This window comes from Agromyces sp. NPDC056389 (assembly GCF_042262385.1).
Classification (GTDB): domain Bacteria; phylum Actinomycetota; class Actinomycetes; order Actinomycetales; family Microbacteriaceae; genus Agromyces.
Window position 1 is genome coordinate 288794 of the sequence record NZ_JBHJPN010000003.1, and the last position, 56922, is coordinate 345715.

Annotated in this window: 54 protein-coding genes (2 of these 54 only partly in view); 35 read left to right on the top strand and 19 right to left on the bottom strand. The window is 68.8% G+C overall.

What is annotated here, in order from left to right:
• A protein-coding gene (locus tag ACFCVM_RS17410; RefSeq protein ID WP_375837989.1) for an alpha/beta fold hydrolase crosses the window boundary here: on the bottom strand, positions 1 to 774 show its 5' portion. The gene continues 27 nt to the left of window position 1, outside the view; the window shows 774 of its 801 coding nt (coding positions 1-774); the start codon lies at positions 772 to 774; its stop codon lies off the left edge, out of view.
• A gap of 213 nt (positions 775 to 987) precedes the next feature.
• On the opposite strand from ACFCVM_RS17410, the gene ACFCVM_RS17415 reads away from it, so the two are divergent.
• From ACFCVM_RS17415 to ACFCVM_RS17445, 7 genes are all read left to right on the top strand, one after another.
• A complete protein-coding gene (locus ACFCVM_RS17415; RefSeq protein ID WP_375837990.1) occupies positions 988 to 5418 on the top strand; it encodes an endo-alpha-N-acetylgalactosaminidase family protein in 4431 nt (1476 codons plus the stop codon).
• A gap of 468 nt (positions 5419 to 5886) precedes the next feature.
• Positions 5887 to 6120 (top strand): glutaredoxin-like protein NrdH, encoded by a 234-nt coding sequence (gene nrdH, locus ACFCVM_RS17420; RefSeq protein ID WP_056005481.1) that lies wholly within the window; start codon positions 5887 to 5889, stop codon positions 6118 to 6120.
• A gap of 60 nt (positions 6121 to 6180) precedes the next feature.
• A complete protein-coding gene (gene nrdI / locus ACFCVM_RS17425) occupies positions 6181 to 6597 on the top strand; it encodes a class Ib ribonucleoside-diphosphate reductase assembly flavoprotein NrdI (protein ID WP_375837991.1) in 417 nt (138 codons plus the stop codon).
• A 32-nt stretch (positions 6598 to 6629) separates the two neighbouring features.
• Complete coding sequence (gene nrdE, locus ACFCVM_RS17430) at positions 6630 to 8735, top strand: class 1b ribonucleoside-diphosphate reductase subunit alpha (RefSeq protein ID WP_179552163.1); 2106 nt, start codon at positions 6630 to 6632, stop codon at positions 8733 to 8735.
• A 58-nt stretch (positions 8736 to 8793) separates the two neighbouring features.
• The gene (gene nrdF / locus ACFCVM_RS17435; RefSeq protein WP_056005472.1) at positions 8794 to 9816 is read left to right on the top strand and encodes a class 1b ribonucleoside-diphosphate reductase subunit beta; all 1023 of its coding nucleotides are present in this window, start codon (positions 8794 to 8796) and stop codon (positions 9814 to 9816) included.
• 96 nt (positions 9817 to 9912) lie between these two features.
• Positions 9913 to 10608, top strand: a complete 696-nt coding sequence (locus tag ACFCVM_RS17440; protein WP_375837992.1) for a hypothetical protein — start codon at positions 9913 to 9915, stop codon at positions 10606 to 10608.
• Positions 10609 to 11112: 504 nt separating this feature from the next.
• Positions 11113 to 13548, top strand: a complete 2436-nt coding sequence (locus ACFCVM_RS17445) for a hypothetical protein (protein ID WP_375837993.1) — start codon at positions 11113 to 11115, stop codon at positions 13546 to 13548.
• A gap of 92 nt (positions 13549 to 13640) precedes the next feature.
• On the opposite strand, the gene ACFCVM_RS17450 is transcribed toward ACFCVM_RS17445, so the two are convergent.
• Complete coding sequence (locus ACFCVM_RS17450) at positions 13641 to 14048, bottom strand: VOC family protein (RefSeq protein ID WP_375837994.1); 408 nt, start codon at positions 14046 to 14048, stop codon at positions 13641 to 13643.
• 29 nt (positions 14049 to 14077) lie between these two features.
• Between ACFCVM_RS17450 and ACFCVM_RS17455 the strand changes: the two genes are divergently transcribed.
• From ACFCVM_RS17455 to ACFCVM_RS17470, 4 genes are read left to right on the top strand one after another with little or no spacing between them, the layout of a single operon-like run.
• On the top strand, positions 14078 to 14536 hold the full coding sequence (locus ACFCVM_RS17455) for a DNA alkylation repair protein (RefSeq protein ID WP_375837995.1): 459 nt from the start codon (positions 14078 to 14080) through the stop codon (positions 14534 to 14536).
• Between the two features lie 49 nt (positions 14537 to 14585).
• A complete protein-coding gene (locus tag ACFCVM_RS17460; protein ID WP_157008894.1) occupies positions 14586 to 14852 on the top strand; it encodes a hypothetical protein in 267 nt (88 codons plus the stop codon).
• Positions 14853 to 14862: 10 nt separating this feature from the next.
• Positions 14863 to 15606, top strand: coding sequence for a formylglycine-generating enzyme family protein (locus tag ACFCVM_RS17465; RefSeq protein WP_375837996.1), 744 nt, complete (start codon positions 14863 to 14865; stop codon positions 15604 to 15606).
• Entirely contained in the window at positions 15588 to 16211 is a 624-nt protein-coding gene (locus tag ACFCVM_RS17470; protein WP_375837997.1) for a hypothetical protein, read from the top strand. The genes ACFCVM_RS17465 and ACFCVM_RS17470 overlap by 19 nt, the downstream gene beginning before the upstream one ends.
• Before the next feature lie 33 nt (positions 16212 to 16244).
• On the opposite strand, the gene ACFCVM_RS17475 is transcribed toward ACFCVM_RS17470, so the two are convergent.
• Positions 16245 to 16475 (bottom strand): hypothetical protein, encoded by a 231-nt coding sequence (locus ACFCVM_RS17475; RefSeq protein WP_375837998.1) that lies wholly within the window; start codon positions 16473 to 16475, stop codon positions 16245 to 16247.
• Between the two features lie 121 nt (positions 16476 to 16596).
• Here ACFCVM_RS17475 and ACFCVM_RS17480 point away from each other — a divergent pair, with 121 nt between their 5' ends.
• Positions 16597 to 17379, top strand: a complete 783-nt coding sequence (locus ACFCVM_RS17480; RefSeq protein WP_375837999.1) for a tyrosine-protein phosphatase — start codon at positions 16597 to 16599, stop codon at positions 17377 to 17379.
• A gap of 8 nt (positions 17380 to 17387) precedes the next feature.
• Here ACFCVM_RS17480 and ACFCVM_RS17485 read toward each other — a convergent pair whose 3' ends face one another.
• The 5 genes from ACFCVM_RS17485 to ACFCVM_RS17505 all read right to left on the bottom strand — a co-directional run bounded on the left by ACFCVM_RS17485 (position 17388) and on the right by ACFCVM_RS17505 (position 20246).
• Entirely contained in the window at positions 17388 to 18113 is a 726-nt protein-coding gene (locus tag ACFCVM_RS17485; RefSeq protein WP_375838000.1) for a lysostaphin resistance A-like protein, read from the bottom strand.
• Positions 18114 to 18220: 107 nt separating this feature from the next.
• On the bottom strand, positions 18221 to 18898 hold the full coding sequence (locus ACFCVM_RS17490; protein WP_375838001.1) for an SRPBCC domain-containing protein: 678 nt from the start codon (positions 18896 to 18898) through the stop codon (positions 18221 to 18223).
• A gap of 17 nt (positions 18899 to 18915) precedes the next feature.
• The gene (locus ACFCVM_RS17495) at positions 18916 to 19323 is read right to left on the bottom strand and encodes an ArsR/SmtB family transcription factor (protein ID WP_375838002.1); all 408 of its coding nucleotides are present in this window, start codon (positions 19321 to 19323) and stop codon (positions 18916 to 18918) included.
• Between the two features lie 136 nt (positions 19324 to 19459).
• Positions 19460 to 19801: a RidA family protein gene (locus ACFCVM_RS17500; RefSeq protein ID WP_375838003.1), complete on the bottom strand. Its 342-nt coding sequence runs from the start codon at positions 19799 to 19801 to the stop codon at positions 19460 to 19462.
• A 58-nt stretch (positions 19802 to 19859) separates the two neighbouring features.
• On the bottom strand, positions 19860 to 20246 hold the full coding sequence (locus ACFCVM_RS17505; RefSeq protein WP_375838004.1) for a TIGR03618 family F420-dependent PPOX class oxidoreductase: 387 nt from the start codon (positions 20244 to 20246) through the stop codon (positions 19860 to 19862).
• 152 nt (positions 20247 to 20398) lie between these two features.
• Here ACFCVM_RS17505 and ACFCVM_RS17510 point away from each other — a divergent pair, with 152 nt between their 5' ends.
• Positions 20399 to 20851, top strand: a complete 453-nt coding sequence (locus tag ACFCVM_RS17510; protein WP_375838005.1) for a hypothetical protein — start codon at positions 20399 to 20401, stop codon at positions 20849 to 20851.
• Between the two features lie 180 nt (positions 20852 to 21031).
• Here ACFCVM_RS17510 and ACFCVM_RS17515 read toward each other — a convergent pair whose 3' ends face one another.
• On the bottom strand, positions 21032 to 22123 hold the full coding sequence (locus tag ACFCVM_RS17515; protein ID WP_375838006.1) for a hypothetical protein: 1092 nt from the start codon (positions 22121 to 22123) through the stop codon (positions 21032 to 21034).
• 370 nt (positions 22124 to 22493) lie between these two features.
• Between ACFCVM_RS17515 and ACFCVM_RS17520 the strand changes: the two genes are divergently transcribed.
• Positions 22494 to 23360 (top strand): GyrI-like domain-containing protein, encoded by an 867-nt coding sequence (locus ACFCVM_RS17520; protein ID WP_375838007.1) that lies wholly within the window; start codon positions 22494 to 22496, stop codon positions 23358 to 23360.
• A 19-nt stretch (positions 23361 to 23379) separates the two neighbouring features.
• Here ACFCVM_RS17520 and ACFCVM_RS17525 read toward each other — a convergent pair whose 3' ends face one another.
• Positions 23380 to 25149 (bottom strand): L-aspartate oxidase, encoded by a 1770-nt coding sequence (locus ACFCVM_RS17525; RefSeq protein ID WP_375838008.1) that lies wholly within the window; start codon positions 25147 to 25149, stop codon positions 23380 to 23382.
• A 117-nt stretch (positions 25150 to 25266) separates the two neighbouring features.
• Positions 25267 to 25695, bottom strand: coding sequence for a winged helix-turn-helix transcriptional regulator (locus ACFCVM_RS17530; RefSeq protein ID WP_375838009.1), 429 nt, complete (start codon positions 25693 to 25695; stop codon positions 25267 to 25269).
• 135 nt (positions 25696 to 25830) lie between these two features.
• Here ACFCVM_RS17530 and ACFCVM_RS17535 point away from each other — a divergent pair, with 135 nt between their 5' ends.
• The 9 genes from ACFCVM_RS17535 (at position 25831) to ACFCVM_RS17575 (ending at position 33428) form a co-directional block, all read left to right on the top strand.
• Entirely contained in the window at positions 25831 to 26781 is a 951-nt protein-coding gene (locus ACFCVM_RS17535) for a LysR family transcriptional regulator (RefSeq protein WP_375838010.1), read from the top strand.
• 98 nt (positions 26782 to 26879) lie between these two features.
• Positions 26880 to 27281, top strand: coding sequence for a hypothetical protein (locus tag ACFCVM_RS17540; protein WP_375838011.1), 402 nt, complete (start codon positions 26880 to 26882; stop codon positions 27279 to 27281).
• A gap of 106 nt (positions 27282 to 27387) precedes the next feature.
• Positions 27388 to 27645: a hypothetical protein gene (locus ACFCVM_RS17545; RefSeq protein ID WP_056657317.1), complete on the top strand. Its 258-nt coding sequence runs from the start codon at positions 27388 to 27390 to the stop codon at positions 27643 to 27645.
• Complete coding sequence (locus tag ACFCVM_RS17550; protein ID WP_375838012.1) at positions 27645 to 28880, top strand: cupin domain-containing protein; 1236 nt, start codon at positions 27645 to 27647, stop codon at positions 28878 to 28880. Before ACFCVM_RS17545 ends, ACFCVM_RS17550 begins: the two co-directional genes overlap by 1 nt.
• 62 nt (positions 28881 to 28942) lie before the next feature.
• Positions 28943 to 29785 carry a sucrase ferredoxin gene (locus tag ACFCVM_RS17555; RefSeq protein ID WP_375838013.1) on the top strand — a complete coding sequence of 281 codons (843 nt, stop codon included), beginning with the start codon at positions 28943 to 28945 and terminating at the stop codon, positions 29783 to 29785.
• A gap of 139 nt (positions 29786 to 29924) precedes the next feature.
• On the top strand, positions 29925 to 30560 hold the full coding sequence (locus ACFCVM_RS17560) for a hypothetical protein (protein WP_375838014.1): 636 nt from the start codon (positions 29925 to 29927) through the stop codon (positions 30558 to 30560).
• Positions 30557 to 31333 carry a PspA/IM30 family protein gene (locus tag ACFCVM_RS17565; protein ID WP_375838015.1) on the top strand — a complete coding sequence of 259 codons (777 nt, stop codon included), beginning with the start codon at positions 30557 to 30559 and terminating at the stop codon, positions 31331 to 31333. The genes ACFCVM_RS17560 and ACFCVM_RS17565 overlap by 4 nt, the downstream gene beginning before the upstream one ends.
• A 151-nt stretch (positions 31334 to 31484) precedes the next feature.
• Entirely contained in the window at positions 31485 to 32393 is a 909-nt protein-coding gene (locus ACFCVM_RS17570) for a lytic transglycosylase domain-containing protein (RefSeq protein ID WP_375838016.1), read from the top strand.
• A 42-nt stretch (positions 32394 to 32435) separates the two neighbouring features.
• Complete coding sequence (locus ACFCVM_RS17575; protein ID WP_375838018.1) at positions 32436 to 33428, top strand: methyltransferase family protein; 993 nt, start codon at positions 32436 to 32438, stop codon at positions 33426 to 33428.
• Positions 33429 to 33460: 32 nt separating this feature from the next.
• Here the strand turns inward: ACFCVM_RS17575 and ACFCVM_RS17580 are convergent, their stop codons facing one another.
• Positions 33461 to 35257 carry an acyl-CoA dehydrogenase gene (locus tag ACFCVM_RS17580; RefSeq protein ID WP_375838019.1) on the bottom strand — a complete coding sequence of 599 codons (1797 nt, stop codon included), beginning with the start codon at positions 35255 to 35257 and terminating at the stop codon, positions 33461 to 33463.
• Positions 35258 to 35421: 164 nt separating this feature from the next.
• On the opposite strand from ACFCVM_RS17580, the gene ACFCVM_RS17585 reads away from it, so the two are divergent.
• The 5 genes from ACFCVM_RS17585 to ACFCVM_RS17605 all read left to right on the top strand — a co-directional run bounded on the left by ACFCVM_RS17585 (position 35422) and on the right by ACFCVM_RS17605 (position 39997).
• A complete protein-coding gene (locus ACFCVM_RS17585; protein ID WP_375838020.1) occupies positions 35422 to 36198 on the top strand; it encodes an electron transfer flavoprotein subunit beta/FixA family protein in 777 nt (258 codons plus the stop codon).
• 9 nt (positions 36199 to 36207) lie between these two features.
• Complete coding sequence (locus ACFCVM_RS17590; protein ID WP_375838021.1) at positions 36208 to 37194, top strand: electron transfer flavoprotein subunit alpha/FixB family protein; 987 nt, start codon at positions 36208 to 36210, stop codon at positions 37192 to 37194.
• A gap of 75 nt (positions 37195 to 37269) precedes the next feature.
• Entirely contained in the window at positions 37270 to 38787 is a 1518-nt protein-coding gene (locus ACFCVM_RS17595) for a cytochrome b/b6 domain-containing protein (protein WP_375838022.1), read from the top strand.
• Between the two features lies 1 nt (position 38788).
• Positions 38789 to 39406, top strand: a complete 618-nt coding sequence (locus ACFCVM_RS17600) for a TetR/AcrR family transcriptional regulator (protein WP_375838023.1) — start codon at positions 38789 to 38791, stop codon at positions 39404 to 39406.
• A gap of 57 nt (positions 39407 to 39463) precedes the next feature.
• A complete protein-coding gene (locus tag ACFCVM_RS17605) occupies positions 39464 to 39997 on the top strand; it encodes a MarR family winged helix-turn-helix transcriptional regulator (RefSeq protein ID WP_375838024.1) in 534 nt (177 codons plus the stop codon).
• A 9-nt stretch (positions 39998 to 40006) separates the two neighbouring features.
• Here ACFCVM_RS17605 and ACFCVM_RS17610 read toward each other — a convergent pair whose 3' ends face one another.
• Positions 40007 to 41152, bottom strand: coding sequence for an acyl-CoA dehydrogenase family protein (locus ACFCVM_RS17610; RefSeq protein ID WP_375838025.1), 1146 nt, complete (start codon positions 41150 to 41152; stop codon positions 40007 to 40009).
• Positions 41153 to 41341: 189 nt separating this feature from the next.
• On the opposite strand from ACFCVM_RS17610, the gene ACFCVM_RS17615 reads away from it, so the two are divergent.
• The gene (locus tag ACFCVM_RS17615; RefSeq protein WP_375838026.1) at positions 41342 to 41845 is read left to right on the top strand and encodes a bifunctional nuclease family protein; all 504 of its coding nucleotides are present in this window, start codon (positions 41342 to 41344) and stop codon (positions 41843 to 41845) included.
• 2 nt (positions 41846 to 41847) lie between these two features.
• On the opposite strand, the gene ACFCVM_RS17620 is transcribed toward ACFCVM_RS17615, so the two are convergent.
• The 3 genes from ACFCVM_RS17620 to ACFCVM_RS17630 are packed head-to-tail and all read right to left on the bottom strand — an operon-like array spanning position 41848 to position 44364.
• A complete protein-coding gene (locus ACFCVM_RS17620; protein ID WP_375838027.1) occupies positions 41848 to 42510 on the bottom strand; it encodes a response regulator in 663 nt (220 codons plus the stop codon).
• Positions 42507 to 43652 carry a sensor histidine kinase gene (locus ACFCVM_RS17625; protein ID WP_375838028.1) on the bottom strand — a complete coding sequence of 382 codons (1146 nt, stop codon included), beginning with the start codon at positions 43650 to 43652 and terminating at the stop codon, positions 42507 to 42509. The genes ACFCVM_RS17620 and ACFCVM_RS17625 overlap by 4 nt, the downstream gene beginning before the upstream one ends.
• Positions 43653 to 43656: 4 nt before the next feature.
• Complete coding sequence (locus ACFCVM_RS17630; protein ID WP_375838029.1) at positions 43657 to 44364, bottom strand: DUF2306 domain-containing protein; 708 nt, start codon at positions 44362 to 44364, stop codon at positions 43657 to 43659.
• A 106-nt stretch (positions 44365 to 44470) separates the two neighbouring features.
• On the opposite strand from ACFCVM_RS17630, the gene ACFCVM_RS17635 reads away from it, so the two are divergent.
• The 4 genes from ACFCVM_RS17635 (at position 44471) to ACFCVM_RS17650 (ending at position 49576) form a co-directional block, all read left to right on the top strand.
• Entirely contained in the window at positions 44471 to 45292 is an 822-nt protein-coding gene (locus ACFCVM_RS17635) for an alpha/beta fold hydrolase (RefSeq protein ID WP_375838030.1), read from the top strand.
• 148 nt (positions 45293 to 45440) lie between these two features.
• Positions 45441 to 46817, top strand: coding sequence for an APC family permease (locus ACFCVM_RS17640; protein ID WP_375838031.1), 1377 nt, complete (start codon positions 45441 to 45443; stop codon positions 46815 to 46817).
• Positions 46814 to 48136 (top strand): amidohydrolase family protein, encoded by a 1323-nt coding sequence (locus ACFCVM_RS17645; protein WP_375838032.1) that lies wholly within the window; start codon positions 46814 to 46816, stop codon positions 48134 to 48136. The genes ACFCVM_RS17640 and ACFCVM_RS17645 overlap by 4 nt, the downstream gene beginning before the upstream one ends.
• Before the next feature lie 114 nt (positions 48137 to 48250).
• Positions 48251 to 49576 (top strand): helix-turn-helix domain-containing protein, encoded by a 1326-nt coding sequence (locus ACFCVM_RS17650; protein WP_375838033.1) that lies wholly within the window; start codon positions 48251 to 48253, stop codon positions 49574 to 49576.
• Positions 49577 to 49585: 9 nt separating this feature from the next.
• Here ACFCVM_RS17650 and ACFCVM_RS17655 read toward each other — a convergent pair whose 3' ends face one another.
• Entirely contained in the window at positions 49586 to 50266 is a 681-nt protein-coding gene (locus tag ACFCVM_RS17655; RefSeq protein ID WP_375838034.1) for a YdeI family protein, read from the bottom strand.
• Positions 50267 to 50352: 86 nt separating this feature from the next.
• On the opposite strand from ACFCVM_RS17655, the gene ACFCVM_RS17660 reads away from it, so the two are divergent.
• Positions 50353 to 51732: an FAD-binding oxidoreductase gene (locus ACFCVM_RS17660; protein ID WP_375838035.1), complete on the top strand. Its 1380-nt coding sequence runs from the start codon at positions 50353 to 50355 to the stop codon at positions 51730 to 51732.
• Between the two features lie 55 nt (positions 51733 to 51787).
• Positions 51788 to 53134 (top strand): class I SAM-dependent methyltransferase, encoded by a 1347-nt coding sequence (locus ACFCVM_RS17665; protein WP_375838036.1) that lies wholly within the window; start codon positions 51788 to 51790, stop codon positions 53132 to 53134.
• 4 nt (positions 53135 to 53138) lie between these two features.
• On the opposite strand, the gene ACFCVM_RS17670 is transcribed toward ACFCVM_RS17665, so the two are convergent.
• A complete protein-coding gene (locus ACFCVM_RS17670) occupies positions 53139 to 55001 on the bottom strand; it encodes a hypothetical protein (protein ID WP_375838037.1) in 1863 nt (620 codons plus the stop codon).
• A 1-nt stretch (position 55002) separates the two neighbouring features.
• On the bottom strand, positions 55003 to 56922 hold the 3' portion of the coding sequence (locus ACFCVM_RS17675) for an MMPL family transporter (protein WP_375838038.1). The gene runs 936 nt beyond the window's last position; only the last 1920 of its 2856 coding nucleotides appear in the window; its start codon lies beyond the right edge, outside the window; it ends in the stop codon at positions 55003 to 55005.

Sequence of the window (56922 nt, forward strand, 5' to 3'; positions counted from 1 at the left end):
CGCGAGCGCCATCGACTTCGGCTCCCACGCGTGGTCGGCGGCGGGCACGGTGCCGCGGACCGCGTGCGGCAGGCTCGCGACGAGCGAGTCGGCCGCGGGCCTCATGAGGTCGAGCGTCTGCTCGCCGACGAGCACGAGGGTCGGTTGCGTGATCCCCGCCCAGAGTGCCGGTCGTGCCGCGCTCTGGGTCCAGGCGAGCGCCTCGGCGTCGGGCTCGAGGCTCGGGCCCATCGCCGTCATGACCGGCCAGCCCGGGCCCGACTTCGCGCCCGCGAGCCACTCGGGCGGCATGTCCTTCATGAAGTACTCGATCGTCGCGTCGCCGTCGCCGGCCGCGATGCGCTCGCGCAGCCCGGCGAGGAATTCCGCGCCGTCGGTGCCGAGCTCGGCGCTCAGCGGCACCTCCCACAGCACGAGCTTCGAGACGGCGAGCCCGGATGCCGCGGCCGCAAGTGCGATCGCACCGCCCGAGGAGCTGCCGAAGAGGGCGACGGCATCGTCGGCGCCCTCGGTGGCGACGGCGATGAGCGCGCGGAGGTCGTCGAGCGTCTGCTCGAGCGTGATCGGCGCCTCGGCGGGGCTCTCGCCGCGCCCGCGCCGGTCGTAGTGGAAGACGGTGAACCCGTGGCGGGCCAGCTCCTTCGCCATCTCGACGCTCGCCGGGTCGAACGCGCGGAACTGCATGGCCCCGTCGATGAGGATCACGGGCGGCCCCGATCCCTGCCGGTCGTAGGCGATGCGCGTGCCGTCGGCTGAGGTCGCGAACTCGGTCATCGGGCGTCCCTTCATCGGGTGCGAAGATCTGGCTCGACGTCAGGCTACGCCGTCGCCCGCGCGGCGACAATGAGTGTTATCGATAAACAACGCGGTGGAGTTGATCGCGGTCGTGTGGCGACGCATTCGAGAAATAGCTTGCACCGATGCGTGAACTCCATCAAGATACCGATTGATACCGATAACAATTGTGATCGACGCTTGGAGCCAAGGATGCCTTCACCACGTTTCATCGACCGACTCGGCAGGATCGGCCTCGCGGGTGTGCTCGCGGCCGGCGCGCTGATCCCGATCACGGCGGCGTCGGCCTCGGCCGCCCCGCTCGGCGGCGCCGCCGACCGCGCGGCCGCCGCCACGGCAGGTGCCGCAGTGACCTCCGGCGACCTGCTGACGCTCACCTCGAAGCAGCTCGAGGTCGCCGTCTCGGCGGCGTTCCCGCAGGTGGTCGGCTACACCGACCGCGCGACGGATGCCTCGATCGCCGGCAACCCCGATGTGCTCACGAGCCTCATGGTCAACGGAGCGGCCGAGCCGGTCACCGTGACGTCGGAGCGCGCGGGCAAGCAGGCGGTCGACTACACGCTGACCCCGACGAACCTCGAGGGCGTCGTGATCGAGGCGCGCCTGAGCCTCAAGGGCAACGTCGTCACGTTCGCCGTGACCGGCATCACCGATCCGGGCGGGGTCGTGCGCTCGCTGCAGATCCCCGGCCAGAACCTCGTGACGGTGTCGTCGGCCGACCCCGGGGCATCCGTCGCCGCGGCGAACCTCTCGGTCAACCGCAACGTCTCGGGCGACACCTTCATCCCTGTGACCGCCGCGACGCCGCTCGACGCGAGCGCCAAGTCGTCGAACGCGATCATCGTGAACACCGGCGAGCTCGCCGCGGCGTTCGCGACGAACTCGCTGTACGACACCTCCTCGGGCGCGGGCAACAAGGACTCCGGCAACTTCTGGCGTCAGGCCGTGAGCGACGGCGCCGGCGGCGTCGAGGTGGGCGTCTCGAGCGGGCAGTGGCTCGTGCGGGCCGACCGCTCGACCACGGTCGAAGAGCTGCCCTGGGTGAAGGTCGCCATCGCGGCCGACGCCAACGGCGACGGCACGGTCGACTGGCAGGACGGCGCGATCGCGATGCGCGACATCCGCGTCGCCCCGTTCAAGGGCGACGAGACGCCCGACAACGTCGTGACGCACATCCCGTTCAACTTCGCATCGCAGGCGACGCACCCGTTCCTGCGCACCCTCGACGACGTGAAGCGCGTCTCGCTCGCCACCGACGGCCTCGGCCAGGTCGCGATGCTGAAGGGCTACACGAGCGAGGGCCACGACTCGGCGAACACCGACTACGGCGACAACTTCAACGAGCGCGCCGGCGGTCTCGACGACCTCAACACCCTGCTGAAGCGGGGCGAGAAGTGGAACGCCTCGTTCGGCGTGCACGTGAACGCGACCGAGATCTACCCCGAGGCGAAGTCGTTCAGCGACGCCCTCGCCGACGAGAACGCCAAGGGCTGGAACTGGCTCGACCAGTCCTATTACATGGACCAGCGCGAAGACGTCGTCTCGGGCACCCTCGACGAGCGCATCGGCGAACTCGCCGACGCGACCCACGACAACCTCGACTTCGTCTACGTCGACGTGTACTACCAGTTCGGCTGGCTCGCCCAGAAGATCCAGGACTCGCTCGTCGACCACGACTTCCGCGTCGGCTCCGAATGGGCCGACAAGCTCAGCGAGAACAACACGTGGTCGCACTGGGCGAACGACGAGAAGTACGGCGGCACCGACAACAAGGGCGTCAACTCCCAGATCCTGCGGTTCGTGAACAACTCGCAGGCCGACGTCTGGAACCCCGACCCGAAGCTCGGCGCCACGCACATCATCGAGTTCGAGGGCTGGACCGGGCAGAACGACTTCGACGGGTTCCTGCAGAACGTGTGGACCGCGAACCTGCCGGCGAAGTTCCTCCAGCACGAGGAGATCACCCGCTGGACGCCAGAGCAGATCGACCTCACCGGTGACGTGAGCGTCACCGGCGCCACCGCGGCCGAGCGCAACATCACCGTCGACGGCACGAGCGTGCTGCAGGGCGGCACCTACCTGCTGCCGTGGTCGTCGAAGGAGAGCGAGAAGCACGACAAGCTCTACCACTACAACCCCGCGGGCGGCACGACCACGTGGACCCTCACCGACGAGTTCGCGAAGAATCGCTCGCTGCAGCTGTTCAAGCTCACCGACACGGGACGCGAGAAGGTCGCGGATGTCGCCGTCGTCGACGGCACCGTCACGATCGAAGCGGATGCCGCGCAGGCCTACGTGCTGACGGGCGGCAGCAAGTCCACCGTCGCGAGCGAACTGCCGAAGAAGGCCGAGTTCGGCGACGGCACCGTCGTGGCCGACCCCGGGTTCAACGCCGGCACGCTCGACGCCTGGAACCCGACCGGTGGTGCGGCGCCGCTGCGCGACGAGCTCGGCCGACGCTTCGCGACCCTCGGCGCCGAGGCGTCCTCGATCAGCCAGAAGTTCGACAAGCTGCCCGCCGGCACCCACTCGGTGAGCGCATGGGTCGAGGTCGAGTCGGGTGCGACCCGCCCGACGACCCTCTCGGTCGACGTGCCGAAGGGCGACTCGCAGTCGGTCACGGTCGACTCCTCGGGGGCGACGAACTACGTGGCCGCCGACGACAAGAACGGCACGAACCTGCAGCGGCTGCGCGTGCTGATCGACGTGCCGAAGGGTGGGGCGAGGCCGACGCTGACGATCGCGGCCGAGGCCGGCGAGGCATCCGTCGTCATCGACGACGTGCGCGTCGTCGAGACGAGCCGCGCCGAACTCGGCGACGGCGTGGTCTACGCCGAGGACTTCGAAGACGTCGACTTCGGCTGGGGCCCGTTCATCAAGGGCGACGCCGGCGGACCGACCGACCCGCGCACGCACATCGCCGGCCGCAACGAGCCGTTCACGCAGAAGGGCTGGAACGACCGCCCCGTCGACATGGTGCTGAACGGCGACTGGTCGCTCATGGCGCATGAGGAGAACCGCGGCCCCGGCGGCGGCCCCGGCATGGTCTACCGCACCTCGGAGTACACGATCCCGTTCGAGCCCGGCCACAGCTACCGCGTCTCGTTCGACTACCAGAGCTCGAAGGCGGGGGAGTACGCCTGGGTCTCGGGCTACGACCGAGCGAGCGGGCCCGCGGTGACCGCGTCGACGACGTTCGGGGAGGCCACCGACACGACCCGGTTCAGCCAGACGGTCGACGCCGGGTTCTGCGGCGACACCTTCGTGGGCCTCTCGCGCATCGGCTCGGCCGACGGCGCCGAGCTGATGCTCGACGACCTGCTCGTCGAGGACCTCGGCGCATCGAGCGCCGTGCCCGCGTGCGCCCAGCTGACCGGCGAGCTCACGCCCGACGTGATCGAGCAGGGCACCGAGCAGGAGTTCGTGACGACGTTCACCTCCGATGAGGCGGTCGACATCGCCGACGTCGCGGTCACCCTCGACGTGCCGGAGGGCTGGACGGCCGAGGCGACGGATGCCGCAGCGGCCGCGACCCTCGCACCGGGCGCCTCGCTCACCACCCACTGGAACGTGGTCGCCCCGGCCAGCGCCGACGGCAGCTACACCTTCACGGCGAACGCCACCTACTCGACCACGGTCGAACCGGTCGGCGAGCGCAGCATCTCGGCGGAGACCGCCGTGCGCACGCTCCCCGGCCCGCCGCAGGCCGACGTGTTCGCGAGCGACCACCCCTGGGTGAGCGCGACGAACGGGTGGGGCCCGGTCGAGCGCGACCGTTCGAACGGCGAGCAGGGCGAGGGCGACGGCAAGCCGATCACGCTCGACGGCGTCGTCTACGAGAAGGGACTCGGCACGCACGCGCCGAGCAGCGTTCGCTACTACCTCGGCGGCTACTGCACCGCGTTCACGGCTCAGGTCGGCATCGACGACGCGCAGAAGACGCGCGGCTCGGTGCAGTTCAGCGTGGTCGCCGACGGCCGCACGGTCGTGACCACGCCCGTGCTCGGCGCCACCTCGGCGACCCTGCCGATCAACGCCGACGTCGCCGGGGCGCAATACGTCGACCTGATCGTCGGCACCACGCCCGACGGCAACGGCAACGACCACGCCGACTGGGCCGACGCGAAGTTCGACTGCTCCGACCAGGTGACCGAGCCCGGCGGCCCGACCGCACCGGTCGGCACGGTGTTCGTGAGCGACCTGCCCTTCGTCTCGTCGACGAACGGGTGGGGACCGGTCGAGCGCGACCTCTCCAACGGCGAGGATGCCGCAGGCGACGGGTTCCCGTTGAAGGTCGGCGGGGTCTCGTTCGCCAAGGGGCTCGGCACGCATGCCGACTCGAGCGTCACGGTGCTCGCCGGCGGCGTGTGCTCGGCCTTCACCGCGACCGTCGGCCTCGACGACTCGCACGACGCGAAGAAGAACGGCGACGTGGTCTTCATCGTGAAGGGCGACGGCGTCGAGCTCGCCCGCACGGGTGTCATCACCTGGGCGGACCCCGGCCAGGCGCTGAACGTCGACGTCACGGGCGTCGACCGGCTCGAACTCGTCGTCGATCGCAACGCCGACGACGCGGGCGACGACCACGCCGATTGGGGGAACGCGACGCTCGTCTGCGCGTGATCGGGTAGACGTCGTCCGAGGGGAGACGACGGGCGGAGTCGGGGGATTCCGCGAGTGGCCGGTGAGGGTGAAGGATGCCTCGCCGGCCACTTCCGTGCGCGCCCGCGCGTCGTGCCGCGGTGATGTCGGTGGGTGGTGGCAATGTGGAGGTCACAACACCATATGTAGGGGTCGGGTGCGCGTAGCACCCCCAAGGGTTCCGATTCGCGACACGCCCGGCATCAATCCACAGGGCAAGAGATTTCGAAGTCGCCGGTTGTGGATAACCAGGGTCGAAGCCGCGAGAATCCGCCGGTCACCGAGGCATCCGCTGTTCATAACCCGTGGATAACCCCGTGGATAACTACACGAATGTAACTACAGCATGTTGTGGCAGTCGAGTTCTTCGAACACTAGATGTAGTATTGAAGTACGAAATGCAACACCGGGGGACAGGCTCCTCCAGAGCCTGAGAACGAGGGGAAAACAATGACGGTCACGGTCTACACCAAGCCTTCTTGCGTCCAGTGCAACGCGACGTATCGCGCCCTCGACAGTAAGGGCATCGAGTACGAAGTGCTCGACCTCTCTGTCGACGAGAGCGCCCTTGCGCAGGTCAAAGAGCTGGGCTACCTGCAGGCTCCGGTCGTCATCACCGACGAAGGCCACTGGTCGGGATTCCGTCCCGACAAGATCGACGAACTCGCCTCTCGACTCGCGTAGTGAGTGCCGGTGAGCTCGGGGGAGTGAACCGGTGGAGAACGCAGTCGCGAAGGACGCACCATGACGAATCTGGTCTACTTCTCGAGCGTCTCGGGCAACACGAAGCGCTTCATCGAGAAGCTCGGCCGCCCTGCGGCCCGCATCCCGCTGCATGCGCGTGAAGAAGCACTGCACGTCGACGAGCCCTACGTGCTCGTCGTGCCGACCTATGGCGGCGGCGACGGCAAGGGTGCCGTTCCGAAGCAGGTCATCCGCTTCTTGAACGACCCCGACAACCGCTCGAACATCCGCGGCGTCATCAGCGCGGGCAACACCAACTTCGGTACGGCCTTCGGTCTGGCCGGCGACATCATCGCCGCCAAGACCGGGGTGCCGCACCTCTACCGCTTCGAAGTATTCGGAACACCAGACGACGTTCGCGCCGTCAACGATGGATTGGACGCATTTTGGCAAACACAGCGACAACTGACGGCGTAGCGCTCATCGACGCACCGCGCTCGGCGAGCGGCATGGACTACCACTCGCTCAACGCGATGCTGAACCTCTACGGTCCGAACGGCGAGATCCAGTTCGACAAAGACCGTGAAGCGGCGCGCGAGTACTTCCTGCAGCACGTCAACCAGAACACCGTCTTCTTCCACTCGCTGAAAGAGCGCCTCGACTACCTCGTCGAGAAGGAGTACTACGAGCAGGCAGTGCTCGACCAGTACTCGTTCGAGTTCATCACGAAGCTCAACGACCTGGCGTACTCGAAGAAGTTCCGCTTCGAGACCTTCCTCGGCGCGTTCAAGTACTACACGAGCTACACGCTGAAGACGTTCGACGGCAAGCGCTACCTCGAGCGCTTCGAAGACCGCGTCGTCATGACGGCCCTCGGCCTCGCACAGGGCGACGAGAAGCTCGCCGTCAACCTCGTCGAAGAGATCATCGGCGGTCGCTTCCAGCCGGCCACCCCGACCTTCCTCAACACGGGCAAGGCCCAGCGCGGCGAGCTCGTCTCCTGCTTCCTGCTCCGCATCGAAGACAACATGGAGTCGATCTCCCGCGGCATCAACTCCGCCCTGCAGCTCTCCAAGCGCGGCGGCGGCGTGGCGCTCTCGCTCTCCAACATCCGCGAGGCCGGCGCCCCGATCAAGCAGATCGAGAACCAGTCGAGCGGCATCATCCCCGTGATGAAGCTCCTCGAAGACAGCTTCAGCTACGCCAACCAGCTCGGTGCCCGCCAGGGTGCCGGCGCGGTGTACCTGAACGCGCACCACCCCGACATCATGCGGTTCCTCGACACCAAGCGCGAGAACGCCGACGAGAAGATCCGCATCAAGACGCTGTCGCTCGGCGTCGTCGTGCCCGACATCACGTTCGAGCTCGCCAAGAACGGCGAGGACATGTACCTCTTCTCGCCGTACGACGTCGAGAAGGTCTACGGCAAGCCGTTCGGCGACATCTCGGTCACTGAGAAGTACCGCGAGATGGTCGACAACCCGCGCATCAAGAAGACCAAGATCAACGCGCGCGAGTTCTTCCAGACGATCGCCGAGATCCAGTTCGAGAGCGGCTACCCGTACATCGTGTTCGAAGACACGGTGAACAAGGCGAACCCCATCAAGGGCCGCATCAACATGTCGAACCTGTGCTCCGAGATCCTGCAGGTCAACACGCCGACGACGTACAACGAAGACCTGAGCTACAACGAGATCGGCAAGGACATCTCGTGCAACCTCGGCTCGCTGAACATCGCGCTCACGATGGACTCGCCCGACTTCGGCAAGACGGTCGACACCGCCATCCGCGGCCTCACCGCCGTGTCGAACATGAGCCACATCACCTCGGTGCGTTCGATCGAAGACGGCAACGACAAGTCGCACGCCATCGGCCTCGGCCAGATGAACCTGCACGGCTACCTCGCCCGTGAGCGCATCTTCTACGGCAGCGAAGAGGGCATCGACTTCACGAACATCTACTTCTACACGGTGCTGTTCCACGCGCTGCGCGCATCGAACGCCATCGCCAAGGAGCGCGGCGAGACCTTCGTCGGCTTCGAAGACTCGAAGTACGCCTCGGGTGAGTTCTTCGACAAGTACACGGATGCCGCGTGGGTGCCCGCGACCGCCAAGGTCACGCAGCTCTTCGCCGACTCCAACGTGCACATCCCGACGCAGGAGGACTGGAAGGCGCTGAAGGCGTCGATCCAGGAGCACGGCATCTACAACCAGAACCTGCAGGCCGTGCCGCCGACCGGTTCGATCTCGTACATCAACAACTCGACGGCCTCGATCCACCCGATCGCGTCGAAGATCGAGATCCGAAAAGAAGGCAAGCTCGGTCGCGTGTACTACCCGGCTGCGTTCATGACGAACGACAACCTCGAGTACTACCAGGACGCCTACGAGATCGGCTACGAGAAGGTCATCGACACCTACGCCGCGGCGACGCAGCACGTCGACCAGGGCCTCTCGCTCACCCTGTTCTTCAAGGACACGGCGACGACGCGCGACATCAACAAGGCGCAGATCTACGCATGGAAGAAGGGGATCAAGACGATCTACTACATCCGCCTGCGTCAGCTCGCGCTCGAAGGCACGGACATGACCGAGTGCGTCTCGTGCATGCTCTGAGCATCGCGCACCGCTGAAGACCCGTCGCCACGAGACATCCGCTCAGAAAGAACCTGACATGACCCTCACAGACCCGGTGAACTCCGCCAGCAACGATCCCGCCCACACGGGCGGCAAGCTGAAGCTGGTCAGCCACGTCAATGCGATCAACTGGAACCGCATTCAAGACGACAAGGACCTCGAGGTCTGGAACCGTCTGGTCAACAACTTCTGGCTGCCCGAGAAGATTCCGCTGTCGAACGATATCCAGTCGTGGAACACGCTGACCCGCGACGAGCAGGTGCTGACGATGCGCGTGTTCACCGGTCTCACGCTGCTCGACACGATTCAGGGCACGGTCGGCGCGGTCTCGCTCATCCCCGACGCGATCACCCCGCACGAAGAGGCCGTCTACACGAACATCGCGTTCATGGAGTCGGTGCACGCGAAGAGCTACTCCTCGATCTTCTCGACGCTCTGCTCGACGAAGGACATCGACGACGCGTTCCGCTGGTCGGTCGAGAACGAGAACCTTCAGAAGAAGGCCGCGATCGTCATGGAGTACTACCAGGGCGACTCGCCACTGAAGCGCAAGGTCGCCTCGACGCTGCTCGAGAGCTTCCTGTTCTACTCGGGCTTCTATCTGCCCATGTACTGGTCGTCGCGGGCGAAGCTCACGAACACTGCTGACATGATCCGCCTCATCATCCGTGACGAGGCCGTGCACGGGTACTACATCGGCTACAAGTTCCAGAAGGGGCTCGAAGGTCTCTCGCAGGCCGAGCGCGACGACCTGAAGGACTACACGTTCTCGCTGCTCTACGAGCTCTACGACAACGAGGTGCAGTACACGCAAGACCTCTACGACGGCGTCGGCCTGACCGAAGACGTCAAGAAGTTCCTGCACTACAACGCCAACAAGGCACTCATGAACCTCGGCTACGAGCCGATGTTCCCGAAGACCGTCACCGACGTGAACCCGGCGATCCTCTCGGCGCTCTCGCCCAATGCCGACGAGAACCACGACTTCTTCTCGGGGTCGGGCTCGTCGTATGTGATCGGCAAGGCCGTTGTGACTGAGGATGAGGACTGGGACTTCTAGAGTGTGCAGGCAGCGAACTCGCTTTTGCCCTCAGACTGCGCCGTGCATTGAGCCGTCTTTCGGCACGCTGGTATCTGCGCATCGTGAGAATCGGCGATGACGTTGCCCGCTGGTTCGATTCCGCAAGAGATTCAGGCGGGAATCGACAGCAACGAAAGGTATCGGGTTCGAGCGCGGAGCGTGGCCACGCTGGTCGCGGCCGCGGCCGGTGCGCTGGCTGCGGGGCTGGTGATTAGCCCTCCAGCAAGCTGGCCTGTCCTTTCGCGGCTTCTCGGAGTTTCGGGCATAGTCCTCCTCGTGCTTGCCACTGGCGCGTTCGTTGTTGCGTCGCTGGTCCACGCAAGGACAAGCAAAGATCAGAAGCGGCACCCCATTCGAGCCTTCTTCAGGCCTTGGGAGACTCGATACGAGAGTGGGCTGGTTGGGGATGTCGGGGTAACTCGTACGCAGTTAGACTCCATGCTCCGTCGCATATTTCTGTTCATGAACCTCGGTCTATGGGCGGCAGGCCTCGCGGGGCTTTGCATAGTGGCGGGCCTGATATTCGCAACGACCTTCAGCAACGAGCCGGTGGCGGTCCATGTAGCGACTAGCGGCGATATGCCGGTGATTCAGGCGTGTGAGGATCTCCCGGACTCCTTTCCAGGGCATGTAGCCCGAGAGTATCTGCTGGCATCGGCCGTCGTTCCAGTGACGATCGATGGAGAGATGTGTGGGGGGACAGCGAGCGGCCAGCTCACCGTCTATCTGGATCGGCAGTCAATCACCTTGTTCGAAGGCGTCGATGGATAGCGTCGGAGTGATCGTGGCCTGGGAGTCGTTGCTCGCGTTGGACTCGATTGCATGGAGGGACGGCGTGGACGAGGCGGTCCTAGGATTGGGACCAAGCGCGGGCCTCGTCCGATCGGCAGGTGCCGCCGATCCACACGCCGACCTTCTCTTCGTCGCGTATATGGCGTCAGACCACCAAGAGATTTCGTCCGCACTCCTTCTACTCGATTGTCTGAAGCGTGCGCCTGTCGCTGAGACGCTCGTGCTCTTGGCCTGCGGGCGAACTAGGCGAGGCGCTGCCGTGTCCGAGGGCGACATGAGGAAATTGATCGGAGCCCAGGCTGCCTCATACGGGCGGGAGCGAGTTCCATATCGCCTTACAGAGGCCGCGAATGTCAGTGACCGCGCAGAGGAACTTATCTTGCGACATCTCAATCGTCATAGAGTCATCGTGCCTCGCAATGAAGCTGAGGTCGCAGTTCAGGATGACTTGACATACTCCCTTCCCCTACGTCCGGAGGACCTGTGAACAGAGATCTCCAGATCGAATGGTTGATGGCCTGCCTCGCACCGTGGACTGTCTCCCCACATCCCAACTTCAGCGAGGACGATGTGGCGGGTGCATCACGATTGGCGCTAGTCACGGAAATGCGCCTCGACCGAGAGTCGGGCAGATACGGGAACGCAGACTATTCGGAATCGGCGCTCTGGCCAGAGAGGCTTGTCGCTGCCGCACGTTCTTCGATTGAAGCGAATACGCAGGTCGCCGCTATCGAACTGCTTTGGGAGTTGGCGTTCGACGATTCACTCCCTGCGGGAGCTCGAACGGCTGCGGCTCTCTACGGCAGCGTGGGACTCGCCGATGTTGATCATGCGGACAAGGCAGTGGGTCGGCTAACGCGTTTGATCGCAGAGCTCGAGATGCCCGCCAATGGCGGTGACACCCCCACCTTTGGTCTCCTCTTGGGTGCACTCCACCTTCAACTTTCTGCCCGGAACTATGACATCGGCGCGTTTGAAGACGCCCGCGCTGCGGCAGATGCAGCCCTTCGTTGGTTGCCGCAAGCGGCTGAACGGCACTACGACAAGTTCTCTGTTTCGAGAGGAATCAGCTGGGGGTCCTCGACTGTTCAGCGCGACGTAGCGAAGTCAATGAAGCAGCATGCGATCTCAACCAAATCTTTGTTGGAAGGGATCTCCGGCGAACTCTGGGTCAGCGTTGTTCGTTCCCGTATCAATTGGGTCGACGCAAGGCTTCGGTCGGTTTCCGCTGCACGTGACGAGATGGTAGTGCGAGACGCATTCGAGAAGAGGTTCGATTCCACTTCCGGTGCCCGTGTATTCGCTCGCGAAGCACCATATGAACGTGGGTATTCGGTGTTGCTTATCGCTGAATTGTCTGGGAGCGTGAGCAGGATTCGAAGCGAGCGAGAATCGCTCGGAAAAGTGCTCCTCGTTAGCTCGCGACAGGATGTCCACGCGACTGCAGAGGCTGTCAAGTTACTTCGTCAGGCCAAGGCGACGAAACCACTGGAATCGGCGGTGCGCTGGCTCCGTGGACAAGGGCCATCGAACGTTCTCCGCATCGATAGCGAACGAATTCTGGAGCGCGGGCAACGCCTTGCTAACGTCACCGAAGCTGACCTGATCGTTCTTGCGGCGAGTGCCGACTACCTACTGCCGGAGGACCTGCGTCTTGCCGTCCAGATAGCGGCAAACTATCCGAACGCCGAGCGTCGAGCTGGGCAAGCGGGGTGGTCGATCCAAGACAAGATGTGGAAGGCTATTTCCAAGCTCGTCGAGGACAGCGGCGAGGATGAGTTTGTCGCGGTACTGGCGATCGAGGCGCTCGAATCTGGTGAAGTAAACCAGCCGATGTCGACGACCATCGGGCAGGCACTGGAGAAGCTCGACTGGGCACTGGTAACTAGCGAGACGGCCAAGCGGTTCAAAACGTGGCTACAGATGCTTCCAGATGCCAGCGATCGGGATGAAAACGAGTACGTGCGTTTCGTGCTGCGCGAGCGATTCCCGAACGAGGCCGTCGCTTTGCTGCCATCCCCTGTAGGGCGGCTTGCGCTCTTGGCTGATGAGGGACTCGGTGATGGCCAGGACGCGTCAGATATTGATAAGGCCAGCTTGGAACTAAGCCAGTTCCTCAAGGCGGAAGCGGCCAACTCCATCGATGGCCGGATCTCGTTCGGCGGGACATCAACTGCTGACGTTGCGGCGGCGTTCGCCATTCGATTCAGCGATGACCGTGTCTGGGAGACGCTCACGGAGTATCTATCGGATGCGCGCGTGCACGCTCAACTCAAACAGCGCGCTCTTGATCGCATTGCGAGCTTTTCCAACGCAGTGCCTCAGAACATACAGAGCAGGCTTAAGTCGTCTTGGGCTGGGGTCATCGACAGCAAGCGCGATGACGGAATGTTTGGTGAGCCACCGCTTCCCGTATTTGCAGCCGCAGTACGGGCTGGTGGCTCTATCGGAGCCATCACTGAGCAGGATGCCCTCGATAGCGTTATGGCGCTCGCGGCAGCCAACGAACAGGCCCGGATTCAAGCAGCTCGCACGATCCCGTATGTGCTGGACCTCGGCGACCCAACCTGGGGTCACACCCTGCTCCTGCAGATGGCGCGCGATTCAAACCCCGACGTGCGCGCAGCGGCGGGGCAGTCTATGGTCCTGTCTCTGCGGGCCAATTCCGGCCTGAACGGTGCCGTGCATGAGAGAGTTCTAACGTTGCTTAGCGAAGACGGAATAAGGGTCCCGCTGGGCGTACTCCACGGAATACAGCGAGCGGTGAGTACGACCGATCTGCCCGATACTCTGACGGACCTAATGAAGCATGTGGCACGGGTGGCGGAATCACATACCGTGCCGCGAGTTGTTCGAAAGGCCGCAGCGCACGCGGTGGAGCTTTTTCAGGGCAAGTCAGAGGTTGTCAGCAAGACTTGATCGCGGCCCTGCACGTCCAGTAGGTCAGCTGAGGGACATCCAGCCAGATGCTCGTTGGCTCACAAAGCCGCCATGTCTGTCGCAACTGCGATTCAGTCGGAGACCGCTGCTTTCGGCGGGTTGAACATGAACTCGAAGCGGATGCCGTTGTCGTCTTCGACGAACGACGCGTAGTAGCGGTCGCTGAATCGAGTGAAGACCTTCGGGTCGCGCACGGATGTCCAGCCGGCGTCGACGGCGATCGCGTGCAGGCGATCGACCTCCTCGCGCGAGCCGACGGGGAAGGCGAGGTGCTGCCATCCGATGCGGCCGTGGCGGTGCGGCCCGCTGCCCGGTTCACGGGTGGGGAAGAGGATGAGCTCGTCCTCGCCTTTGTACCAGGACACTCCGTTGTCGGCATCCTGCCGCGTGCAGCCGAGTGCCACCATCACTGGATCGAACTGGGCGATCGAGCGGGGGAGGTCTTCAACGGAGAGTCCGAGATGGTCGAAGAGGCGCATTCGGCCATCTTATGGGGGAGCATTTCAGGGTGACCACGCCCGCAGCAGAGTTCATCGACCGTACCCTCCGTGCGGAGGCATCGGAGGAGCGCGCGATCGTGGATGCCGCACGCATCGGCGGCGGTCTGCGGTTCTACGGTGCTTCGGTGGGCGCAGTGCGCGGCGCTGTGAGAGACGCGCGGCGGCGGCATCCGGAACTGTCTCATGACGAGGTCGCCGCGCTCGCGTCGGAATTGTGGGCCGAGCCGGTGTTCGAGCGCCGGCTCGCCGCGGTCGTACTCCTCCAGGGCCAGGTGCCAACGCTGCTCGCGAGCGACTTCACCCGTCTCGAGCAGCTGCTCCGATCGGCGGGGGTGCGAGAACTCGTCGATCCGCTCGTCGCCGACGTCGTGCGGCCGCTGCTCGAGCGGCTGCAAGGTGCCGATGCGGCTCGGGCGCGGCGCATCGTCGAACGGTGGGCGCGCGAGGGCTTGCTGCCGCGACCATGAGTGCAGCGGGTCTCACGGACTGCGGGCTGCAGACACGAGATACTGAAGCATGTCCTCCTCAGTTGATCGCCGCAATCCAACGGCCTGGGCCGCGTTCTGGTTCGCGCTGGCCGGCCTCGTGCTCATGCCCATCCCGCTGTTCATCGGTCTGATCGTCGGCGGCGCCCTCTCGATCGTCGCCGCGATCCTCGCTGTGATCGCCCTTCTCAAGGGGCTCGCGCGCAGCGGCAAGGGCATCGCACCCGTTGTGTTCGCCGCGATCTTCATCGCGCTCACCTGGGGCGGCATCTCGGTCGGGGGTGGCACCGTCTGGTAGGGGGCCGACGGTGACGGACATCGAGATGGCGAGCATCGGCGGCGGCACCGTCGCCCTGCACGACGCCCGCCGCAAGGTGCGCTGGAGCGTCGAGCTCGAGCCGTTCGAGATCGGCGTGTACCCCGTGACGCAGGAGCAGCTCGCCGAGCTGCTCGGCGAGACGGCGAGGCATCCGCGGCGGCCGGCGACCGACGTGAGCTGGCTGCGGGCCGTTCGGTTCTGCAACGCGGCATCGGAGTGGGAAGGGCTCGAGCCGGCCTACATGTACGACGGAGAAGACGTCACCTGGCACATCGACGCCGACGGCTTTCGCCTGCCGACCGAGGCCGAGTGGGAGTTCGCCTGCCGCGCAGGGTCGACGCGCCCGCACTACGGCCCGCTCGACGAGGTCGCCTGGACGAGCGCCGACGGCGTGACGCATCCGCAAGACGTGGGCGGGAAGCATCCGAACCTCAACGGGCTGTTCGACACCCTCGGCAACGTGTGGGAGTGGTGCTGGGATCTGCTCGACCCGGCCCGCTACGACGAGTACCGCGTGTTCCGCGGCGGGGGATACGCCGACGACGCCTGGAGTGTGCGAGCGTCGGTGCGCCGGGGCGGCGCGCCGCGCATGCACCACGAGGACGTCGGATTCCGTGTCGCGCGCGGCGGCTTCGATGCGATGGATGCCGCGCAGGGCTGGTCGGCGGCGGCGGACCTGGAGCGAGCGGCGATCGACGGCCCGCTGCCGTCGGGGTGGACCCCGCGGAGCTGACGTCGGGGCCGAAGCTGTTCGCCGCGCGCTCGCCAGAAGGCCCCGTTGCGTGGGAATCTGTGTGCATGGGCGAAGAGGCCGCGCATTCTCGTCGTACCGCTGCGGAGGCGGCAGCACGCCCCGTGAGGTTCGTGCTCGACGCCTACAACACCGAGCACGCCGTCTACGGGTTGGTGCTCGTCACGGCACTCATCACCGTCGGGTGGAAGTTCGACACCGACCTCGAAGTGCTGCTGTTCATCGTCGGCACGGTCGGCGTGTTCTGGCTGACGCACATCTATGCCGTCGTCGTTGCGAGCCGGCGCACCGCAGAGGGGCGTGCGGTTCCCATCGGCCGGGCCGTTGCTCGCTCTGCCTCGCGATCGGTCGGGATGCTGCTGGCCATGCTGCTGCCGGTCCTGGCGCTTGCCCTCGCGACGCTGGGATGGGTCGACGAGTATGTCGCGTACTACATCGCCCTGTGCGTCGGGATCGTCAGTCTGGCCGTCATCGGCTGGGTCAATTCCGAGCGAAACCGCGGCGCCTGGTACTTCCGGCTGCTCAGTGCAGTGATCACGACGGTTCTGGGACTCGCGGTCATCTGGCTGAGCTCGCTCGTGCACTGATCAGGCCCGCGGCGATCGTGGCTGCCACCCCGCTCAAGCGGAGGCGAGAGCGATCGTTCCCCCGACGATGAAGAAGGCGCCGGAGAGGACGCCGGCGACGCCCCCGAGAACCATGTAGAGCCCGCTCCGCACGCGAAACCAGGTCGCATCCAACGGAGAGACGTTGTCTGCAAGCCAGTCGGCGATTCTGTGTCGGCCCACGATCAACACCGGCGCAACACACACCTGGATGATTCCTGCGATGAGCAATGCTGTCGGGGTCACGATGCGGAGCTTACGGCTGCGCTCGAGCCGAGCGCCACTCGTCTCGCACCGATCCGTCGATAGTCTGACTGGACGACTGGGGAGAGGGCCGTACGCGATGGACTTGAGTTCTGTTCTGCAAGTGACGCACAACGCACGTGAGCTCGGCGGCGTTCCGTTGGCGGGCGGCGGCACGCTGGCCTCCGGGGTCCTGTTCCGGTCGGATGCGCTCTCGGGGCTGACAGACGAGGGGCTTCGAGCCCTTCGCGAGCTGCGCATCGGCACGGTGATCGATCTGCGAACCGATGGGGAACGGGCGCGGTCTGCTGATGTGCTTCCGCAGGACGACAGCGTGAAGCTGGTCCCGTTGCCGGTGCAGGGCGGTGCCATGGACGAGATGGTGCAGCACCTGCTGCCGTCGGGTGTCGGAGGCTCACCGTCTGCCGCGCAGGTCTCCGAGATCGTCGAGCAGGTGCCGACGCTCGAAGACCTGTACGTCGCCATCCTCAGCAGCAGCGCGCCCCAGTTCGCTGAACTGGGGCGCGCCGTCGTCGCTGCGGCGAGCACCGACCGGCCCGGCGTGCTGTTCCACTGCACGGCGGGGAAGGACCGGACAGGTCTCGCGGCAGCGCTGCTCATGCTCCTCGCCGGGGTGCGTCGCGAGGCGATCGTCGACGACTACACGCTGACCCAGCAGAATCTCGCCGGCGGGTTCGCCGACGCGCTGACCGGCCTCATCACCGCAATCGGGGTGCCGCTCACCCCGCGGCTGAAGACGCTCGCAACCGAAGCGCCCGCGTCGGCGATCGAGGCCGCACTCGACTGGATCGAGTCGGAGCACGGCGACGCTTCGGGCTACCTCCGCGCCGGCGGCATGACCCTCGCGGAGGTCGAGGCGCTCACGAAGGTGCTCCGCTCGGCATAGCGGGAAAGTCAGGCCAGGAGCCCGTACGCGGTGGCAGTCGCGACGACGTTCGACGCCGCGTGCACGACGATCGACGGCGCGGTGCGGCGGGTGGCCATCGCCAGTGCTCCGAACACGATGCCCGAGAACAACGTCGCCGCGGCGAGGCTGACGCCGTTGACGCCGCCGAGCACCTGCGGAAGGTGGAGGGAGGCGAAGATCACTGCGGTGATGAGCACGGCCGCATTCGTCGCCCGGTAGCTGCGGTCCTGGTCGGGTGCGTAGCCGTCGAACCAGCGCTTCAGCGAGGGCTGCAGCATTCCGCGGAAGACGACCTCTTCGATGAACGGGGCGCTGACGATGGCGAGGAAGGTCATCGGCACCCAGATCGCCGGGTCGGGGGTGACGATCACGTTCGTGTCGGATCCGCCGGGGTCGCCGAAGATCATCAGGGCGATGGAGATGAAGAACGGCTCCGCGAACCAGATCACGGCGAACGCCACCGGGATCGCCAGCAGATCGATCCACCTGAATGACAACCCGTAGTCGCGGATGAGGCTGCCGGATCCCCACCGTCGCGAGACGACGACGATCCAGCCGACGATGAGCACCGGCATGGCGAAGTTCACCGCCAACCAGACCGGGTAGCTCATCACCTCGATCGGAATGATCGACGGCCCGAGGATGCAGACGACGAAGATTCCGACGCCGACGAGGGCATGAGGAAGACCCCATCGGCGGGTCGACGGGGTCACGGGTGCGGGAGCCGGGGCGGGCGGCGCTGATTTGTCTACGACGATGACCGTACCGGAACCTGAGACCGGGCGCACGGCCTGGTTTCCTCCCGCCGTGCGTCGTGGGATCAGCCCATCTCTGGCGGCGGCACCTCGCCGATGTACATGCCGTAGGTGCGGTCGGCGGCGGCCTTCGCGACATCCGCTGCGGTGCCGCCCTCGTGCTGTGCCGCAGCCCACGCGTCGGCCGAGCGTCGCATGAACGACTTGCCCTCGTCGGTCACGACCCACGCCGCCGCCTCTTCAGGGGCGATGCCGCCGTCGCCACCGGCGAAGTGCAGGGCGAGGCCGAGCAGGCCCTGGTCCCAGCCGATGCCGGTCGCGCTGGGGCCGAACTGCTCCCAGAAGCCCTCGGGGATACTTGCGGCGGTGGCGACGTTCTCGAGCTCGAGGCGAGTGGACGAGGCATCCACCGCGATGAGCCTGACGTTCACGATCGCGGGCTCGGCCATGCCCATGCCCCAGGTGACGGTGAAGCCGGCGCGGCCGCCCGCCGGCGGATCGCAGCGCCGGATCTCGCCGCCCGCATTGCCCTCGAACTGGTAGCTGCCGCCGAGTCGAAGATCGCCGCTGATCGGGAGGAACCAGCGCGGGATGCGCTCGGCAGAGGTCACGGCATCCCACACGTCGTCGATGGGGGACGGGTAGGTCTGGGCGAGCATCTGCACGTAGGCGAGCGCATCGTCGACCTCTTTCGTCTCGATGCGGCGGGTGACGGCGTCGATCTGGGCGTTGATGTCAACCATTTCGGTGCTCCTTCCGTTCACCGTCGCGGCGGGTCGACGGGTGTCGTCGGGCCGCCGTTCGGGGATGAATCGTTCTGCTCGCGTTCGGCCCCGGCCGCCTTCCGTTGCGCCAGTCGGCCCCGAGCGAGCTCGGTGCCGAGGGCGTCGAGCTTCGGTTGCCAGAAGCTTCGGAACGTGTCGAACCAGGCGTCGGCCTGAGCCAGCGGTTTGGGGTCGACGGCGTACAGTCGCCGTGCCCCGTCGGGTCGCACGGTCACGAAGCCCGACTCGCGCAGTACGCGCAGGTGCTGCGAGACCGCGGGCTGCGAGATGCCGAACTCCGCTTGGATGACGCGGCCGACGTCGCCGGCCGGTGCCTCGCCATCGGCGATCAGTTCGAGGATGCGGCGTCGTACCGGATCTCCGAGAACATCGAGCGCGTGCATACCGGCATGATTGCACCGCCACTTATATAAGTCAAGTCTTAAGATTAGGGTGCGGCGTGCCACCGATCGATCGTGAACAGACGAGGGGCCGGATGCCTCGTGGCATCCGGCCCCTCGTCTCGGGAACGCGGCCCGATCAGATCGCGGCGGTGACCGCGAACTCGACGAAGAAATCGGGGGTGGCGAGCTTCGCCTCGACCGTCGCTCGAGCAGGCGGGTTGGCGCCGTCGACCCAGGTGTCCCACACCGAGTTCATGTCGGCGAAGGTCGCGATGTCGGCGAGGTAGATGGTGACGCTGAGCAGCTTGGACTTGTCGGTGCCGACCGTCGCGAGCAGCTCGTCGACACGCTGCAGGGCGGCCCGGCTCTGCTCGACGACGGTGGCGCCTTCGGCGACCTGGCCGGCGAGGTAGACCGTGTCGCCGTGGACGACCGCCTGGCTCATGCGGGGGCCGGGCTCGATGCGCTGAATGCTCACAGCAACTCCTTGTGTTCGGGGGTGAATGAACAGGCTACCGAGACAGCGACCGTCGGCGTCAGCCGTCGCTCGCGCGCATCCCGGCCGAGCCGAGCACTCGCTCGACAGTGAGCTCGAGCACGACCCGCTCCGGGTTCGGGCGCGGCTGCCGGTAGCGCGCGGCGTAGAGCTCGACCGCGAGGGCCACCGATTCGGGATCGCTGTGAACGCGAGCCGCACCTTCGAAGCTGATCCAGCGCCCGCCGTCGACCGTGTTGACGCTGGCTCGGCCGCTGCGCTCGGCATTGACGAACTTCTGCGAGCCGCCGCCCCCGATGATGCGCACGACTCCGTCGAGGTAGGTGATGCCGACCGGCACCGAGTGGATGCGCCCGTGCCGGTCGAGGGTCGAGAGCGTAGCGAGGTGGTACTCCGAGAGGAACTCTCGCGCGGTGTCGGTCAGCACTTCGCGCCTTTCGTGCAGAGATACGGCGGTGTGCCGGGATCAGGCCCTCACCGAGTCTACGAAAGGGTCGGATGCCGCTTGCATCCGCCCTTCGTCGAGCAACGGCACCCTGCGCTCGAGGCGACGTCGGTGCGCGGCACTACGCTCGCCGCATGGGTATCCTCTTCGACTACTTCACTGCACCCGATGACGCCGGAGCGGCGTCGATTCTGGAGCATGGGCCGCTCGGACCGGGCAGCGAACCGGTCTTCCCGACGGTGAGCACGAAAGGCATCGATCCGGCCGTGGGGCTCGGCACCGCGGCCGCGCTGTTGACGGGCCGCACGTTCGACGAGATCCTCGCCGACTCGGCGGATTCGGGCCCGATCGCCGAAGACGGCGACGGCACGATCTTCGTGATCGAGGTCGACGACGTGGTGACCGAGGCGATCGCCGACGCCGACGAGTCACGATTGCGCGAGGTCGCCGTGCCGTGGGCGCAGGCCGAGGAGTTCGGCGGTCACGCCGACCCCGCCGACCTCGCGGAGTTCCTCATCGCGATCAGGTCGATCGCGCTGACGGCGCGTTCCGACGGAGCCGGGCTCTATTGCTGGATCTGCATCTAGCGACCGATCCGCCGGCGGGTCTTCGGACCGCCGCCGGGTCGAAGGCCGGGCGCCGCGTGCAACGTGATCGCCCCGTCTCCGAAGCACGTGCGCCGGCCCGGTTGATCGAGCGCGCCATCGCTCCGAACGAGTGAATACGGCGCGACCGGCTGAGCGCGGCGCGAGGCCGACCGGTCGTGGCTACCTGCCGTCGACGATGGACATGAAGCCTGCGAAGGCGAAGATGCCCGGCACCGCGTAGAGGAACGTGAGCAGCGCGAACCAGCCGACGGCGGCCAGGATGGACCAGACCCCCGTGCGCCGGTCGCGGATGTCGAGCCGTCGGCCGTCGGGCCCGATGATCGCTCGCGGTTCGATCCACCGAGCCTTCGGGTCCTTGCGCGCGGCCGCGATCTTCGCGAGCACCCTCGGAACCTCCTGGCCCGGCACGCGCTCGTCGAGATAGCGTCGTGATTTCGCGATGATGCGCGGAGCCACGGTCGTGAGGATCGCGAGAGCGGACTCCCACGTCTCGGCTTCGGCGAAATCTGCGGCGCCGGGGATGAAGAAGACGAGGGTGTCGTCGACGATCTCGACGTTGTAGCGGGCTGCATCGTCGATGAGCGCGGCCATGACGTCGGGAGTGAGCACGTAGAGCGCCTCCCTCCCGTATGCATGCGGCGCGTACACGTGGAACCACCGGTCGAAGTCGCCCTCCAGCGACATCCGCTGCTCGCGTTCGAAACCGACGGGCAGGTCGCCGCTGATGCGGCCGTTGGATGTCGCATCCAGGATGAGGTGCGGCAGCGGCGACGGCAGCTCGACGGCGAGGTAGTGCCATTCGCCCGAGCGACCCGAGCTGCGGTAGCTGAGGTTGCCGATCTCGACGCCCGGTGCCACGAATCGGGGGTATTCGCGAACGGCGGTGCGTTCGAGGCTGATGATCGAGGAGAACGTCGCGACGGGGCTCGGCTCCGGTTCGAAGCCGTTGGCCAGGGCGGTCAGCGTCTGCCGCCACTCCTTCATCCGTGCGCGCGGCGACGGCGGCTGCTGCGCCCAGCGCCGCAGCAGGTACGCGCCGAGGAGCCAGACGGCGAGGATGGCGATCGCGATGACCAGTTCGCCGATGTCCGCGGCGGTGGCCTGACGGACTTCGTAAAGGTGGACGCGCATGCCGATGGCCATGAAGACGAAGCAGAGGTACCAGAGGATCAGGCAGTCGTTGACGTGCACGAGCACCTGCCGCTTCGTCGGCACCCAGGTCGGGCGTGACTCGCGGCGAATGGTCGCCATCGCGGCGGCCACCTCGCGTTCCGATGCCCGCAGCCATCGCAGATCGGGGGTCGTTGTGATGGTCGTCGTGTTCGAGGAGGCAGACGGCGCGTCGTTCATGCGCTGGGGCCGACGAGTTCGGTGGCGGGAACCGGCGGGTGGCACATGTGCATTCCTGAAGTTGCTCGGGCGCGAGGCGAAAGCTCCAGTAGATCACGCGCGGGCGCTCGGGAGATCAGGCGCGCGCCGGTCGTGAACGACGGCGGCCGATCGCGCAGCCGGAGGACGCGGCGGCGCCGAAGGAGCCGAATCGGAGTCCGATCGAACCGAACCGCGATAGTTGGGTGTGGGCGCGGGCCGATGACGAGGCTTGGTGTCGAAGGAGGCAATCGTGATCGCAGTGCTGAACCGGATGATCGACCTCATCGAGGAGCACCTCACCGAGGAGATCGACATCGCCGGACTGACGGCCGGTCTCGGCATCACCGAGTATCACGTTCGCCGGATGTTCTCATCGCTGGCGGGCATGCCGTTGTCCGAGTACATCAGGCGACGGCGGATGACCGTCGCCGCGGCAGACGTGCTCGACGGCCGAGACCTGCTGGGAACAGCGGTGCGCTTCGGCTACGGCTCCGCAGAGGCGTTCAGCCGAGCCTTTCGGGCAGTGCACGGCATCAGTCCGGGCGACGCGCGGCGAGACGGTGGCCCCCTTCGCACACAACCGCAGCTCAGGTTCCGCCTGACCATAGAAGGGAACACCACGATGGAGACCCGCATCGCAGATCGACCGGCATTCCGGCTCGTCGGCCACGCAGCTCGCGTGCCGCTCATCCACCAGGGCCCGAATCCGCACATCCAAGCCCACATCGCCTCGCTGCCCGAAGCGGAGCACCTTCGCCTCAAGGCGCTGAGCGACACCGAGCCGGCAGGACTTCTGCAGGTCAGCGCCGACGTCGACCCCGATGCCACCGAGGGAAGCGAGTTGACCTACCTCCACGGCGTCGCCGCCAGCGAATCAACGCCGGTGCCGGCGGATCTCGATGCGATCGAGGTTCCGGCCGGCACCTGGGCGGTGTTCCGCACGGCCGGCCCCTATCCGGCGGCGCTCCAATCCACGTGGGCGGCGACGGCCTCGGAGTGGTTCCCATCGAACCCGTGGCAGCTGAGGCCCGGCCCGTCGATGGTGGCCATCCTCGACCGCGCCGCCGACTTCAGCACGGCGACGACCGAGCTGTGGCTGCCGGTGGAACGCGCCTGACGAGTGCGGGCGCGACCGTCTACTCGACGAGCTTGCCCGCCACCGAGACCTCCTCGCGCATGAGCGCGGCGATCTCCTCCGGGATCGGCGGGATCGCCTCGCGGGTCACGCCGGTCGACGGCGACCACACGAGGTTGACCTGCAGTGCGGCATCCGCCTCGGGGTAGTCGCTGCGGTTGTGGCAGCCGCGGGTCTCACGCCGCTCGAGCGCCGCAGCCAGGGTGGCGCGGGCGGCGAGCGCAGCCGACTTCAGGTCGAAGGCGTGCGCGAGGTCCTGATATCCGGCGATGTCGGGATGCACGCCGATGTCGGCCATGCGCGCCTCGATCGCGTCGAGCTCGTCGAGTCCGGCGAGGAGGCCGGCCTCGTCGCGCACGACGCCGGCGTGCTCGGTCATGGTGTTGCGGATGGCGCGCTGCAGGGCCCGCACGTTCTCGGTGCCGTCGGCGGCGAGCAGGCCGGTGATCTCGTCGCGCGCGGTCTGCACCGCGGTGGCCGAGCGCTGCTGCGCCGAGAGCCCGGCCGAGTATGCGGCCGCAGCCCGGCCCACGATGCGTCCGAAGACGAGCAGTTCGATGAGCGAGTTGCCGCCCAGCCGGTTGGCGCCGTGCAGGCCAGATGATGCCTCGCCGATCGCGTAGAGCCCGGGGACATCCGTGCCGTGGTCGTCGGGGCGCACCCACACGCCGCCCATCGAGTAGTGCGCGGTGGGCGCGATCTCGATCGGCTCCTTCGTGATGTCGAGCATCTGCAGCTCGAGCATGGTCTGGTAGACGCGGGGGAGGCGCTGCATGATCGTCTCGCGGGGCAGGTGCGAGACATCCAGCCAGACGCCGCCGTTGGGGGTGCCGCGCCCCTCCTTGATCTCGGTGTAGCAGGCGAGGGCGACGCGGTCGCGGGTCGAGAGCTCGAGGCGGTCGGGGTCGTACTTGTGCATGAAGCGCTCGCCGAGGCCGTTGGTGAGGATGCCGCCCTCGCCGCGCGCCGCCTCGCTGATGAGGGTGCCGGCCGCGTTCTCGGGCTCGATGATGCCCGATGGGTGGAACTGCACGAGCTCTGGGTCTCGGAGGCGCCCGCCGGCCTCGACGGCCAGGCGGAACGAGTCGCCCGTGTTCTCGTCGCGCCGCGACGAGGTGCGCCGCCAGATGCGGTTGTGGCCGCCCGCGGCGAGGATGACCGCGTCGGCGTGGATGAGGTAGCGCGTGCCGTCTTCGAGGTCGAAGCCGTAGGCGCCGAACACGGCGCCGTCGTCGTTCACGAGGATGCGCGTGACGTAGACCGTGTCGAGGATCGGTACGTTCAGCTGCGCGGCCCGGTTGACGAGCGTGCGCTGGATCTCGAGCCCCGTGTAGTCGCCCGCGAAGGCGGTGCGACGGTAGGTGTGCGCGCCGAAGAAGCGCTGCGAGATGCGGCCGTCGTCTTCTCGGGCGAACGGCATGCCGTAGCGCTCGAGGTCCTCGATGCCCTGGGCCGCGCCCGAGGTGACGATCTCGACCGTGTGCGGGTTGGCGAGCAGGTAGCTCTCCTTGAGCGTGTCGGCGGCGTGCTGCTGCCAGCTGTCGTCGGCGTCCATCGTGGCGAGGGCGGCGTTGATGCCGCCGGCCGCGAGCGAGGTGTGCGCGTCGGACTTGGGGCGCTTGCCGAGGGCGAGTACGTCGACGCCCGCCTCGGCGAGTTCGATGGCGGCGCGAAGGCCGGATCCGCCGGTGCCGATGACGAGGACGGTGGTGGAGATCTGGCGCTCTGCAGGGGTGCTGCCCGAGTTGCTGGGCGTGCTGGGGGTGGTCATGCCGTCAACGCTAGGTTCGCGCCTGCGATTACTCCAATGCATATAAGTCGTGGAAACCATGCATATGGGCTATCGAAAACTGCGCCCAGCTGTCGCCGGGTTCCGGATGCCGCGGGCTCAGTGCTCGTCGTCGAACGCGTCTCGCGCGTTGAGGATGTCGTCGTGATGCGCGGCGGCCCACCGTGCGAGTTCGATGACCGGCACGGAGAGGGAACGGCCGAGCTCCGTCGCCGCGTACTCGACCCGCGGCGGGATCTCGGGATAGCTCGTGCGCGTGACCAGGCCGTCGCGCTCGAGGCTTCGCAGGGTCTGGGTGAGCATGCGGTGCGAGATGCCGTCGATCTTGCGCTGCAGCTCGGTGAACCGCAGCGGGCCGTCGTGCAGCACGCCGATGACGAGCATGCTCCACTTGTCGCCGACGCGGGCGAGCAGTTCGCGGATGACGCGGCTGGCGGGGTTGTCGACGCTGCACGCCTCGGTGCCTTCATGTCCCGGCGCTGCGTCGACGGGGAGGGTCGAGAGCACGCGGATGGGGTCGTTCGTCATGCGTGGCCTCCAGATGCCGGGATCTTCCGGACGATATCAGTTCGTGCGTCACGCACCCTGGGTAACCAGCCGCGGTCGGGTCCGCATCCGCCGATCGCATGGATGTCTCCGCGACCATGCGCCTAGGCTCTCGATATGAACCTCGAGCAATTGCGCAGCTTCGTCGCGGTGGCCCGGTTCGGCAACTTCACGAGGGCCGCTGAGGAGCTCTACCTCGCGCAGCCCTCGCTGAGCCGCCAGATCGCCGCCCTCGAGCACGATCTCGGCACCGAGCTCTTCCACCGCGCCCGTGGCGGCAGCACGTTGACGACCGCGGGGGAGTCGCTCCTGCCGCTCGCCCGCCGCATGCTCGCCGACGCCGAGTCGGTCAGGCGCGAGCTCGCGGAGCTGGCCGGTCTCGAGCGCGGTCGGGTGCGCCTCGGCGCCACGCCCACCCTGTGCATCAGCCTCGTCGCCGAGGTGCTGAGCGCGTTCCACGCGGAGCATCCGGGCATCGAACTGCACCTCTCGGAACAGGGGTCGCGCAGGCTCCTCGACGAACTCGCGAGCGGCGAGCTCGACCTCGCACTCATCACCACGTCGGACGCCGCGACCGCGGAGCGCTTCACCGTGACGCCGTTGCTCGTCGAGGAGCTCGTGGTGGTCTCGTCGGCCGGCGCGCCGCCGGTCACGACGCGAGCCACGATCGAGCTGGCGGATGTCGCGGCGTTGCCGCAGATCGTCTTCAGCTCGAGCTACGACCTGCGCAGCGCCACCGACGCGGCGTTCCGCGCGGCCGGCCTCACGCCCGACGTCGTGCTCGAGGGCGCCGAGATGGACGCCGTAGTGCGGTTCGTCGAGCGCGGGCTCGGCGTCGCGATCGTTCCCGCGATGGTGCTCATCGACCGGCCCGGCCTGCGATCGGTGCGGCTCGGAGCGCCGACACTCGAGCGCACGATCAGCGTCGCCCGCCCTGCCGACGTCGCGCCGACCGCGGCGGTCGAGGTCATGCGGCACACGATCACCGCGAGCGCGACGGCGTTCGCGGCCAGGGCCGGGGAGACGATGCGGCTCGCAGGGGTGAGCGGCGGGCCGTCTCCAGCCTGATCATCGAACCATCGGCGATGGGGGATGCTGACGAAGGGGATGCGCCCCTGTGAGCGTTTCCGTATCGTGTGCCGCAGGGATCAGCGGAGGAGCGGGCCATGACACGATTCGCGATCGACACCCTCACGGCGCTGCGACTGGTGCAGGAGGGGATCGCCGTACCCGATGCCCACCAGTTGGTCGCGCCGAACGTGCTCCGCTCGCGGGTGATGTCGCACCTGTATCGCGGAGTTCGCAGCGGAGAGCTGAGCGGCGATGCTGCTCGAGTGCATCTGCACCGGCTCACCTCGATGCGTGTGCGCCTCCTGGGCGACCGCGTGTCTCGAGCGGTCGCCTGGCAGATCGCCGAGCAACTCGACTGGGACGATACGACGAACGCCGAGTTCGTCGCCGTCGCCAAACTGCAAGCCGACGCCTTCATCACGCTCGACCCCGAGCTCGCGCGCCAGGTGGAGGGCGTCGTGACGATCGCGCCGTTCGACGCTCTGCGAGCGCCCTGAGCTCATCCCGATCGTCCGCACATCGCTGCGAACGGAATCCGTCAACCCGTTTCGGAGATGGGGTGCCGTCGATACGCTGAGCGAGCAGGCGAAGAGAGGAACTCTCATGACGATCAACGATGACGACATCACGCTCGAGCCCGGGGCCGAGGGCGAAGGCACCGCCGATGGCGGCGCCAACCCGAAGGGCCACGACGGAGGCGCCGACGGATCAGCTGCCGAGGGAGAGGGCGTCGCCGACGGCGGCGCGAACCCCGGCGGTCACGACGGCGGTGCCGACGGCTCCGCGGCGGCGGGGGAGGGTGTCGCCGACGGCGGCGCGAACCCCGGTGGTCACGACGGCGGCGCCGACGGTTCGGCGTAGTGACCGCACCGGAGCGCGGGCCCATCGAGCGGCCCGCGCTTTCGCGCTGCATCCGGGTCCCGGCTGACGAGTTCGCCGAACGTCACTGGGGTCGCGAACCGCTGCTCTCGACCGCCGCCGATCTCGAACACGGCTTCGACGATCTCTTCTCGGTCGCCGCCGTCGACGAGCTCATCACGCGTCGCGGGGTGCGCACCCCCTTCATCCGAATGGCGAACGAGGGGTCGGTGCTCGCGGCATCCGCGTACACCGCCTCGGGTGGTTTCGGCGCCGAGATCGCCGATCAGGTCTCGAGCGACAAGGTGCTCGCCGAGTTCGCAGGCGGCGCGACCATCGTCCTGCAGGGCCTGCACCGCCTGTGGCCGCCGATCATCGACTTCACGCGCGAACTCATCGACGACCTCGGTCACCCGGCGCAGGTCAACGCCTACGTCACCCCGTCGTCGTCGCAGGGGTTCGACCCCCACTACGACACCCACGACGTCTTCGTGCTGCAGATCTCGGGTGAGAAGCATTGGCGCATCCATGCGCCGGTGCACGTCGATCCGCTGCGCACCCAGCCATGGGACCAGCATCGCGGCGCCGTGGCCCGGGCGGCGACGGGCGAGCCGGTCATCGATGCGGTACTGCGCCCTGGCGATGCGCTCTACCTGCCGCGCGGGTGGATCCATTCGGCGACCGCGCTCGGCGCGACATCCGTGCACCTGACCATCGGCGTGGCGGCCTACACGCGGGCCGACCTCGTCGACGCGCTCCTGCGCCAGGTCGGCGACACTGCCGCGCTGCGCACCTCGCTCCCGCTCGGCATCGACGTGCACGACCCCGAGGCGCTCGCGCCGATCGTCGTGCAGACCGTGCAGGCACTCGTCGAGACGCTGCAGCAGGCGGATGCCTCGCGGCCGGCCGCCGTGATCGGCGGCCGGTTCGACGGCGAGACCCGCGCAGAACCCGTTGCACCGCTCGCGACACTCGAGGCGCTCGCGACGCTGGATGCGTCGACTCCCGTGCGCTGGCGCGCGGCGCTGCCCGTGCGCGTCACGACGATCGACGACCGCGTGCGCATCGTCGGGCGCGCGAAGACGCTGTCGCTCCCGGTCGAGGCCGAGCAGGCGGTGCGCCGGCTCGCGCAGGGCGACATCGTCACGCCGGGCGAGCTGCCCCTTCTCGATGCCGAGAGCTCGGTCGTCGTGGTGCGCCGACTCGTGCGCGAGGGATTCGTGGTGGCGCCCGCGTGACCCTCGCCGTCGAGCACTGGGCTCCGTGCAGCGATCGAGCTCGTGAGCGGAACGATCCGCTCGTGGGCACGGGCCCACGCGGTCTGCGCTGGTTCCTCATCGAGGTGGCGGGCAGCTGGGGGCACAATGCCCTGCTCGACGAGCCGTTCGACCGCGAACTCGGCCGTGCGCTGGTGCGGCGCGTCGAAGGCGCGGGCATGCGGCCCCTCGCGATCCGCCGCACCGGTCGGCGCGCTGCTCCCACGATGCAACGATGGGCGATCGTCGATTCGCGGCCGGGCAGCGAGCGCGTCGTCTGGGGTGAGGCGCCGAATGCCGCGGCCCTGCTCGAGGTGCCGCTCGACGGGTCGACGGGCACGCCGTCATCGGAGCCCGTCTACTGCGTGTGCACCCATGCCCGCCACGACCAGTGCTGCGCCGTGCGCGGCCGCCGGGTGGTCGCCGCGCTCGCCGGATCGCGCCCCGACGAGACCTGGGAGTGCTCGCACCTCGGCGGCGACCGCTTCGCGGGCACCATGGTGGTCTTTCCGCACGGGCTCTATTACGGGTACGCCGACGATGGCGACCCCGTGCGCATCGCCGACGCCTTCGACGCCGGCCGCATCGTGCCCGAACGCTATCGGGGCCGCAGCTCGCTGACGCATCCGGTGCAGGCCGCCCAGCACTTCGCGCGCGAAGCGTTCGGCGACGAACGCATCGACTCGTTCGCGCCGATCGCCGAGGAGGCGGCCGACACCGGATGGCGCGTTCGGCTCGGCGGGCCGCGCGGCGCTGCTGACTCCGGCGGCGAGATCGTCATCGAGCTGGAGGAGACGCGCTCCGAACCGCTGCTGTCGACGTGCGCGGCGACGCGGTTCGTGCGCGTGCGCCAGTACTCGTTGCGCTCGATCGCGTCGAACGGCTGACCGTTCGAACGGTGCGTCTTCTGCGTGCCGCCTGCGAATCGGGCGTCAGCACTCACGGTTCCGGCGATTCCGGAGTATCTTGTGCGACACGCGTTATATCGCGTTGTCGCAATTGGTCGAACTGGGCGAGGTGATGCACGTGACCGGCATCGAAGCGATCCTGATCGGACTCGGAGCGATCGTGCTGCTGTCGATCGGCGTCATGGTGACATTCGTGCTCATCGTGCGGGCCCTCGTGCGCCGCGTTCGCCGAAGCCGAGCCGTCGGCGCAACGGCGCTGCGCGCCCGTGCCCGCGTGAGTCACGGGACGCAACGCACGGTGCTCGCCCTGCGAGTGCGGCTCGATGACGCCCTGCGCAGCGGAAGCGCCGCCGTCGAGCTCGCCGGCGAATCGGGCGGATCGGGCGGCGCCCGCGGCGAGCTGCCACGGCTCTTCCGGCGCATCGGCGAAGAGGGCGGCGTGCTCGACCTCCAGCTGCGGTTGCTGGAGTCCGAGACGAGCGCCCCGGTGCTCGCCGACGAGATCCCGGCGGCTCGTCGCCGCGTCGAGCAGGTCGAAGCGCTCGTTCGCCGAGTGCGGGATGCCGTGGCATCCGGTCTCTCGGGCACGACCGACGACGCGCTCTCCGCGCTCGGTTCCGACGTCGACCGTGAGGTCGCGGCGCTGCAGTCGGGCATCGAAGAGCTTCAGGCGCTGAACCGACGCGACGGCCGCGTCGGGGCGGTGCGACCACCGACGACGTCCGAAGTTCGAAATGAGGGGAACCGACCATGAGCACCAGCAACAGCAATTCAGCGCGGATGCGCACGATCTTCCGGAGCAAGACGTCAAAGGCGCTCGACCGCATGGAAGACCCGCGGGAGACGCTCGACGACAGCTACGACCAGCAGGTGAAGCTCCTGCAACAGGTGCGGCTCGCGGTCGCGGAGGTCGCGACCGCGAAGAAGCGCATCGAGCTGCAGGGCGAGGAGATGGGCGCGCGCTATCAGCGCCTAGGCGCTCAAGCCGCCGAGGCGCTCGCGCAGGGGCGCGAAGACCTTGCGCGGGCCGCGCTCGAGCGTCGCGCCATGCTCGAAGGGCAGGTCGCGCAGCTGCAGCAGCAGTTCACCGCGCTCGACCGGCAGACGGCGCAGCTGCAGGACCGGGAGCGCCGGCTCACCGACCAGGTGGCCGCATTCCGCATCGAGAAGGAGACGATCAAAGCCACGTACACGGCGTCCGAGGCGCAGGTGCGCGCCAACGAGGCGGTGTCGGGCATCAGCAACACGATCACGGATGTCGGGTCGAGTCTCGACCGTGCCCGCGATCGCGTCGCGCAGATGCAGGCGCGCGCGGCTGCGACCGACGAACTGCTCGCCAGCGGTGCACTGACGGACCTCACCGCCGCGCCAGATGCCGACATCGAGCGTCAGCTCGCAGCGGTCTCGGCTCAGGCCGAGATCGAGCGCCAGCTGCAGGCGCTGAAGGGCGCCCCCGGTCAGGCCGGCGGCGGCGCGACGGAGCAACCGGGACCGGATGGCTGGTTGAGCATCGGCCGTGCGGGGTGACGGCCCAGCGGCGGCGCGACAGCGACGACTGATGCGGCGGTCGCGACGCGCGGGTACTGTGAAGGTTCGGGTCGTCATCGCCGAGCTCGAGAGCGTGGCGACGATCGACCCCGTGGGATCCCGCGCCCACGCCTGAACGGAGCGAGCCACCTTGTCCTGGCATGACGATTTCGATGATGACGCGTACGGCGAGCGTCGTCCGAATCGAGCGCCGGCGTCGAAATGGCGCCTCGTCCGACGCGCTGCGGCATCCGTCGGCATCGTCGTCGGAGCCATCGCCCTGGTGATCGGCGCGGTCCTCGCGGTGAACCTCGTCGGCACGGCGACCAATCCCGGCGGGTTCGCCGCGCCCGATGCCTTCGGGCCCGGCGTTGCGATGCCACCGGTGACGACGCCGCCCGAAGACGAGGGCGACGAGGAGGCCGAGAGCGGCGACGCCGGCGACGCCGGCGACGCCGAGGAGCCGAGCGGGCTCTCGGGGTCGAAGCTGGCGCCGATGCCGTCGGTCGATGCCGAGTGGATCGAGAGCGTCTCCGAGGACACGGGCATTCCCGAGCGGGCCCTTGGGGCCTATGCGCTCGCGCACGTGATGATCGCCGAGGAAGACGCGGAGTGCGGTCTCGACTGGGCCACGATCGCTGCGATCGGGGCGGTCGAGTCGGAGCACGGGAGCCACGCTTCGTCCATGCTCGACGACGACGGCTACACCTCGCCGCCGATCATCGGCCCGGCGCTCGACGGCAGCGCCGACGTGGCGAAGATCGAGGACACCGACGACGGCGAGTTCGACGACGACACGACATGGGACCGAGCGGTCGGGCCGATGCAGTTCATCCCCTCGACGTGGAAGAAGTGGGGCACCGACGCCAACGGCGACGGGATCGCGGACCCGAACCAGATCGACGATGCCGCCCTGTCGACGGCGCGGTACCTCTGCGAGGCCGGTCCGATGACGAACTCCGAAGGCTGGCGGGCCGCCGTCTTCTCGTACAACCACGACAACGACTACGTCGACCTGATCGCGACGGTCGCGCTCGACTACGCCGAGTCGGTCGGCTAGATCCGCGGATGCCGCGGCGCACCGCGCCGATATCATTCGCGTATGCTCTGGGGCCGCACGTACTTCGCCGCGCAGGCCATCGCCGGCGCCGTCTGGTGGGTCGCGGTGTTCCTGTCGCCCATCGTGCGCGAGGCCACGCTCGGCAGCCTCGATCCGGTCGTCGTCGCCGCCTTCGACGTTCCCCTGTTCGTCGCCGCGTCGGCGGCAGCGGCCTTCGGGCTGAAATGGGCTGCCGTCGTCGCCACCGCGTGGACGGTCGCCGTCACGGTCGCCCTCGCCATCTACGCGACCGTGACGACCGAGGCCGGGTGGGGGGTACTCGCGATGTCGGCAGCCGCACTCGCATCGATCGTCGCCCTGAGTCTCGTGCTCATCGGGCGGGTGCCGACGGAATGGATCGCCGCGGGTCCGTTCGCGTTCCGCCCCGCTGATGCGCGTGCGGCCACGTCGAGACACCTGGCGGGTGCTGCCCTGCAGATCGTCGTGTTCTGGGGGCTCTTCCTCGGGGTGATCCCGTTCGCGTTGGCCGCGCTCGAGCACCGCTGGGCGCTCGCGATGTCGTTCCCGGAGATCGCCGTCCCGATCGGCATCGTCGTCTTCGCGCTCGCGAGCGCCCTCGGGCTCTGGTCGGCGGCCGCGATGTCGGCGAGGGGCGGCGGTACCCCGCTGCCGGCGGCGATGCCGAATCGCCTCGTCATCGCGGGTCCGTACCGATTCGTCCGCAACCCGATGGCGATCTCGGGCATCGTCCAAGGCGTCGCGGTCGGTCTCATGCTCACGTCGTGGCTGGTCGTCGTCTACGCGATCGCGGGGTCGCTGCTGTGGAACTACGTCATCCGGCCGCTCGAGGAGTCCGACCTCGAGGCGCGCTTCGGCGAGGAGTTCCGCAGGTACCGGTCGGCGATCCGGTGCTGGTGGCCGCGCTTCGGCGTCGTCTCCAGCGAGCCGGTCGGCCGCTGGGCGGCGCCGAGCAGCTCATCTCGGCATCGGATGCCGCGGCATCCGCCTGAACGAACGATGCGCCCGCCCTCGTGAGGGCGGACGCATCATCGTGATGAGCTGTCAGCTCAGACGCGCACTCCGCGGACTGCTGCATTGCCGAGCGCCTCGCCGCTGAGGGCGAAGAGGTCGCGCGAACCGGCGGTGGCCGCACCGACGAGGCCTGCGGCCTGCGGCAGCAGCTGCTCGGCGTAGAACCGGGCGAGCGGCAGCTGCGTCTCGGCGATGCCGTCGTCGTCGAGGCCGCGAGCGGCGAGGGCGGACTTGGCCATGAGCCATCCGCCGACCACGAGGCCCCAGATGCGCTGGTACGGGGTCGAGCCCGAGAGCACGGCGTTCGGGTCGGTGGCGCCGGTGCGGAGCATCCACACCGTGGTCTGCTCGAGTGCGTCGAGCTGGGCGGTGAGCTGCGTGCGGATCGAGGCGAAGTCGTCGCCGGCGGCGGCGAGCTCGCCGTCGAGCTCGCGCATCGAGGCGATGAACTCGAGCGCGGATGCCCCGTCGCGCACGGGCAGCTTGCGGCCGACCAGGTCGGCGGCCTGCACGCCGTTCGTGCCCTCGTAGATCGCGGCGATGCGCACGTCACGGTAGTGCTGTGCTGCGCCGGTCTCCTCGATGAAGCCCATGCCGCCGTGGATCTGCAGCGCGAGCGAGGTGAGCTCGTTGCCGAGGTCGGTGCCGAACGACTTGTTGATGGGCGTGAGCAGGCCGACGATCTCGTTCGCCCGGGCGCGCACGGCGGCGTCGGGGTGGTGCGTCGACACATCGGTGTAGGTCGCGGTCAGCAGCATCATGCGACGCATCGCGGCGATGTATGCCTTCTGCGTCATGAGCATGCGGCGCACATCGGGGAAGTCGATGATGGGGGAGTCCTGGGTGGCACCGATCGCGCGGCCCTGGATGCGCTCCTGCGCGTAGTCGAGCGACTGCTGGTAGGCGCGCTCCGACACGGCGAGGCCCTGCATGCCGACCGAGAGGCGTGCGCTGTTCATCATGACGAACATGATGCGCATGCCGATGTTCTCTTCACCGACGAGGTACCCGGTCGCGTCTTCGTACGAGAGCACGCACGTGGGCGAACCGTGGATGCCCATCTTGTGCTCGACGCCGACGGTGTGCACGCCGTTGCGCTCGCCGAGCGAGCCATCGTCGTTCATGAGGAACTTCGGCACGATGAAGATCGAGATGCCCTTCGTGCCGGCCGGTGCGTCGGGGGTGCGAGCGAGCACGAGGTGCACGATCTGCTCGCTGAGGTCGTGGTCGCCGAAGGTGATGAAGATCTTCTGGCCCGAGATGGCGTAGGTGCCGTCGTCGCGCTTGACGGCCTTCGTGGTGAGCGCGCCGACGTCGGTGCCGGCGTGCGGCTCGGTGAGGTTCATGGTGCCGGCCCACTCGCCGGTGACCATCTTCGGCAGCCACTGCTGCTTCTGCTCGTCGCTGCCGTAGTGCAGCAGCGCCTCGATCGCGCCCTGCGTGAGCAGCGGCGCGAGGGCGAAGGCCATGTTCGCGGTCGCCATGAGCTCCTGGAGGGCGAGGCCGATGGTGCGCGGGAATCCGCCGCCGCCGAACGCCTCGGGCAGAGGCACCGAGCCCCAGCCGGCGTCGACGTAGGCCGAGTAGGCCTCCTTGAAGCCGGTAGCGGTGGTGACGGAGCCGTCGGGGTTCAGCTTCGAACCCTCGAGGTCGCCGGCTCGGTTGGTCGGGGCGACGACTTCGGCCATGAAGTTGCCGGCCTCGTCGAGGATCTCGGTGACGGTCTCGAGGTCGGCGTGCTCGAAGCCGGGCAGCTGCGCGACGGCGTCGTAGTCCACGACATGCTCGAGGGCGAAGGCGATATCTGCAACAGGGGGTCGGAATCCACTCATGCCCGCAGCGTAACCCGGCGCCTCACGAGCGGGCATGAACTGTGCGGGTTCCACGACGGCTGCCAGTCGCGGCCGCTGCGCGTTTGGCGGCATCCCACAAAACAGGCACCTTTTCGGGCAAGCAAGTGCTTGGTTAGGATGAAGCAACTCGTCGAAGGAGCGGAATGAAGATCGTCGTCCTGGTCAAGGAAGTCCCCGACACGTACGGGGATCGGAAGCTCGACCTGCAGACCGGCCTCGCCGATCGCGCGGCGAGCGAGACGGTGCTCGACGAGATCAGCGAGCGCGCGCTCGAGGTCGCTCTCTCGTTCGCCGACTCCCACGCCGACACCGAGGTCGTCGTGCTGTCGATGTCACCGGAGTCGTCGGCCGCCACCGTGCGCAAGGGCCTCGCGATGGGTGCCGCCGCCGCCGTGCACGTCGTCGATGAGGCGCTCCTCGGTGCCGATCTCGGCCTCACCGCCGAGGTGCTCGCTGCCGCGCTGCAGCGCATCGGCTTCGACCTCGTGATCGCGGGCAACCAGTCGACCGACGGTTCGGGCGGGGTGCTCCCGGCGATGATCGCCGAGCTCCTCGACGTGCCCAACGCGACGAGCCTGAACTCGGTCGAGATCGCCGACGCCGAGGTGCGCGGGGAGCGCGCGAGCGACCACGGCACGATGCAGGTCACCGCATCCCTGCCGGCCGTGATCTCGATCACCGAGCGCCTGCCCGATGCCCGGTTCCCGAACTTCAAGGGCATCATGGCCGCGAAGAAGAAGCCCTTCGAGACGCTCTCGCTCGCCGACCTCGCCGTCGACGCCGAGAGCACGGAGGCATCGCGCTCGATCGTGATCTCGCTCGGCGAGAAGCCGCCGCGCACCGCGGGCACCAAGATCGTCGACGAGGGTGATGCCGGCGAGCGCCTCGCCGAGTACCTCGTCCAGAACCGGCTCGCGTAAGGGAACACGATGACTGACTACACCGCAGACTCGATCCTCGTGCTCCTCGACGTCACGCCGTCGGGTGCACTCGCCAAGAGCGCGGCCGCGCTCCTCGGCGCGGCCACCGAGGTCGGCACGCCCGTCGCGCTGATCGCCGCCGCCGCCGGCGAGGGCGAGCAGGCCGCGACGGATGCCGCCGCGCTCGGCGCGACCCACGTGCTCGTCGCCGAGCACGCCGACGCCGGTTCGGCCCTCACCGTGCCGGGCGCCGACGCGCTCGCCGTCGCCGCCGAACTCGTGCGACCCGACGCGATCCTCGTCTCGAACTCGATCGAGGGTCGCGAGATCGCCGCCCGTTACGCCGCGCGCTCGCGCTCGGGACTCGCGGTCGACGCCGTCGGGGTCTCGCGCGACGCCGAGGGCGTCGTCGCCCACCACTCCGTGTACGGCGGCGCCTACAACGTCGACTCGGCCGTCACCTGGGGCGCGCCCGTGATCACGGTGCGCGAGGGCTCGATCGATGCCCGCGCCGAGGCGAAGCCCGCCTCGATCGAGCGGCTCGAGGTCGCGGCATCCGGTCGCAGGGCCGCAGCGATCGGCGCGCTCGAAGAAGAGGTCGTCACGTCGTCGCGACCCGAACTGCGCGGTGCCGCGAAGGTCGTCTCCGGCGGCCGCGGGCTCGGTTCCGAAGACAAGTTCTCGCTCGTCGACCAGCTCGCCGACGTGCTCGGCGCCGCGGTCGGCGCGTCGCGCGCGGCCGTCGACGCGGGCTACATCCCGCAGTCGCACCAGGTCGGCCAGACCGGCGTCTCGGTGTCGCCGCAGCTCTACATCGCGCTCGGCATCTCGGGTGCGATCCAGCACCGGGCCGGCATGCAGACCGCGAAGACGATCGTCGCGATCAACAAGGACGCCGATGCGCCGATCTTCGAGATCGCGGACTTCGGCATCGTCGGCGACCTGTTCACGGTCGTGCCGCAGCTGATCGCCGCGCTCGAGGCGCGGAAGGCGTAGCGCGCGATGGCGACGTACGGGAGAACGACACGGCAGGGCCTGCCCCGCGTCGCCGGCGGTGACCCATGGCCCCCCGTGTACGAGATCGCCGGCGATGAGCCGGCTCCGACGGCCGTTGCCGAGGCGAGCGCTCCTGCGTTGGCAGCGGATGCCGCGGCAGACGTCGCACCGGCGCCCGCTGCGCCCGTTGCGGCGCCCGTTGCCGCCGCGTCCGCCGCTCGTCCGGTGCGACGCGGGTTGCCGCGCGTGCCCGGCGGCGAGCCGTGGCCGCCCGCTGCGGCGGCCCCGGTCGCCGCAGTCGTCGCAGCGCCGTCGACTCCTGCTCCCGATGCCGCCGCTCTCGCCGACCGCGCCGAACCGCAGCCGGCGGTGGCCGTGGCTGCCGCAGCCGCCCCCGTCGCCGGGGGCGGCCGAGCGCTGCGCCGCGGACTGCCCCGTACCCCCGACGGAGAGCCGTGGCCGCCGGCCGGTTCGGCACCGGCGAGGCCCGAGCGCGTCGCCGCGACTCCAGCGGTCGCCGCCGCGCCGGAGCCGACCCCGGTATCCACGCCGGAACCGGCCCCCGAACCTGCCGCCGCGCCCGTGGCTGCCGCCGCGCCGGCGCCACGGCGCACGTCGATGCAGCCGCCGCGTCGCCCGGTCGCAGTCGCCGCGGCATCCGCTCGCCCTGCTGCCGAGCCGTGGCCGAAGCTGTACGGTCCGTACTCCCGTGCGGAGTGGGCGGGCGCCCTCGTCATCGGCGGATTCGGACTGCTGCTCGCCGCGACGGGTGTCGTCGTCGTGGTCAACTGGCTGCTCGGCCTCGCGCCGATGGAGGACTTCATCGCGAGCTACCCGGGCGAGTACCACCTTCCCGAGTCGGCGCCCATCGGCATTCCGGCGTGGATCGGCTGGCAGCACTTCTTCAACGTCTTCCTGATCGTGCTCATCATGCGTTCGGGCCTGCAGGTGCGCACGCAGAAGCGGCCGACCGCCTTCTGGTCGCCGCGCTGGAACCCGCAGCGCAAGATCAGCCTCTCGCTCTGGTTCCACCAGTCGCTCGACATCCTGTGGCTCGTCAACGGCGCCGTGTTCGTGGTGCTGCTCTTCGCGACCGGGCAATGGATGCGGATCGTCCCGACGAGCTGGGAGGTCTTCCCGAACGCAGTGTCGGCGCTGCTGCAGTACCTCTCGCTCGACTGGCCGACCGAGAACGGCTGGGTGAACTACAACAGCCTGCAGCAGATCGCCTACTTCCTCACCGTCTTCATCGCTGCACCGCTCGCGGCGATCACGGGCGTGCGCATGTCGGGACTCTGGCCGAAGAACGCCAAGACGCTGAACCGGATCTACCCGGTGGAGTGGGCGCGCGCGGTGCATTTCCCGGTGATGCTCTACTTCGTGGCGTTCATCATCGTGCACGTCGGTCTCGTGTTCGCGACGGGTGCGCTTCGCAATCTCAACCACATGTACGCGAGCCAGGACGTCGTGAACTGGACCGGTTTCTGGATCTTCGTGGCCTCGCTCGTGGTGATCGCCGCGGTCTGGGTCGCCGCGCGTCCGCTCGTGCTCGCGCCGATCGCCCGGCTCTTCGGCAAGGTCAGCGGGCGCTGACGTGGGCGACGGATCCGAACGGCGCGACCAGATCATCGTCATCGCGACGCGGCTCATCGCCGCCCGCGGCTACTCGGCGACGACGGTGCGCGACATCGCCGACGAAGCCGGCATCCTGTCGGGCAGCCTGTACCACCACTTCGCGTCGAAGGAGGCCGTGCTCCAGGGCATCCTGCAGGCCTTCCAGCACGACACGCTCTCGGCGTTCGAGCGGATCGCCGCGAGCGGGGGCAGCGCTCGCGAGCGACTCGACCAGCTCATCGAACACGCGTTCCTCACGATCGAGCAGCGGCCCGACGACGTGCGCATCTACCAGAACGAGACCGGGTTCCTCATGACCCAACCGGGCTTCGAGTTCCTCGCCGAAGGTGCAGCGCGCATCGAGGCGCTCTGGCTCGAGCAGATCACGGAGGGCCAGGCCGCCGGGGTGTTCCGCGACACCATCGATCCTCGGCTGGCGTTCCGGTTCATCCGCGACGCCGTATGGTCGACGGTGTTCTGGTTCCGTCCGGGTGGCAGCCACACCGCCGCGAGCATCAGCGAGAACTACCTCGATCTGCTGCACCACGGGATGCTCGCGGTCGAGGCCGAGTCCCCAGTGCCGTCTGCGCCCGTGTAATAGGCTGCAGGGCGATACGTGCGCGACGGCGGCACACGGGAAGGACGAGACGGGCCATTGGTTTCCAAGCGTCTTCCCGTCGATCCGATCGCCGAAGCGAAGCGGCAATGGATCGCGCACGGTTGGGAAGAGGCCGCCCCCGGCATGGTCGCGGTGACCAGCGTCATGCGCGCGCAGCAGATCATGCTGTCGCGCGTCGAGGCGAGCCTTCGGCCGTTCGCCCTCTCGTTCGCCCGATACGAACTGCTCGCCCTCTTGAGTTTCACCAAAGACGGACGGTTACCGATGTCGAGTGCCATCCGGAGACTTCAGGTGCATCCGACGAGTGTGACGAACACCGTGCAGCGACTCGAGCGCGACGGCCTCGTCGGCCGTTCGCCTCATCCCGATGACGGCCGGGCGACGATGCTGAACCTCACCGACGAGGGGCGGCGCGTGGCCGCCGAGGCGACAGCTGCCCTCAACGCCGAGGTGTTCGTCGCGCCGGGGCTCGCGACGGAGGACACCGGCGCACTCACCGGCATCCTGGCGAGGTTCCGTCGTTCGGCCGGCGACTTCGACGACCCGGCACCGCTGCCGGAGCCCTTGTGAGCCCGGCGCTCAGCGATGGTCGGCGAGCAGGCGGCGGCCGACGATGACGCGCATGATCTCGTTCGTTCCCTCGAGGATCTGGTGCACGCGGAGATCCCGAACGACACGTTCGATGCCGTACTCCGAGAGGTAGCCGTAGCCGCCGTGCAGCTGGAGGGCCTGGTTCGCGGCCGCGAACGAAGCATCCGTCGCGAAGCGCTTCGCCATCGCGCACTTGAACGAGGCATCGTCGTCTGCGGCATCGATCGCGGCGGCGGCGTCGTGCACGAGCAGTCGTGAGGCGTGGAGATCGGTCGCCATGTCTGCGAGCGCGAAGACGACCGACTGGTTGTCGGAGAGCGGACGCCCGAACGCCTCCCGCTCCTGCACGTAGCGGATCGTCTGGTCGAGCGCCCACTGCGCACCGCCGAGCGAGCACGCGGCGATGTTCACTCGACCGCCGTCGAGGCCCGACATGGCGATCTTGAAGCCGTCGCCCTCTTCGCCGAGGCGGTTGTGGACGGGCACTCGCACGTCGTCGAAGCGGACCTGACGGGTCGGTTGCGCGTTCCATCCCATCTTCTTCTCATTCGGCCCGAACGAGAGCCCCGGTGTTCCGGCCGGCACGATGATCGCGCTGATCCCGCCGGCGCCGGACTCCCCGGTGCGCGCGAGGACGAGGTACACCGCAGCCTCCCCGGCCCCCGAGATGAACTGCTTCACCCCGTTGAGCAGGTAGCCGTCGCCGTCTCGTCGTGCCGACGTCCGGATCGCCGCGGCATCCGAACCCGCTGACGGCTCGGTGAGGCAGTAGCTGCCGCGCTCGGAGAGGTCCGCGAGTCCCGGCAGCCAACGATCGCGCTGTCCGTCGTCTCCGTATCGATCGATCATCCACGCGACCATGTTGTGAATCGACAGGTACGCTGCGATCGCGGTGTCGCCCTTGGCGAGCTCCTCGAAGATCAGCGCGGCGGTGTGCCGACTCAAGTCGGATCCGCCTGCGCCCTCCGAGACGTAGACACCGCCGAGCCCGAGCTGACCCGCCTGCTCGAGCGTGTCGAGTGGGAAGTGCTTCGTCTGGTCGCGCTCGTTCGCGTACGGGGCGAGTTCGACTGCAGTGAATTCGCGGACCGCGGCCAGGATGGCGACCTGATCTTCGGTGAGCGTGTTCGCCATGGTTCACCTCATCGTGGGGATGACGGGAAGCATGCGCTTCCGTCATTCATTATAGGTACCTACTATTTTGTTGCATCCCCTAGTATTTGCGGCGAGAGCACGGACGGATGCTTCGCTGCGAGAGCGGTGCTCGTCAGCTGGCAGACGTACGATTGCAGGGTCACACCCGGTCGATGGACGGGAGGCGCTGTGGTCCAGGTCCGAGTCCTCGGCATCGCGCTCGATGCCCTGCAACGGAGCCTCGTGCTGCTGAAGCCCCTGCACGAGGAGACCGGAATGGGGCTCGTCCTGCCAGTCTGGATCGGCCCGCAGGAGGCGACGTCGATCCTCATCGCCCTCGAGGGCCGGCAGGCGCCTCGCCCGCTGTCGCACGACCTCATCGTCACGCTGTTCTCCGCGGTCGGGGCGGAGCTCGAACGGGTGGACGTGACGCGCATCGACGAGGGCACGTTCTTCGCCGAGATCTCGCTCTCGACCCCCTCGGGGCCGCAGACCATCGATTCGCGGCCATCGGACGCGATCGCGCTCGCGTTGAGAGCCGATGCACCCATCTGGGTCGCGGATGAGGTGTTCGAAGCAGCCGGGATCCCAGCCGAGACGGTCGATTTCGCCGCCGAAGCCGACGACGAGGAGCGGCTCGACGAGTTCAAGCGCTTCCTCGAAGACGTGGATCCGGAGGACTTCCAGGGCTGACCTCAGCAGCGACCGTCGCGCCGCTCGCCGAGCGCCCAGATCGCGAGCTCGACACGGTTGCGCGCGTCGAGCTTCGTCATGAGGCTCGCGACGTGGGTCTTCACCGTGCTGAGCGAGATGTGCAGCTCGCCGGCGATCTCGGTGTTGCCCAGGCCGCGGGCGACGGCGGCGAGCACGTCGCGCTCGCGCGCGGTGAGCGGTTCGAGAGGCGGCGCAGCGGGCCCGGAGGCCGGCTTCGTGCCGGCGAACGCCTCGAGCAGGCGCACCGTCACGTTCGGCGCGATGAGCGCGTCGCCGCGGGCGGCGGCGTGCACGGCTTGGGCGAGCATGGCCGCGCCGGCGTCCTTCAGGAGGAAGCCCCGGGCCCCCGCCCGCAGCGCCGCGTAGACGTATTCGTCGAGGTCGAAGGTCGTGATCACGACGACCGGGATCGGCTCCGCGGCATCCGGGCCGGCGATCGCCCTGGTCGCTTCGAGGCCGTCGGTGCCGGGCATGCGGATGTCGAGGAGGCACACGTCGGGTCGCAGGCTCCGAGCGAGGGCGATCGCCTCGGCTCCGTCGGCGGCCTCGGCGATCACCTCGATGTCGGGCTGCGTGTCGAGGAGAACCCGGAGCCCCGCGCGCACGAGTTGCTGGTCGTCGGCGATCAGCACGCGCACGGTCATGTCGACCACCCGCTGCGGGGGAGTGCCGCGGTAACGGTCCACCCGCCCTCGGGCGCGCGGCCGGCCGAGCACGTGCCGCCGAGCAGCGTCGCGCGCTCGACCATGCCGACGATGCCGAAGCCGGGTGCATCGGATGCCGCGGCGACGCCGTCGTCGTGCACGTCGAGCCGGATGCCGGCGCCGTCGACCTGCACGAGCACCTCGACGCGCGTGGCCCCGCGCGCGTGGCGGCGCGCGTTCGTGACCGACTCCTGCACCATGCGGTAGACGGCGGCGCCGATCGTGGGCGGCACGGACTCGACGTCCCCGGCGAGGCGCACCTCGATGCGGGGGCCTTCCGCGGCGACATCGCCCGAGGCGGTCGAGGCCAGCCCGCCCAGATCGCCGAGACCCGGCCCGGGCGCGAGCTCGGCGGCATCCGCTCGGCGAAGCACCCGCACGATCGAGCGCATCTCGGCGAGCGTGCGCGAGGCCTCACGCTCGATCGTCTGCAGCGCGGCTGCTGCTGCGCCGGGGTCGGTGGCGGCCAGCGCGGTGCCGGCCTGCGCCTGGATCGCGATCGCCGAGACGTGGTGCGCCACGGTGTCGTGCAGGTCGCGCGCGAGCTGCTCGCGCTCGTCGAGCTTGACCCGGTCGAGCTCGCGGGCCCGCGACCCCGCTCGCCAGCGGAAGGCCGCGCCGAGCGAGATGGTCGCGACGAGCACGGCAGTACCGCCGATGACGTCGGTGGGGGTCGTCGGCCCGAAGGCGAGGGAGAGCGCCGTCGAAGCGGCGAGGAGCGCTGCGCCGACGATGCGCGCGCGGCCGTCGCCCCAGCGGAATGCGGCGTAGACGAGCACGAGCATGTACGCGGTCGCTGCGAGCTGCGGGTCGCCGCCCGTCGCCACGGCGACCACCGCCCCGGTGCCGAATGCGATGACGAGCATGAGGAGGGGCCGGCTGCGCCGCCAGAGCAGGGTCGGCACGAGGGCGATGAGCACGACGGCCCAGAGCCAGTGCCACGGCACGTCGCTGCGCAGCGACGCCTCGAGCAGCACGAGCGGAGGGATGACCGCCACGAGCACCCAGTCGCGCCAGACGCGGCGGGGCGGCGGCGGCGACGCGGCCGGCGCCTCCCACAGCGTGCGGACGGGGCTCGTCATGCCCTCATCGTAGGGCTGCGGCGGCACGGGCGGATCGGCCGGAAGGACGGAACATGCCGCGGGCGTCGCGGCGCCGGATGACGATCTCGGCGACGGCGAGGTTGATCACCCAGCCGGCGGCCATGAGCACGGCGCGCACGTTCACGTCGGGCACGCCGAAGAGCAGGAACCAGGGGAGCATCGTGAAGACCTGCGTGCCCGCGGCCAGCCCGATCGCATACCCCCGTGTCATCCATGCGCTGTGCCGGCGGATGTCGCCGCGCCGCACCGCGACGAACGCGACGACGATGCTCGCGGCCATCGCCGTGCCGAACACGAGGCGGATGACGAGCAGCGCCTGCCCGTCGGAGGCGGGCAGATCGGAGAAGACCGTCAGCCAGAGCCCCGACACCGCGGCGAGGAAGCCGGCCGGCGCCGCGATGCGCCCCGAGATGCGGTGCCAGCGGTGCCGACGCAGCGACGGCGCGAACTGCAGCGCGCCGAGCAGCGCGAAGACGGTCGCGCCGACGATGTGCACGACGACCGGCGCGGGGAAGACGACGAACCGGGCGTTCTCGGCCGTCACGACCGGGTCGCTCGCGAGCTCGGTGAGCCGCATGCCGCCCGCGACGACCGGCACGAGGCTGAGCAGGATGAGTCCGGCGGGCGCGAGCCACTCCCGGCGGCGGGGCGCGGTGGTGCGCGACATGGGGCGAGCGGATGCTTCGGTCATGGCTCCGATGCTCGCGGGGAACGGCACCCGCGACATCGGGCGATCGGCTCGACCTGTCTCGTACCTTCGGCCGAGGAGCGACGGTCGAGGGGCCAGAATGGCTGACATGGATGCCTCGCTCCCCGCCCTCACCGAGATGCCCTCGCCGAAGTACGTGATGTCGGGCGACGGCATCCGCATCGCCACGTACTCCTGGGGCGAGGAGGACGCGCCGACGGTGCTCTGCGTGCACGGCTTCGCGTCGAGCTGCCGCGACAACTGGGTGAACACGGGGTGGGTGCGCGACCTCACGCGTGCGGGGTACCGTGTGCTCGGCGTCGACCAGCGGGGCCACGGTGCGAGCGACAAGCCGCATGAGGCATCCGCCTACGGCATGGACGCCTTCGTCGACGACATCACGACCGTGCTCGACACCTACCTGCTCGACACCGTCTTCTACGCCGGCTACTCGCTCGGCGCGCGCGTCGGTTGGCAGGTTGCCGTGCAGCTGCCCGACCACGTCGAGCGCGCGGTGCTCGGCGGCATCCCCGACGGGCGGCCCCTCGCGCGGCTGCAGATCGAAGAGGCGCGCGCGTTCGCCGATCACGGCACCCCGGTCGAAGACCAGGTCACCCGCAACTACGTGACCCTCGCCGAGCGCGTGGCAGGCAACGACCTGCGTGCGCTCGTCGCGCTCGCCGAGGGCATGCGCCTCGGCGACGCCGACCCCGATGTCGCGCACCCGCCGCTGCAGCCGATCCTCTTCGCCACCGGCAGCGACGACGCGATCCTCGCGCAGTCGAAGCTGCTCGCGCGCGCGACGCCCGGCGGCACCTTCGTCGAACTGCCGTCGCGGCACCACTTCAACGCGCCGGGCTCGCGCGTGTTCCGGGAAGCCGCACTCGAGTTCTTCGGGGCCGCCGGTGCCGACGTCGCCCCTGCCGGCTGAGCGCGATCGTCATTCCGGTTCAGCGCCGATGGCATATGACCGGGCGATGAGCCCTCCCTAGGCTCGCTCCGGGCGACCTCGGGTCGCGTGCGGCCGAGCTCCGCACGCCGTTCGAGGCACGTCCATCGCGCCAATGGAGGAGACCCGGATGACCGAAGAACGCAGCCCGCTCGCGCTGAAACGCGTGCTCACGCTCAAGTACCTGGTCGTCTTCGGCCTCGCCTACCTCGCACCGACCGTCGTCTTCAACTACTACGGCATCATCACGAGCCTGACCGGCGGCATGATGGCGCTCGCCTACGTCGTGACGACGATCGTCATGTTCTTCACCGCGTACAGCTACGCGAGCATGGTCAAGGCGTACCCGATCGCCGGTTCGGCCTACACCTACGTTCAGCGCGCGGTGAACCCGTGGCTCGGATTCCTCACGGGGTGGGTCATGCTCATCGACTACCTCCTGCTGCCGATGATCTGCTACCTGCTGTTCGGCATCTACATGAACGAGTTCGTGCCGGGCGTGCCCGTCGCCGTCTGGGTGGTCGCCGCCGCAGCGCTCGGCGCATGGACGAACATCGCCGGCGTCAAGGTCACGGGCCGCATCAACATGGTGGTGATCGGCGCGCAGGTGCTGTTCTGCGTCGTGCTCATCGGCCTCATCATCGGCTACGTCGTACAGGGCGGCGGAAGCGGCACCCTCTTCGTGCCCGAGGCGATCTACAACCCCGCGACCTTCGACGCCGGCAACGTGCTCTGGGCCGCGTCGATCCTCGCGGTGTCCTTCCTCGGCTTCGACGCCGTGTCGACGATGGCCGAGGAGACCGTGAAGCCCGAGAAGACCGTGCCGCGGGCGATCATGATCGTCTGCATCGGCGCCGGCATCGCCTTCGCGCTCATCTCCTACTTCACGCAGATCGCCTGGCCGACCGGGTACCGCGACATCGTCGACGAGGACGCCGGCATCTTCGAGCTGCTCGGCCGTCTCGGCGGCGATGCGCTCTCGACGACCTTCCTCGTGACGGACAATCTCGCCAGCTTCATCTGCGCCATGGCCGGTCTCGCGGCGGTCTCCCGCGTGCTCTACGGCATGGGTCGCGACGGCGCCCTGCCGAAGAGGTTCTTCGGCACGCTGAGCGCCCGGTTCCGCACGCCGGTCAACAACATCCTGCTCACCTCGGCCATCGCGCTGACCGCCGTGTTCTACGCCGACAACCTCATGGGCGCGGCTTCCCTCATGAGCTTCGGCGCCCTCACCGGATTCGCGCTCGTCAACTACTCGGTGATCAGCCACTACTTCATTCGCGGCGGGCGTCGACACGGCTGGGATGCCGTTCGCTTCCTCGTGCTGCCGGCAATCGGCGTGGCGGTCTGCATCATGCTGTGGGTGAGCATCGACAGCTCGGCGAAGATCCTCGGACTCGTCTGGGTCGTGCTCGGCGTGATCTACCTCGCCTTCTCGACGCGGGGGTTCCGCCGGCCGCCGGGAACCATCCGCCTCGATGAGGACGCAGAGGTGGTCGACGCATGAGGATCGGCGCGAGGTTCGCACTGCTGTCGGTCACCGTCGTCGACGGCCGCGGCGGCGACCCGCTCGAGAACCGGGCCGTCATCGTGCGCGACGGTCGCATCATCGCCATCGTGTCCATGGCGGAGTACCGGCGGGAGGCGGGCGACCAGGAGGTGCCGCTCGACGGCCACTTCGTGATGCCCGGCCTGATCGACGCCCACGTGCACCTCGCTGGAGGACGCGCCGAAGTCGAGGACCAGGAGCTCGGCGTCATCGCCGAACCGAAACTGCTCCGTGCCATGCGCTCGGTCTACGAGGCCCAGGAACTGCTGAAGCGGGGCTTCACGACGGTGCGCGACATCTCGTGGAACGGGCTCTACCTCAAGCGCCTCTTCTTCGAGCAGAAGATCCCGGGCCCCAAGGTGATCGCCTGCGGGCCGGGTCTCTCCCGCACCGGCGGGCACGCCGACCTCTTCCAGTTCACGCCCGAGTACGTTCGGGAGAACGGTGTCTGGGGCATCATCGCCGACGGCGAAGACGAGATCGTCAAGTCGGTTCGCTACCTGCTGCGCGAGGGCGCCGACGCAGTGAAGATCTGGGCGAGCGGCGGCGACAACTGGCCGCACGATCGCAACGGCGACGTTCACTACTCGGTCGCCGAGATGCGGGCGTGCGTCGAGGAGGCGCACCGCCAGAAGGGCACGATCGTGCTCGCCCACGCCGAGAACCGCGAGGCCATCGAGATGGCGGTCGACGCCGGCTGCGACACGATCGAGCACGGCGAGGATATCGACGAGGCGCTCGCCGAGAAGATGGCGCGGAAGGGCACGATCCTCGTGCCGACGCTGCAGCTCATCGTCAACTGGTATCGCGACTTCATCCCGGTGGGCGATGCCGCCAAGCCGAAGGTCCGCCCCGACGCCTTCCTCTACCGCGACCTCTACGACGACCACGACGCTGGCTTCGGCCAGACCTACGGCCGGCGCGCCGTGCAGAGTTTCCAGACGGCCAGGGCCGCGGGCGTGAAGATCGCGCTCGGCTCTGACACGGTCTACGAACCGCTCACGAAGTTCGGCGAGTACAGCGCCCTCGAGTTCCGTGCGCTCGTGCAGTACGGCATGACGACGATGGAGGCGATCACGGCGGGCACGGTCACGAGCTCCGAGGCGGCCGGCATGTCGCACGTCATCGGCACGGTCGAGCCCGGCAAGCTCGCCGACCTGCTCGTGCTGCGGCAGGATCCGACCGAGGATCCGCGCGTGATCTACGACTCGGAGAACATCCGCCTCATCTTCTGCGACGGCAAGCTCACCGTGGAGGACGGCAACTTCGCCTGGTGACGCGGCGGCGGGTACCCTGAACGTTCCGGCGGAGCCTCTGGACCATGCGATGAGCCGGTGTCGCCGCGGGCGTTCCGCCCGGAGGTGAGGGCGGGCAGCGAGAGCGACAGGGTGATGCTGGAATCGGTCGTCGAGTTCGCGGATGCCGCCGGAGTGCGCACCTCGGTGCAGGCGATCCGCAGCACCCGGCTGCACATGCATCCCGGCGTCGTCGAGATCGTCTACGTACTGCAGGGCGCGCTGCACGTCACGGTCAGCAGCGAGGAGTTCGACCTCGAGCCCGGCGACTTCGTGGTCGTGAACCAGCGCGACCCGCACCTCCTCGAGGGCTCCGTCGACAACGTCACCGCGCTCGTGCACCTCGACCTCGCCGAGTTCCGCGACGTCGACCCCTTCGTGGAGGGTCTCATCTTCGCGTGCGAATCCTTCGACCTGGCGCGCTACCTCAGGCAGGAGAGCCTGCTTCGCGGACTCCTGCTCGACGTCATCGGCGGTGCGGCTGACGCCGCGCACGAGATCGTGCGACTGCTCTGCGCCGGGTACTCCCTCGAGCACTACTACCACCGCGATCAGTCGCTGACGGCGGAGCGACGCACGAAGTACCTCACGACCCTGCGCCTCATGCGCCGCCATAGCGAACGGCGCGACGTGCTCGACCTCGTCGCGCACGAGCAGCACTACTCGAAGTCGTACGTCTCGCATCTCGTGAAGGATGTCGCAGCGATCAGCTTCAGCGACCTGCTCACATACCTGCGGGTCTCGGACGCCGAGCACCTCCTGCTCACGACCGAGGGGACGACGCTCGAGATCTCGGGGGCGTGCGGCTTCTCCGACGTCAAGTACTTCTCGCGCGGCTTCGCCGAGTGGTTCGGCCAATCGCCGACCGAGTACCGCAAGCGGCATCGCGGCGCGATCCTCCGCGACGACGAGGTCGCCGAGATCGCGGCCGAGCAGTCCGCGCAGCTCGTGCAGGAGCATCGCCGCCGGGTCGCAGCTCCCGCCGGCGATCCGAGACTCAGCATCACGCCACTGCTGCTGAAGAACGTCGGGTCGAGGCTCGACCTCTTCGACGTGGTGCGGGCGCGACGCGGTGCGCCCACGCTCGAGCGGCCGGCGGGCAGCGATCGTCAGCAGTCCGAGCGGGTCCCGCACCTCGTGCCGATCTGGATGGAAGCATCCGACCTCGAGCGCGGATTCCTGCTCGACGGGCTCGCCTCGTTCGACCAGATCGATGCGACGCCGTGCCTGGTGCTGCAGTTCTCCTCGCGCGCCGCGACGCTGGCCCTGATCGACGCGGTCGCGGCGCGAGTCGGCGACGCGGCCGCGGCCGTCGTCGTGTGGCTGGTGTATGCGGCCGCGCACGATCGTGCCGGAGTGGATCGAGTGATCGACCGCGCCGAAGAGCACGGACTCGCCATCCAGGCGATCCTCGTCGCCTGACCACTGGTGTCAGTCGGTCGAGGCCGCCGATGCCGCGGCCCGCGCCGCCTCTGCAGCGCGTTCCGCCCACTTCGGCGTCTCGCCGTAGCGCTGGAACGGCACCAGGACGCCCGCTGCGCTGTCGTCGATCAGCTGGACGAGTCGCCGCTCGCGAGTGGCCTCCTGCTTCGCCGAGAGCACCCAGTGGGTGACCTGGCGACGATAGGTCGGCGTCGCGGCCTGCCAGAACGCCGCGGCGGCCGGGTTCGCCGCAAGCCGTGCGGCGGCCTCGGCCGGCAGTTCCTGATGGGGATTCTCGTGGGAGTAGATGCCCGAGCGATCGTCACGCCGTCGTTCGTACGCGGCGATGCCGGCCTCGCGCATGCGTCCCTCGGCCGTGAGCTGCTCGACGAGCGCGATGTTGACGCTCGACCAGGTGCTCGTGGCCTTGCGCGGAGTCCATCGCTGGCGCCGTGCATCTTCGTCGATGCGCTGGGAGACCGAGTCGATCCAGCCGAAGCACAGCGCCTCGGGCACCGCCTGCTCCCAGGTCAGCCCGCGATCGGGCACGTGCTTCTTGTAGAGGCCCATCCAGAGCTCGGTGGCCGTGTCGTGGTTGGCTTCGAGCCACGCTCGGAACTCCGCGGGCGTGGCGAAGAAGCGCGCCGGGCGCTCGGGCGTGCCGCCGGGCGTGCCGATCTCCGTCGTCATGCCCCCGAGTCTGCCAGCACCCACCGATGCGGTGCACTCGTGCGCGTGCTGATGCGCACGAGGGTGCCGCGGACTAGTTTGGAGGCGTGTCCGCACTCGCGACCGATGCACGCACCACTCACGCCGCCGGCGTGGAGCGCCTGCTCGCGAGCTACCGGGCCGTGCCGCCGGGCTCCCCGGTGCGGCTCGCGAAGCGCACCTCGAACCTCTTCAGGTCGCGAGCGGCGACGGATGTCCCCGGGCTCGACACCTCGGGCCTGACGCACGTCATCGCGGTCGACGTCGAGGCGCGCACCGCCGAAGTGGCCGGCATGTGCACCTATGAAGACCTGGTCGCGGCGACGCTGCCGTTCGGACTGGCGCCGCTCGTCGTGCCGCAACTGAAGACCATCACCATCGGCGGGGCGGTCACCGGGCTCGGCATCGAGTCGACGTCGTTCCGAAGCGGTCTGCCGCACGAGTCGGTGCTCGAGATGGACATCCTCACCGGGGCGGGGGAGGTGCTCACGGCGTCGCCGAGCGAGCACCCCGAGCTCTTCCGCGCGTTCCCGAACTCCTACGGCACGCTCGGCTACGCGGTGCGCCTGCGCATCGAGCTCGAGCCGGTGCTGCCGTTCGTCGCGCTCACGCATGTGCGGTTCCATGCCATCGCCGACCTCGTCGCCGCCATGGAGGGCATCGTCCGAACGGGCCGCTACGACGGGGACGCCGTCGAGTACCTCGACGGCGTCGTCTTCAGCGCCGAGGAGTCGTATCTCTGCCTCGGGCGGAGGACCGCGGCATCCGGACCGGTCGGCGACTACACCGGTCAGCGGGTCTTCTACCGCTCCATCCAGCACGACGAGGGGGTGACGCACGACCGCCTCACGACGCACGACTACCTCTGGCGATGGGACACCGACTGGTTCTGGTGCTCCGAGGCGTTCGGCGCGCAGCATCCGCTCGTTCGCCGGCTCTGGCCGCGCCGCCTCAGGCGCAGCAGGTCGTATGCGACGCTCATGCGCCTCGAACGGCGTTACGACCTCGGCAACCGGATCGAGGCGCTGAAAGGGCTGCCGCCCCGCGAACGCGTCATCCAAGACGTCGAGGTGCCGATCGAGCGGTGCGCGGAGTTCCTCGACTGGTTCCTCGCGAACGTGCCGATCGAGCCGATCTGGCTGTGCCCGCTCCGGCTGCGCGGCGACGACGCCTGGCCGCTCTACCCGCTCGAGCCGCACCGCAGCTACGTCAACGTCGGCTTCTGGTCGACCGTGCCGGTCGGGGCCACCGAGGGTGAGACGAACCGTCGCATCGAACGCGAGGTCAGCGCCCTCGACGGGCACAAGTCGCTCTACTCCGACGCGTTCTACTCCCGCGCCGAGTTCGACGCGCTCTACGGCGGTGACGCCTACCGCGCGACCAAGGCGCGCTACGACCCCGACTCCCGACTCCTCGACCTTTACGCGAAGGCGGTGCAACGACGATGACGTCGATCACGGGCTCCCGACTCCTCGACCTCTACGCGAAGGCGGTGCAACGACGATGACCACGACCAAGGGCACGGCGACCGAGGCGGCGGAGACGCCCGAGCGCCACGAGGCAACGGATGCCTCGGGCAGGCTCACCCTCGCCGAGATCCTCGAGATCTTCGCCGGCGGCCGACTGCCGCTGCGCTTCACCGCCTACGACGGCAGCTCGGCCGGGCCGCCCGATGCGGCGCTCGGGATCGAGCTGAAGAGCTCGCGGGGCACGACCTACCTCGCGACCGGCCGCGGCGACCTCGGCCTCGCCCGCGCCTACATCGCCGGCGACATCGACATCCACGGCGTGCACCCCGGCGACCCCTACGAGCTGTTGAAGGCGCTCGCCGACGAGCTCGTCTTCAAGCTGCCGCCGCCGCGCACGATGGCCAATGTCATCCGCTCGATCGGCCTCGAGCACCTGCGTCCGATCGCGCCGCCCCCGCAGGAGGCGCCGCCCCGCTGGCGGCGCGTCGCCGAGGGGCTCCGACACAGCAAGAGCCGCGACGCCGAGGCGATCCACCACCACTACGACGTCTCGAACACCTTCTACGAGTGGGTGCTCGGGCCCTCGATGACCTATACCTGCGCGTGCTATCCCGCCACCGAGGCCTCACTCGACGAGGCGCAGGAGAACAAGTACCGGCTCGTGTTCGAGAAGCTGCGGCTGGAGCCCGGCGACCGGCTGCTCGACGTCGGCTGCGGGTGGGGCGGCATGGTGCGGTACGCGGCGCGACGCGGGGTCCGGGCGCTCGGCGTGACGCTGTCGGCCGAGCAGACGGCGTGGGCGCAGCAGGCCATCCTCGACGAGGGCCTCGGCGACCTCGCAGAGGTGCGGTACGGCGACTACCGCGACATCGCCGAGACCGGGTTCGACGCGGTCTCCTCGATCGGCTTGCTCGAGCACATCGGCGTGAGGAACTACGCGTCGTACTTCACGTTCCTGCAGTCGCGACTGCGCACGGGCGGGCTGCTGCTGAACCACTGCATCACGCGCCCCGACAACCGCTCGGAGCCCGCGGCGAAGGGGTTCATCGACCGCTACGTCTTCCCCGACGGCGAGCTCACCGGCTCCGGCCGCATCATCACCGAGGCGCAGGATGTCGGGCTCGAGGTCGTGCACGAGGAGAACCTGCGACCGCACTACGCGATGACGCTGCGCGACTGGTGCGCGAACCTCGTCGAGCACTGGGACGAGGCGGTCGCCGAGGTCGGCCTGCCGACCGCGAAGGTGTGGGGCCTCTACATGGCCGGCTCGCGGCTCGCATTCGAGACCGGCGGCATCCAGTTGCACCAGGTGCTCGCGGTGCGGCCCGACGAGCACGGCAGCACGGGCGACCTGCCGCTCCGGCCGTGGTGGAGGCCGTGATCTCCTAGCCCTCGCTCGTCACCGACCGCAGGGGAACCGTGCGCCGTGCTGCGACGCCCGCGAACACGAGGGCGACGCCGAGCAGCGCGAACAGCACGAGCCCGGCAACGGCTGGCCAGGCCGCCGCACCGTCGGCGGTCAGTGTCGCGAGCAGCAGTTCGTTCGCCGGCGTGGTCGGGAACGCGGCGGCGAGCGAGTCGACCGAGGGCGGCACGGTCGATGACAGGCCGGCCGCCAGCGCGATCGCCCCGACGAACGCCGCGGCGAGTCGACCGGCCGCGCCGAGGGATGCCGCGAGGCCCTGGTTCAGGGCCGCGAACACGGCGCCGACGAGCACGGCGGCCGCGGTGAACCCGAGCCCCTGCGCGGGGTCGACGGGCACGGCGACGAGGAAGGCGACGCCGACGACGAGCCCCTGTGCGCCGCCGACGGCGGCCCCCGGAAGCAGCGACCCGAGGGCGATCCGGCCCGACGAGGCCGCGGTCAGCAGTCGCCGCGCGGGCACGGCCTGCCGGGCCAGGGCGACGACGAGTCCGCCGATCCAGAGGGCGACGACCGCGAACAGCGGAATCGACTGCCAGCCAGTTGGCGGCGTGAACTGCACGGCGTTCACCGGCTCCGAGGCGACCGACGACAGCACCTCGATGTCGGAGTCGGAATAGGTGGGCAGCTGCTCGGCCGCCGAGGCGAGGCCGTCGGCGAGCTGGGCGGCACCGGCCTCGACCTGGTCGGCGCCCGCCACGAGGTTCGCGGCGCCTGCGGCGAGCGACGTCGCGCCGGCGGTCGACGCATCGGCGCCCGCCGCGAGCTCGTCGGCGCCGTCGGAGGAGACGTCGATGCCCTCGACGAGCACCGACATGCCCGCGGCCAGCTGTTCGGCGCCACCGGTGACCTGGTCGGCGCCGCTCGCGAGCGCCGCGACGTCCTGATTCGCCGTCTGCAGCGTGCCGAGTGCACCGGAGGCCCGCCCGCAGACCGTGCCCGGCCCGGGCAGTGCGCAGATCTCGGCCACGACCGCCGCGAACTCGGTCGTGGCGCCGTCGAGCTTCGACGCGGCGGTGTCGAGCGCGGAGGAGACCGCGGCCGCGCCCTGTGCGAGCGCGGACGCGTCGCCGGGCAGCGACTGCGCGGCCGCGTCGAGTTCGGCGAGGCCGACGGCGAGCGCATCGGTTCCGGAGTCGAGCGAGCCGATGCCCGCGGCGAGCTGCTCCGCGCCGCTCGCGAGGGCAGTCGCGCCGTCGGCGAGCGATGCGGCACCCGTCGCGAGGTCGGCAGCACCGGATGCCGCGTCCGAGATCTGCTCCTCGATGGTGTTGAAGCCCTCGTAGACGTTGCCGAGGTACTGGGCGATGAGCTCGGCGTTCATCGAGGCGACCGCGGTCGACGTGACGGCTGCGGTCAGCGCGGGGTCGAGTGCGGCGGAGGCAGGCGTCGTCTCGACCTCGATCTCGGCCTGCACCGCGCTCGCCGCGGGGCCGCCGATCGACGTCGCCGACGCCGAGAACGACGCGGGGATGGTCACGACCGCAACGTAGCGGCCGCTCCGGAGCCCGGCCGCTGCCTCGTCGTCGTTCGTGAGCACCCAGTCGAAGTCCTGCGGGTCGGCCTCGGGTTCCGCTCCGTCCTGAGCGGTGCCGCCCATCAGCCCCGCCGCGAACTGCCGGCCGAGCGGCACGGTGCTGCCGTCGACCGTGACCGGCTCGTCGTCGTTGACGATCGCGGCGGTGACGCGGTCGAGGTGCTCGGTCGGTGTCGCGAGCGCCCAGGTGAGCACGCCCCCCGTGACGAGCGGCACGAGCAGCAGGCCGACGATCGCGGGGAGGCCGAGACGCTCGGACCCTGCGCCGGCCGAGAACGCCCCCGACATGTCAGACCACCTCCGCGGGTGCGTACGGCGGCATCGGCGCCACCGCCGCGGCGGGCGCGCTCAGCCGAAGCGAGTGCGCGACGAGACCGGGCGGCACCAACTCGGCGACCGCAGCCTCGCCGCCGTGCGCCAGCACCACGGTGGGCTCGCGCTCGCCGTTTCGGCGGGCGGCCAGGGCGGCATCCGTCAGCACGTGTCGGATCGCGGTGCGCGCCGGCGCGTCGACGACGCCGTCGGCCCCGTCGAGCATGATGACGGATGCCCCGCTCGCGAGCGCGTCGACGACCGCGGCGGCCGGGTCCCGGGCCTGATCGAGGCGAACGTAGGCCGATCGCGACCGCACCGCGGACGCTCGCGCCGGCAGCACGAAGCCCGCGACCTTGAGCCGGCCGCCCGTGACGGGCAGCCGGCCGCCGAGCGCGAACAGCACTGCGCGACGGGCGGCGTCCGAGCCGCCGGAGACGTCGAGGACCTCGCCGCCGGCGACCATCGCCCCGAATCCGCCCGCGAGTTCGGGCACGGCGTCGATGTGCACCCCTTCGGCCGCGATGACGAGTCGATCGCCGGGTTCCGGCCATTCGGCGAGCTCGAATTCGCGAGCGAGCCCCTCGCCCTCGATGTCGAAGCGCGGCAGCACCCGGTCGAGCGATGCGGGAATCCACCACGACCGCCGCCCGAACACCGCGAGCACGGCCGGGATGAGGGTCATCCGCACGATGAACGCGTCGATCGCGACGCCGACCGCGAGCCCGAAGGCGATCGGCTGGATCGACGCGTCGCCCTCGGGGATGAAGGCGGCGAACACCGCGAACATGATGATCGCGGCAGCGGTGACCACTCGCGAGGAGCTCAGGAAGCCCCGTTCGACGGCGGAGTGCGGGTCGCCGTGGTGCACGAAGTCCTCGCGCATGCGGCTGACGAGGAACACCTCGTAGTCCATCGCCAGGCCGAACAGCACGCCCATCACGATGATCGGCATGAAGCTGATCACCGTGCCGACGTCGGCGACGTTGAGCGCGTCGGCGAGGAACCCGTCGACGAACACGAGCGTCGTCAGGCCGAACGCCGCTGCCACCGAGAGGGCGTAGCCGAGCGCCGCGGTCACGGGCACGACGATCGAGCGGAAGACCATCGCGAGCAGCACGAGCGAGAGGCCGACGACGAGCAGGCCGAACGGCAGCAGCGCACCGGCGAGGCGATCGGAGATGTCGATCCCGGCCGCCGTGTAACTCGTCACCGAGAGGTCGACGCCGTACTCCTCCTCGAAGTGGTCGTGCATCGACCGCAGTTCGGCGACGAGGTCCTTCGTCGCCTCCGAGTCGGGCCCGCCCTGGGGGATGACCTGCACGATGCCCGTGTCGCCGCCCTCGTTCGGCGTCGAGAGGGCGACGGATGCCACGCCGGGCACGCCGGCGATCTCGGTGCCGAGATCGTCCATGAGCCCGACGGGGTCGGTGCTCTGGATGATCGAGCCGGTGACGATGAGCGGGCCGTTGTAGCCCGGGCCGAAGTGCTCGTCGATGAGGTCGTAGGCGACGCGGCCGGGGGTGCCCTCCTCGAGCGAGCCCGCGTCGGGCAGGGCGAGTCGCAGGTGCATCGCCGGCAACGCCGCGACACCGAGCGCTGCGACGATCACGACGATCGTGACGATCGGCCATCGCGTGGCGGTGCGCACCCAGCCGAGGAAGAAGCGGCTGTGCGCGACGGGTTCGGGGGCGAGTTCGCCCTCATCGTCCTCGTCGTCGGTCCCGTCGACCGGTGCGAGACCGGATGTCGCGTCAGCGGAGGCATCCGCTCGCACTGCGGCGTCCGCCGTCCTCGCCAGCCGGTAGCGCTTCGCGACCACCCGCCAGCCGGCGAAGCCCAGGAGCGCCGGGGTGAGGGTGAGCGAGATGAGCACCGCGATCGCGACCGCGAGGGC

Coding starts and splice junctions, on each gene's coding strand:
- ACFCVM_RS17635 (WP_375838030.1), top strand. CDS start 44,471: ATGGATGCCTCGCTCCCCGCCCTCACCGAGATGCCCTCGCCGAAGTAC.
- ACFCVM_RS17535 (WP_375838010.1), top strand. CDS start 25,831: ATGAACCTCGAGCAATTGCGCAGCTTCGTCGCGGTGGCCCGGTTCGGC.
- ACFCVM_RS17575 (WP_375838018.1), top strand. CDS start 32,436: ATGCTCTGGGGCCGCACGTACTTCGCCGCGCAGGCCATCGCCGGCGCC.
- ACFCVM_RS17525 (WP_375838008.1), bottom strand. CDS start 25,149: ATGACCACCCCCAGCACGCCCAGCAACTCGGGCAGCACCCCTGCAGAG.
- ACFCVM_RS17655 (WP_375838034.1), bottom strand. CDS start 50,266: ATGACGACGGAGATCGGCACGCCCGGCGGCACGCCCGAGCGCCCGGCG.
- ACFCVM_RS17530 (WP_375838009.1), bottom strand. CDS start 25,695: ATGACGAACGACCCCATCCGCGTGCTCTCGACCCTCCCCGTCGACGCA.
- nrdH (WP_056005481.1), top strand. CDS start 5,887: ATGACGGTCACGGTCTACACCAAGCCTTCTTGCGTCCAGTGCAACGCG.
- ACFCVM_RS17440 (WP_375837992.1), top strand. CDS start 9,913: ATGACGTTGCCCGCTGGTTCGATTCCGCAAGAGATTCAGGCGGGAATC.
- ACFCVM_RS17610 (WP_375838025.1), bottom strand. CDS start 41,152: ATGGCGAACACGCTCACCGAAGATCAGGTCGCCATCCTGGCCGCGGTC.
- ACFCVM_RS17545 (WP_056657317.1), top strand. CDS start 27,388: ATGACGATCAACGATGACGACATCACGCTCGAGCCCGGGGCCGAGGGC.
- nrdE (WP_179552163.1), top strand. CDS start 6,630: ATGGACTACCACTCGCTCAACGCGATGCTGAACCTCTACGGTCCGAAC.
- ACFCVM_RS17670 (WP_375838037.1), bottom strand. CDS start 55,001: ATGTCGGGGGCGTTCTCGGCCGGCGCAGGGTCCGAGCGTCTCGGCCTC.
- ACFCVM_RS17585 (WP_375838020.1), top strand. CDS start 35,422: ATGAAGATCGTCGTCCTGGTCAAGGAAGTCCCCGACACGTACGGGGAT.
- ACFCVM_RS17415 (WP_375837990.1), top strand. CDS start 988: ATGCCTTCACCACGTTTCATCGACCGACTCGGCAGGATCGGCCTCGCG.
- ACFCVM_RS17515 (WP_375838006.1), bottom strand. CDS start 22,123: ATGGCGACCATTCGCCGCGAGTCACGCCCGACCTGGGTGCCGACGAAG.
- ACFCVM_RS17580 (WP_375838019.1), bottom strand. CDS start 35,257: ATGAGTGGATTCCGACCCCCTGTTGCAGATATCGCCTTCGCCCTCGAG.
- ACFCVM_RS17490 (WP_375838001.1), bottom strand. CDS start 18,898: ATGGTTGACATCAACGCCCAGATCGACGCCGTCACCCGCCGCATCGAG.
- ACFCVM_RS17645 (WP_375838032.1), top strand. CDS start 46,814: ATGAGGATCGGCGCGAGGTTCGCACTGCTGTCGGTCACCGTCGTCGAC.
- ACFCVM_RS17565 (WP_375838015.1), top strand. CDS start 30,557: ATGAGCACCAGCAACAGCAATTCAGCGCGGATGCGCACGATCTTCCGG.
- ACFCVM_RS17620 (WP_375838027.1), bottom strand. CDS start 42,510: ATGACCGTGCGCGTGCTGATCGCCGACGACCAGCAACTCGTGCGCGCG.
- ACFCVM_RS17510 (WP_375838005.1), top strand. CDS start 20,399: ATGGGTATCCTCTTCGACTACTTCACTGCACCCGATGACGCCGGAGCG.
- ACFCVM_RS17640 (WP_375838031.1), top strand. CDS start 45,441: ATGACCGAAGAACGCAGCCCGCTCGCGCTGAAACGCGTGCTCACGCTC.
- ACFCVM_RS17650 (WP_375838033.1), top strand. CDS start 48,251: ATGCTGGAATCGGTCGTCGAGTTCGCGGATGCCGCCGGAGTGCGCACC.
- ACFCVM_RS17630 (WP_375838029.1), bottom strand. CDS start 44,364: ATGACCGAAGCATCCGCTCGCCCCATGTCGCGCACCACCGCGCCCCGC.
- ACFCVM_RS17460 (WP_157008894.1), top strand. CDS start 14,586: ATGTCCTCCTCAGTTGATCGCCGCAATCCAACGGCCTGGGCCGCGTTC.
- ACFCVM_RS17625 (WP_375838028.1), bottom strand. CDS start 43,652: ATGACGAGCCCCGTCCGCACGCTGTGGGAGGCGCCGGCCGCGTCGCCG.
- nrdI (WP_375837991.1), top strand. CDS start 6,181: ATGACGAATCTGGTCTACTTCTCGAGCGTCTCGGGCAACACGAAGCGC.
- nrdF (WP_056005472.1), top strand. CDS start 8,794: ATGACCCTCACAGACCCGGTGAACTCCGCCAGCAACGATCCCGCCCAC.
- ACFCVM_RS17540 (WP_375838011.1), top strand. CDS start 26,880: ATGACACGATTCGCGATCGACACCCTCACGGCGCTGCGACTGGTGCAG.
- ACFCVM_RS17665 (WP_375838036.1), top strand. CDS start 51,788: ATGACCACGACCAAGGGCACGGCGACCGAGGCGGCGGAGACGCCCGAG.
- ACFCVM_RS17495 (WP_375838002.1), bottom strand. CDS start 19,323: ATGCACGCGCTCGATGTTCTCGGAGATCCGGTACGACGCCGCATCCTC.
- ACFCVM_RS17450 (WP_375837994.1), bottom strand. CDS start 14,048: ATGCGCCTCTTCGACCATCTCGGACTCTCCGTTGAAGACCTCCCCCGC.
- ACFCVM_RS17590 (WP_375838021.1), top strand. CDS start 36,208: ATGACTGACTACACCGCAGACTCGATCCTCGTGCTCCTCGACGTCACG.